The organism is Streptomyces sp. NPDC056527 (genome assembly GCF_042794475.1).
GTDB lineage: Bacteria > Actinomycetota > Actinomycetes > Streptomycetales > Streptomycetaceae > Streptomyces.
In genome coordinates, this window is record NZ_JBHTTQ010000005.1 from 1 (window position 1) to 54378 (window position 54378).

At 70.3% G+C, this 54378-nt stretch carries 57 protein-coding genes and 2 rRNA genes (1 of these 59 only partly in view); 29 read left to right on the forward strand and 30 right to left on the reverse strand.

Annotated elements, in window-relative coordinates; genetic code table 11:
- The 3 genes from ACFQ7Q_RS04085 to ACFQ7Q_RS04095 all read left to right on the forward strand — a co-directional run.
- Positions 1 to 94: ribosomal RNA gene (locus ACFQ7Q_RS04085) — 23S ribosomal RNA — on the forward strand; the annotation flags it as partial.
- Between the two features lie 89 nt (positions 95 to 183).
- Positions 184 to 300: ribosomal RNA gene (gene rrf / locus ACFQ7Q_RS04090) — 5S ribosomal RNA — on the forward strand.
- A 72-nt stretch (positions 301 to 372) separates the two neighbouring features.
- Complete coding sequence (locus ACFQ7Q_RS04095; protein WP_383549565.1) at positions 373 to 1047, forward strand: hypothetical protein; 675 nt, start codon at positions 373 to 375, stop codon at positions 1045 to 1047.
- Between the two features lie 38 nt (positions 1048 to 1085).
- On the opposite strand, the gene ACFQ7Q_RS04100 is transcribed toward ACFQ7Q_RS04095, so the two are convergent.
- From ACFQ7Q_RS04100 to ACFQ7Q_RS04115, 4 genes are read right to left on the reverse strand one after another with little or no spacing between them, the layout of a single operon-like run.
- On the reverse strand, positions 1086 to 1748 hold the full coding sequence (locus ACFQ7Q_RS04100) for a response regulator (RefSeq protein WP_383549567.1): 663 nt from the start codon (positions 1746 to 1748) through the stop codon (positions 1086 to 1088).
- A complete protein-coding gene (locus ACFQ7Q_RS04105) occupies positions 1745 to 2959 on the reverse strand; it encodes a sensor histidine kinase (protein WP_383549570.1) in 1215 nt (404 codons plus the stop codon). Before ACFQ7Q_RS04105 ends, ACFQ7Q_RS04100 begins: the two co-directional genes overlap by 4 nt.
- Positions 2960 to 2969: 10 nt before the next feature.
- Entirely contained in the window at positions 2970 to 3761 is a 792-nt protein-coding gene (locus ACFQ7Q_RS04110) for an ABC transporter permease (protein WP_383549572.1), read from the reverse strand.
- A complete protein-coding gene (locus ACFQ7Q_RS04115) occupies positions 3758 to 4663 on the reverse strand; it encodes an ATP-binding cassette domain-containing protein (RefSeq protein ID WP_383549574.1) in 906 nt (301 codons plus the stop codon). Before ACFQ7Q_RS04115 ends, ACFQ7Q_RS04110 begins: the two co-directional genes overlap by 4 nt.
- A gap of 134 nt (positions 4664 to 4797) precedes the next feature.
- Between ACFQ7Q_RS04115 and ACFQ7Q_RS04120 the strand changes: the two genes are divergently transcribed.
- Positions 4798 to 5358: a GNAT family N-acetyltransferase gene (locus ACFQ7Q_RS04120; protein ID WP_383549576.1), complete on the forward strand. Its 561-nt coding sequence runs from the start codon at positions 4798 to 4800 to the stop codon at positions 5356 to 5358.
- Between the two features lie 71 nt (positions 5359 to 5429).
- Here the strand turns inward: ACFQ7Q_RS04120 and ACFQ7Q_RS04125 are convergent, their stop codons facing one another.
- From ACFQ7Q_RS04125 to ACFQ7Q_RS04155, 7 genes are all read right to left on the reverse strand, one after another.
- Positions 5430 to 6929 carry a type VI secretion protein gene (locus tag ACFQ7Q_RS04125; protein ID WP_383549578.1) on the reverse strand — a complete coding sequence of 500 codons (1500 nt, stop codon included), beginning with the start codon at positions 6927 to 6929 and terminating at the stop codon, positions 5430 to 5432.
- A 1-nt stretch (position 6930) separates the two neighbouring features.
- Positions 6931 to 8334 carry an ATP-binding protein gene (locus ACFQ7Q_RS04130; RefSeq protein WP_383549581.1) on the reverse strand — a complete coding sequence of 468 codons (1404 nt, stop codon included), beginning with the start codon at positions 8332 to 8334 and terminating at the stop codon, positions 6931 to 6933.
- A gap of 13 nt (positions 8335 to 8347) precedes the next feature.
- The gene (locus tag ACFQ7Q_RS04135; protein WP_383549584.1) at positions 8348 to 9901 is read right to left on the reverse strand and encodes an SCO6880 family protein; all 1554 of its coding nucleotides are present in this window, start codon (positions 9899 to 9901) and stop codon (positions 8348 to 8350) included.
- Positions 9898 to 11262 (reverse strand): hypothetical protein, encoded by a 1365-nt coding sequence (locus tag ACFQ7Q_RS04140; protein WP_383549586.1) that lies wholly within the window; start codon positions 11260 to 11262, stop codon positions 9898 to 9900. The genes ACFQ7Q_RS04135 and ACFQ7Q_RS04140 overlap by 4 nt, the downstream gene beginning before the upstream one ends.
- A complete protein-coding gene (locus ACFQ7Q_RS04145; protein WP_383549589.1) occupies positions 11252 to 12085 on the reverse strand; it encodes a hypothetical protein in 834 nt (277 codons plus the stop codon). The genes ACFQ7Q_RS04140 and ACFQ7Q_RS04145 overlap by 11 nt, the downstream gene beginning before the upstream one ends.
- Before the next feature lie 62 nt (positions 12086 to 12147).
- Entirely contained in the window at positions 12148 to 12456 is a 309-nt protein-coding gene (locus ACFQ7Q_RS04150) for a hypothetical protein (RefSeq protein WP_024757447.1), read from the reverse strand.
- 269 nt (positions 12457 to 12725) lie between these two features.
- Positions 12726 to 13367, reverse strand: coding sequence for a hypothetical protein (locus tag ACFQ7Q_RS04155; RefSeq protein WP_383549592.1), 642 nt, complete (start codon positions 13365 to 13367; stop codon positions 12726 to 12728).
- A 343-nt stretch (positions 13368 to 13710) separates the two neighbouring features.
- On the opposite strand from ACFQ7Q_RS04155, the gene ACFQ7Q_RS04160 reads away from it, so the two are divergent.
- The 4 genes from ACFQ7Q_RS04160 to ACFQ7Q_RS04175 all read left to right on the forward strand — a co-directional run bounded on the left by ACFQ7Q_RS04160 (position 13711) and on the right by ACFQ7Q_RS04175 (position 17131).
- Complete coding sequence (locus ACFQ7Q_RS04160; RefSeq protein ID WP_383550012.1) at positions 13711 to 14748, forward strand: NlpC/P60 family protein; 1038 nt, start codon at positions 13711 to 13713, stop codon at positions 14746 to 14748.
- 181 nt (positions 14749 to 14929) lie between these two features.
- Positions 14930 to 15640, forward strand: coding sequence for a phosphatase PAP2 family protein (locus tag ACFQ7Q_RS04165; RefSeq protein WP_383549595.1), 711 nt, complete (start codon positions 14930 to 14932; stop codon positions 15638 to 15640).
- 387 nt (positions 15641 to 16027) lie between these two features.
- Entirely contained in the window at positions 16028 to 16846 is an 819-nt protein-coding gene (locus ACFQ7Q_RS04170) for a hypothetical protein (RefSeq protein WP_383549598.1), read from the forward strand.
- Positions 16847 to 16948: 102 nt separating this feature from the next.
- Positions 16949 to 17131 carry a hypothetical protein gene (locus ACFQ7Q_RS04175; protein WP_383549601.1) on the forward strand — a complete coding sequence of 61 codons (183 nt, stop codon included), beginning with the start codon at positions 16949 to 16951 and terminating at the stop codon, positions 17129 to 17131.
- Positions 17132 to 17239: 108 nt separating this feature from the next.
- On the opposite strand, the gene ACFQ7Q_RS04180 is transcribed toward ACFQ7Q_RS04175, so the two are convergent.
- A complete protein-coding gene (locus tag ACFQ7Q_RS04180) occupies positions 17240 to 17596 on the reverse strand; it encodes a metal-sensitive transcriptional regulator (protein ID WP_383549604.1) in 357 nt (118 codons plus the stop codon).
- A 192-nt stretch (positions 17597 to 17788) separates the two neighbouring features.
- Between ACFQ7Q_RS04180 and ACFQ7Q_RS04185 the strand changes: the two genes are divergently transcribed.
- A complete protein-coding gene (locus ACFQ7Q_RS04185) occupies positions 17789 to 18409 on the forward strand; it encodes a DUF47 domain-containing protein (protein WP_383549607.1) in 621 nt (206 codons plus the stop codon).
- Positions 18410 to 18415: 6 nt separating this feature from the next.
- Positions 18416 to 19414: an anion permease gene (locus tag ACFQ7Q_RS04190; RefSeq protein WP_383549610.1), complete on the forward strand. Its 999-nt coding sequence runs from the start codon at positions 18416 to 18418 to the stop codon at positions 19412 to 19414.
- A 288-nt stretch (positions 19415 to 19702) separates the two neighbouring features.
- On the opposite strand, the gene pstB is transcribed toward ACFQ7Q_RS04190, so the two are convergent.
- The 11 genes from pstB to mshD form a co-directional block, all read right to left on the reverse strand.
- Positions 19703 to 20479, reverse strand: a complete 777-nt coding sequence (gene pstB / locus ACFQ7Q_RS04195; protein WP_383549613.1) for a phosphate ABC transporter ATP-binding protein PstB — start codon at positions 20477 to 20479, stop codon at positions 19703 to 19705.
- A 27-nt stretch (positions 20480 to 20506) separates the two neighbouring features.
- The gene (gene pstA / locus ACFQ7Q_RS04200) at positions 20507 to 21583 is read right to left on the reverse strand and encodes a phosphate ABC transporter permease PstA (protein WP_383549615.1); all 1077 of its coding nucleotides are present in this window, start codon (positions 21581 to 21583) and stop codon (positions 20507 to 20509) included.
- On the reverse strand, positions 21580 to 22557 hold the full coding sequence (pstC, locus tag ACFQ7Q_RS04205) for a phosphate ABC transporter permease subunit PstC (RefSeq protein ID WP_383549618.1): 978 nt from the start codon (positions 22555 to 22557) through the stop codon (positions 21580 to 21582). The genes pstA and pstC overlap by 4 nt, the downstream gene beginning before the upstream one ends.
- A 112-nt stretch (positions 22558 to 22669) precedes the next feature.
- On the reverse strand, positions 22670 to 23806 hold the full coding sequence (gene pstS, locus ACFQ7Q_RS04210; RefSeq protein WP_383549621.1) for a phosphate ABC transporter substrate-binding protein PstS: 1137 nt from the start codon (positions 23804 to 23806) through the stop codon (positions 22670 to 22672).
- Between the two features lie 265 nt (positions 23807 to 24071).
- Complete coding sequence (locus ACFQ7Q_RS04215; RefSeq protein ID WP_383549624.1) at positions 24072 to 24467, reverse strand: NUDIX hydrolase; 396 nt, start codon at positions 24465 to 24467, stop codon at positions 24072 to 24074.
- Positions 24464 to 25456 carry a CHAD domain-containing protein gene (locus tag ACFQ7Q_RS04220; RefSeq protein ID WP_383549627.1) on the reverse strand — a complete coding sequence of 331 codons (993 nt, stop codon included), beginning with the start codon at positions 25454 to 25456 and terminating at the stop codon, positions 24464 to 24466. The genes ACFQ7Q_RS04215 and ACFQ7Q_RS04220 overlap by 4 nt, the downstream gene beginning before the upstream one ends.
- A complete protein-coding gene (locus ACFQ7Q_RS04225; protein ID WP_383549631.1) occupies positions 25443 to 27740 on the reverse strand; it encodes an RNA degradosome polyphosphate kinase in 2298 nt (765 codons plus the stop codon). Before ACFQ7Q_RS04225 ends, ACFQ7Q_RS04220 begins: the two co-directional genes overlap by 14 nt.
- A gap of 369 nt (positions 27741 to 28109) precedes the next feature.
- Positions 28110 to 29027 carry an ABC transporter permease gene (locus tag ACFQ7Q_RS04230; protein WP_383549634.1) on the reverse strand — a complete coding sequence of 306 codons (918 nt, stop codon included), beginning with the start codon at positions 29025 to 29027 and terminating at the stop codon, positions 28110 to 28112.
- The gene (locus ACFQ7Q_RS04235; protein WP_383549637.1) at positions 29024 to 29857 is read right to left on the reverse strand and encodes an ABC transporter ATP-binding protein; all 834 of its coding nucleotides are present in this window, start codon (positions 29855 to 29857) and stop codon (positions 29024 to 29026) included. The genes ACFQ7Q_RS04230 and ACFQ7Q_RS04235 overlap by 4 nt, the downstream gene beginning before the upstream one ends.
- Positions 29854 to 30237 (reverse strand): GntR family transcriptional regulator, encoded by a 384-nt coding sequence (locus ACFQ7Q_RS04240; RefSeq protein ID WP_383549640.1) that lies wholly within the window; start codon positions 30235 to 30237, stop codon positions 29854 to 29856. The genes ACFQ7Q_RS04235 and ACFQ7Q_RS04240 overlap by 4 nt, the downstream gene beginning before the upstream one ends.
- 90 nt (positions 30238 to 30327) lie before the next feature.
- Positions 30328 to 31254, reverse strand: coding sequence for a mycothiol synthase (gene mshD / locus ACFQ7Q_RS04245; protein WP_383549643.1), 927 nt, complete (start codon positions 31252 to 31254; stop codon positions 30328 to 30330).
- A 132-nt stretch (positions 31255 to 31386) separates the two neighbouring features.
- Here mshD and ACFQ7Q_RS04250 point away from each other — a divergent pair, with 132 nt between their 5' ends.
- Together ACFQ7Q_RS04250 and ACFQ7Q_RS04255 are read left to right on the forward strand one after the other, a co-directional pair.
- Entirely contained in the window at positions 31387 to 33186 is a 1800-nt protein-coding gene (locus tag ACFQ7Q_RS04250) for a bifunctional metallophosphatase/5'-nucleotidase (RefSeq protein ID WP_383549646.1), read from the forward strand.
- A 109-nt stretch (positions 33187 to 33295) separates the two neighbouring features.
- A complete protein-coding gene (locus ACFQ7Q_RS04255; protein WP_383549649.1) occupies positions 33296 to 34147 on the forward strand; it encodes a phosphatidylinositol-specific phospholipase C in 852 nt (283 codons plus the stop codon).
- Here the strand turns inward: ACFQ7Q_RS04255 and ACFQ7Q_RS04260 are convergent.
- The 5 genes from ACFQ7Q_RS04260 to ACFQ7Q_RS04280 form a co-directional block, all read right to left on the reverse strand.
- The gene (locus ACFQ7Q_RS04260) at positions 34112 to 35539 is read right to left on the reverse strand and encodes a sensor histidine kinase (protein WP_383549652.1); all 1428 of its coding nucleotides are present in this window, start codon (positions 35537 to 35539) and stop codon (positions 34112 to 34114) included. The two genes, ACFQ7Q_RS04255 and ACFQ7Q_RS04260, sit on opposite strands and share 36 nt — an antisense overlap.
- Positions 35536 to 36261, reverse strand: a complete 726-nt coding sequence (locus ACFQ7Q_RS04265) for a response regulator transcription factor (RefSeq protein ID WP_383549655.1) — start codon at positions 36259 to 36261, stop codon at positions 35536 to 35538. The genes ACFQ7Q_RS04260 and ACFQ7Q_RS04265 overlap by 4 nt, the downstream gene beginning before the upstream one ends.
- A 20-nt stretch (positions 36262 to 36281) precedes the next feature.
- A complete protein-coding gene (locus ACFQ7Q_RS04270; protein WP_383549659.1) occupies positions 36282 to 37343 on the reverse strand; it encodes a S1C family serine protease in 1062 nt (353 codons plus the stop codon).
- A 128-nt stretch (positions 37344 to 37471) separates the two neighbouring features.
- Positions 37472 to 38494: a LacI family DNA-binding transcriptional regulator gene (locus ACFQ7Q_RS04275; protein ID WP_383549662.1), complete on the reverse strand. Its 1023-nt coding sequence runs from the start codon at positions 38492 to 38494 to the stop codon at positions 37472 to 37474.
- Positions 38495 to 38518: 24 nt separating this feature from the next.
- Positions 38519 to 39316, reverse strand: coding sequence for a response regulator transcription factor (locus ACFQ7Q_RS04280; RefSeq protein WP_383549665.1), 798 nt, complete (start codon positions 39314 to 39316; stop codon positions 38519 to 38521).
- Between the two features lie 226 nt (positions 39317 to 39542).
- On the opposite strand from ACFQ7Q_RS04280, the gene ACFQ7Q_RS04285 reads away from it, so the two are divergent.
- The 7 genes from ACFQ7Q_RS04285 (at position 39543) to ACFQ7Q_RS04315 (ending at position 44141) form a co-directional block, all read left to right on the forward strand.
- Positions 39543 to 40346 carry an alpha/beta hydrolase family protein gene (locus ACFQ7Q_RS04285; RefSeq protein ID WP_383549667.1) on the forward strand — a complete coding sequence of 268 codons (804 nt, stop codon included), beginning with the start codon at positions 39543 to 39545 and terminating at the stop codon, positions 40344 to 40346.
- 45 nt (positions 40347 to 40391) lie between these two features.
- A complete protein-coding gene (locus ACFQ7Q_RS04290) occupies positions 40392 to 40646 on the forward strand; it encodes a MoaD/ThiS family protein (protein ID WP_383549670.1) in 255 nt (84 codons plus the stop codon).
- A gap of 10 nt (positions 40647 to 40656) precedes the next feature.
- Positions 40657 to 41754 carry a hypothetical protein gene (locus ACFQ7Q_RS04295; protein ID WP_383549673.1) on the forward strand — a complete coding sequence of 366 codons (1098 nt, stop codon included), beginning with the start codon at positions 40657 to 40659 and terminating at the stop codon, positions 41752 to 41754.
- A 90-nt stretch (positions 41755 to 41844) separates the two neighbouring features.
- The gene (locus tag ACFQ7Q_RS04300; RefSeq protein WP_383549676.1) at positions 41845 to 42534 is read left to right on the forward strand and encodes a DUF2993 domain-containing protein; all 690 of its coding nucleotides are present in this window, start codon (positions 41845 to 41847) and stop codon (positions 42532 to 42534) included.
- A gap of 196 nt (positions 42535 to 42730) precedes the next feature.
- A complete protein-coding gene (locus ACFQ7Q_RS04305) occupies positions 42731 to 42811 on the forward strand; it encodes an Ms5788A family Cys-rich leader peptide (RefSeq protein WP_352021666.1) in 81 nt (26 codons plus the stop codon).
- 149 nt (positions 42812 to 42960) lie between these two features.
- Positions 42961 to 43806: a sulfurtransferase gene (locus ACFQ7Q_RS04310; protein WP_383549679.1), complete on the forward strand. Its 846-nt coding sequence runs from the start codon at positions 42961 to 42963 to the stop codon at positions 43804 to 43806.
- 47 nt (positions 43807 to 43853) lie between these two features.
- Positions 43854 to 44141 (forward strand): DUF1416 domain-containing protein, encoded by a 288-nt coding sequence (locus ACFQ7Q_RS04315; RefSeq protein WP_073819964.1) that lies wholly within the window; start codon positions 43854 to 43856, stop codon positions 44139 to 44141.
- A gap of 140 nt (positions 44142 to 44281) precedes the next feature.
- On the opposite strand, the gene ACFQ7Q_RS04320 is transcribed toward ACFQ7Q_RS04315, so the two are convergent.
- Positions 44282 to 45268: a glycosyltransferase gene (locus tag ACFQ7Q_RS04320; RefSeq protein WP_383549682.1), complete on the reverse strand. Its 987-nt coding sequence runs from the start codon at positions 45266 to 45268 to the stop codon at positions 44282 to 44284.
- Positions 45269 to 45381: 113 nt separating this feature from the next.
- Here ACFQ7Q_RS04320 and ACFQ7Q_RS04325 point away from each other — a divergent pair, with 113 nt between their 5' ends.
- From ACFQ7Q_RS04325 to ACFQ7Q_RS04335, 3 genes are all read left to right on the forward strand, one after another.
- Positions 45382 to 45846, forward strand: coding sequence for a GtrA family protein (locus ACFQ7Q_RS04325; protein WP_383549685.1), 465 nt, complete (start codon positions 45382 to 45384; stop codon positions 45844 to 45846).
- A 108-nt stretch (positions 45847 to 45954) separates the two neighbouring features.
- Positions 45955 to 47454 carry a hypothetical protein gene (locus ACFQ7Q_RS04330; RefSeq protein ID WP_383549688.1) on the forward strand — a complete coding sequence of 500 codons (1500 nt, stop codon included), beginning with the start codon at positions 45955 to 45957 and terminating at the stop codon, positions 47452 to 47454.
- A gap of 9 nt (positions 47455 to 47463) precedes the next feature.
- Positions 47464 to 47730, forward strand: coding sequence for a DUF3099 domain-containing protein (locus tag ACFQ7Q_RS04335; protein WP_383549691.1), 267 nt, complete (start codon positions 47464 to 47466; stop codon positions 47728 to 47730).
- Between the two features lie 97 nt (positions 47731 to 47827).
- On the opposite strand, the gene ACFQ7Q_RS04340 is transcribed toward ACFQ7Q_RS04335, so the two are convergent.
- A complete protein-coding gene (locus tag ACFQ7Q_RS04340; protein ID WP_137994334.1) occupies positions 47828 to 48190 on the reverse strand; it encodes a DsrE family protein in 363 nt (120 codons plus the stop codon).
- Positions 48191 to 48296: 106 nt separating this feature from the next.
- Between ACFQ7Q_RS04340 and ACFQ7Q_RS04345 the strand changes: the two genes are divergently transcribed.
- The 7 genes from ACFQ7Q_RS04345 to ACFQ7Q_RS04375 form a co-directional block, all read left to right on the forward strand.
- Complete coding sequence (locus tag ACFQ7Q_RS04345; protein ID WP_383549695.1) at positions 48297 to 49136, forward strand: hypothetical protein; 840 nt, start codon at positions 48297 to 48299, stop codon at positions 49134 to 49136.
- Positions 49133 to 49984: a hypothetical protein gene (locus ACFQ7Q_RS04350; protein ID WP_383549697.1), complete on the forward strand. Its 852-nt coding sequence runs from the start codon at positions 49133 to 49135 to the stop codon at positions 49982 to 49984. The genes ACFQ7Q_RS04345 and ACFQ7Q_RS04350 overlap by 4 nt, the downstream gene beginning before the upstream one ends.
- The gene (locus ACFQ7Q_RS04355; protein WP_383549699.1) at positions 49981 to 51030 is read left to right on the forward strand and encodes a hypothetical protein; all 1050 of its coding nucleotides are present in this window, start codon (positions 49981 to 49983) and stop codon (positions 51028 to 51030) included. Before ACFQ7Q_RS04350 ends, ACFQ7Q_RS04355 begins: the two co-directional genes overlap by 4 nt.
- 222 nt (positions 51031 to 51252) lie before the next feature.
- Positions 51253 to 51825: an FABP family protein gene (locus ACFQ7Q_RS04360; RefSeq protein WP_383549702.1), complete on the forward strand. Its 573-nt coding sequence runs from the start codon at positions 51253 to 51255 to the stop codon at positions 51823 to 51825.
- 366 nt (positions 51826 to 52191) lie between these two features.
- Positions 52192 to 53454 carry an RNA-guided endonuclease InsQ/TnpB family protein gene (locus tag ACFQ7Q_RS04365; protein ID WP_383549705.1) on the forward strand — a complete coding sequence of 421 codons (1263 nt, stop codon included), beginning with the start codon at positions 52192 to 52194 and terminating at the stop codon, positions 53452 to 53454.
- A 48-nt stretch (positions 53455 to 53502) separates the two neighbouring features.
- A complete protein-coding gene (locus tag ACFQ7Q_RS04370) occupies positions 53503 to 53940 on the forward strand; it encodes a Fur family transcriptional regulator (RefSeq protein ID WP_383549708.1) in 438 nt (145 codons plus the stop codon).
- A gap of 10 nt (positions 53941 to 53950) precedes the next feature.
- Positions 53951 to 54378: the beginning of a YgfZ/GcvT domain-containing protein gene (locus ACFQ7Q_RS04375; protein ID WP_383549711.1), read on the forward strand. The gene runs 538 nt beyond the window's last position; the window shows 428 of its 966 coding nt (coding positions 1-428); the start codon lies at positions 53951 to 53953; its stop codon lies beyond the right edge, outside the window.

Consider the following 54378-nt stretch of genomic DNA (forward strand, 5'->3'; position numbering starts at 1 on the left):
AGGCTCCCAGTAGACGACTGGGTTGATAGGCCGGATGTGGAAGCCCAGTAATGGGTGGAGCTGACCGGTACTAATAGGCCGAGGGCTTGTCCTCAGTTGCTCGCGTCCACTGTGTTAGTTCTGAAGTAACGACCGTGCTGTGTTTAATTAGACGCAGTGCCCGGTTGGTTAACTTCATAGTGTTTCGGTGGTCATAGCGTTAGGGAAACGCCCGGTTACATTCCGAACCCGGAAGCTAAGCCTTTCAGCGCCGATGGTACTGCAGGGGGGACCCTGTGGGAGAGTAGGACGCCGCCGAACAATCATTGTGGGAAAGCCCCGCACCTTATGGTGCGGGGCTTTTCTGCGTTTACGAGCGTTTACGATCCTGTCATGCCCAAGACGACGACGTCGAGAAGTGCCCTGCTCCTGCATCCCTCGCAGGGCACTCCGGGACCCCAGGACAGCTCTATCGGAGGGCCTCTGTTGTGGCCGGCCGACGAGGCATGGCCGTGCTGTTCCGTGCCGGATGACCAGGAGCCGTCCGGGGAGACGGCGGTGGCGATGGTGCCCGTGGCGCAGTTCCATCGCCGGGACGTGCCCGGGGAGTGGTGGCCCGAAGACGTGGATCTGCTCCAGGTGCTCTGGTGTCCCAACGAGCACTGGGACGAGGCGCCGGAATGGCAGGCCGAGGGCGGACCCATGGTGGAAGTGCGGTGGCGGAGGGCCGCCGACATGGCCGGCCTTCAGGGCCAGGTCGGGCCGGGTCCCGAACGGGCTGAGGAAGAACTTGTGCCTCGGGCCTGCACGTTCACGGTGGAGCTCGCGGATGACAAGGCGGACGACGCTGTCAGCCGCTATGACGTCTGGAAGCTCGGTGGGTTTCCGCGATGGTGCATCACGGATCCCGCCGTGTTCCGGTGCGGTGTCTGTGACCGGGAGACGGAGTTGCTCTTCGCCGTCTCGAGTGGTGACGTCACGGGCGTGGACGTCGGGCGGGCCGGTGAGTTGTGGTTGTTCCGGTGTCCCGTCGACCACCGGCACGGGCTGAAGGCGCATCTGCACTGATCTGCACTGACCGGGTCCCGCCGCCGCGGGGGCGTGGGCTAGGTCGGCGTCACCAGTTGGGTGTCGTACGCCAGGATGACCGCCTGGACGCGGTCTCTCGCGCCCGTCTTCGACAGGATGCGGCTCACGTGGGTCTTCACCGTCGATTCCGCGAGGTGGAGGCGTTCGGCGATCTCCGTGTTCGACCAGCCCTGGGCGATGACGGTGAGGATCTCGCGTTCCCGGTCCGTGAGAGCCGCGACGCGCGGGTCCTCGCGTGGCCGGCCCGGGGTGGACGGGAGGTGGTGGATGTAGGCGTCCAGGAGACGGCGGGTGAGGCTGGGGGCCACCACCGCGTCGCCGGCGGCCACCGCGCGGATGCCCGACAGGAGCTCCTCCGGCTGGGCGTCCTTCACCAGGAAGCCGCTGGCGCCGGCGCGGAGCCCGTCGTAGGCGTACTCGTCGAGGTCGAAGGTCGTGACGATCAGGACGCGGGTGCGGGCGCCGGTGGCGACGATGCGCCGCGTGGCCTCGATGCCGTCGAGGCCCGGCATCCGGATGTCCATCAGGACGACGTCGGGGTGGTACCGCTCCACCATGCGGATCGCCTCGCTGCCGTTCGGGGCCTCGCCGACGACCGTCATGTCGTCCTGGCTCTCCAGCAACATGCGGAAGCCGAAGCGTTGCATCGCCTGGTCGTCCGCGATCAGCACCGTCGTCACGAGCGGGAATCCTCCAGTGGGAGTCGGAGTCGTACGCGCCAGCCGCCGGTCGGCAGCGGGCCCGCTTCGAGTGTGCCGTCATAGAGGGCGGCGCGCTCGCGCATGCCCGTAACTCCCTGGCCGGTGCCGATGATGTCGCTTCCGGGGCCGCCCGTGTCCGTCACCTCGACCGTCAACTCCTCCTGCCCGTAGGAGAGGAGGACCGTTGCCTCTGCGCCCGTTCCCGCGTGCTTGAGGGTGTTCGTCAGGGCCTCCTGGATTACCCGGTAGACCGTCAGCTGCGCGCCTGTCGCCAGGGGTTGGGCGTCGCCGTGGTCGTCCAGTCGTACCGGCAGGCCCGCTTTCCGAACTCCGGCGATCAGGGCGTCCAGGTCGGCCAGCGTGGGTTGCGGATCGCGTACGGCCTCTCCGCGCAGCAGGCGACGGAGTTCGGCGAGGGCCTGCCGGCTGGTCGTGCCGATGGCGTCGAGGGCCTCGGCGGCGCGCTCGGGGCTCTTCGCGGCGGCGTACTTGCCGCCGTCCGCGAGGCCGGTGATGACCGAGAGGTTGTGGCCGATGATGTCGTGCATCTCGCGGGCGATCCGGGTGCGTTCGGCGGCCGCCGCTAGCTGGGCCTGCTGGTCGCGCTCGACCTCCAGGCGGCGGGCCCGGTCGACGAGGGCGGCGGTGTGGTCCTGCCGGGAGCGGACCGCGATGCCGAGCAGGGCGACCATCGCGTACGCCCACAGGGTGGGGACGACCTGCTGGTCCCCACCGCCCACCGGGAAGCGGATCGCGCCCACCACCAGCGGTGGCGTGATCAGCGCGAGCGACCACAGCAGCATCCGCAGGGGCAGCCGGAGGGCGATGTGGAAGACGACGATTGCCTGGAGGAAGCCGGCCTGGAGGAAGGCGCCGGTCCAGTTGCTGAGGAAGGAGGCGCCTGCCATCACGGCCAGCACGGCCATGGGCCGGCGGCGGCGCCACAGCAGCGGCACGGAGAGGGCCAGGCTCAGGGCGAGGACCAGCCAGACCGATACGGACGGGTCGCGGGCGATGTTGCGCCAGCCGCCCATCGCGTCGATCAGGGCGGCCCCCGTCCAGAAGGCGGTGAGCAGTCCGTCCCAGACCCAGGGGCGGCGGGCGTCGAAGGCCCGTGCCCGCCGGGTCTGTCGCTGGAGGTACCGGCTGAGGGGTTCCTCCTCGGTGCCGGGCCCCTTCTCCGTGATCATCCGCTCATCGTCATACATCTCGGCGCTTGAGCAACAGCGCCGGGACGATCAGGGTCGCCGCGGCCCACAGGCACAGGGCGAGCAGCGCGCCGCCGGGGGAGGCGGCGTTCGGCAGGGGGTCGGCGGAGCCGAGGACCCCGGCAGCCTGGGTGGGGAAGTACCTGACGGCGGTCTCGACCGCGTCGTACGGGAGCATTCCGAGGACCTCGGGGAGGATCAGGACTCCGCCGATGAAGGCCCCGATGCCGCCCGGTACCGAGCGCAGCGTGGCGCCGAGGCCGAGGGCGATCAGGCTGAGCAGGGTGACGCCGGCGGCGTTGCCCGCGATGGCGGCCAGGACCCCGTCGTCGGCGAGGGAGGCCGCCTGGTCGGAGTCGGAGAGGAAGATCTGCGCGGCGAGGAAGGTGATCAGGGCGGTGACGAAGGAGACCGTGAAGACGACGGCCGTGAAGACGGTGGCCTTCGCCCACAGGACCGGTGTGCGGCGCGGAACGGCGGTCATGGAGGCTCTGATCAGACCGGTGGAGTACTCGCCCGCCGTGACGAGGATGCCAAGGACGGCGAGGCAGATCCCGCCGAGCTGGGAGCCGTAGAGACTGAGGACGACCGTGTCGACGTCGGAGTCGCCGCCGTCGGAGGTGTAGGTGGCGCCCATGAGGATGCCGACGCCGAGGAGGAACGCGGCCGAGGCGAGGACGGTGATCCAGGTCGAGCGGACCGTCCACAGCTTGTGCCATTCGGAGCGCAGGACGCGGGTCGGGGTGACGCGGTACGTGTTCGTGGTCGTGGTCGTGGTGCTCATGCTGCGGCTCCCTGGTACTCGACCGAGTCGTGGGTGAGGTCCATGAACGCCTGCTCCAGCGAGGCGGTCTGCGGGGTGAGTTCGAAGAGCGGTACGCCGTGGGCGGCGGCCGCGCGGCCGATGTCCGCCGCTTCGACGCCGGTGACGCGGAGGGTGTCGGCGGCCTCCGTGACGACCTGTGCCTTGGGGAGGAGAAGGGCGCCGAGGCGGTCCGCGTCGGGGGTGACGACCTTGACCGAGGCGCCGCCGGACTCCCGTACGAGCGCGTCGACGGTGGTGTCGGCGAGCAGCCGGCCCTTGCCGATGACGATCAGATGGTCTGCGGTCAGCGCCATCTCGCTCATCAGGTGGGAGGAGACCAGGACCGTACGGCCTTCTGCGGCGAGCGACTTGAGGAGTGTCCGAATCCACAGCACGCCCTCGGGGTCGAGGCCGTTGACCGGCTCGTCGAGGACGACCGTCTCCGGGTCGCCGAGCAGCGCGGCGGCGATGCCGAGGCGCTGGCCCATGCCGAGCGAGAAGCCCTTGACGCGGCGGCGGGCGACCTCGGTGAGGCCGGTGAGGCCGAGGACGTGCTCGACGCGGGAGCGCGGGATGCCGTGGGTGTGGGCGAGCGCCATGAGGTGGTGGAAGGCGGAGCGGCCGGGGTGGATCGAGCGGGCCTCGAGGAGCGCGCCGACCTGGGTGAGGGGTGCGAGGTGGCCGGCGTAGGCGCGGCCGCCGATGGTGGAACGGCCGCGGGTGGGTGCGTCGAGGCCGAGGAGCATCCGCATGGTGGTGGACTTCCCGGCGCCGTTGGGGCCGAGGAAGCCGGTGACGGTGCCGGGGCGGACGGTGAAGCTGAGGTCCTGGACCACGGTCCTGGCGCCGTACCGCTTGGTGAGTTCTTCTGCTCGGATCATGTCCACGACGCTACGGAGCGGGCGGCGGCGGATCGTCCGACCGTGGGCGGGAGCGGGGCCTGTGACGTAGTACCGGGGTACGACGGGGAGAAAGAGGTTGTCGGTGGTGGTGTACGGCAGCGAGGATCACGGTCATGGACTACTTGATACGTGTCATCCGCGCCGACGAATGGGAGAAGACCCGGGAGATCCGTCTCGCCGCGCTCCAGGACCCGGTGGCGGGCATCGCCTTCCTGGACACCCACGAGGCCGCGGCCGCCCGGCCCGACTCGTTCTGGCAGGAGCGGGCGGAGAGCGCGTCCGAGAGCGGGACGAGCGCCCGTCAGTTCGTGGCCGAGGCCCCGGACGGGAGCTGGGCGGGCACGATCTCGGTGCTGGTGGAGCGGCCTTCGGACGAGGTGCGGTTCGGCGAGGCGGCGAAGGTCGACCAGACGCACATCGTGGGCGTCTACGTGCGGCCGGAGGCCCGCGGTACGGGTGTGACGGAGGCGCTGTTCCGGGCGGGTGTGGAGTGGTCCTGGTCGCTGCCGGAGCCGGCGGTGCGGCGGGTGCGGCTGTATGTGCACGAGGAGAACGCGCGGGCCGCCGCCTTCTACCGCCGCTTCGGGTTCGAGGCGACGGGCGACCGGGTGGCTGTGCCGGGCGACGACTCCGCGCACGAGCTGGAGTACGAGATCCGGCGGCCGACGGCGTAACGCCGGGGCTACCGCAGGGCCGCCTCGCTGAACTCGCCGCTGGGCGCAGGACTCCGGTCCGCTCGGCAGCCCTAGGGCTGGGGCAGGGGCTCCGGCCAGCGGGCTCGGGCCTGTTCCTGGGAGCGGAGCAGGACCAGGGTCGGCATGCCCTGGTCCTGGCCGCTTGCCAGCAGCTCCGGGAGCCGGGGAAGGGGAGCCACTGCGGCGACGTCGTCGAGGACGAGCGTCAGTGGTGGGTCGAGCCGACCGTCGGATGACCGTGCGGCCATGCGGCGGCCGTGCTCGACCACGCTTGCGGTGAGGGCGGTGAGCAGAGGCATCGCGCCGGGGCGGGTGCGTGGGTCCTCGATGGTTTCACCGACCACATAGAGGGTGCCCCCTTCGGCGACGAAAGATTCCAGCGTCAGCGAATCCGTTCGATTCGGGGTGCAGGCGTCCCTGATGTGGATCGACGAGAGCGCGGAGAGCGCCCGTGCGGTCAACTCCTGGGCGATCTCGCGCCGTTCCGGATGCGCGGTGAGCGCGGACTCCAGGAGTCCGGCATGACCCGAGGCTGCCTTGGGGTGCGTACGGAGGATCCGTACGGGCTCGTGGGCTCCTGCGCCCTGGGCCCAGCGGTGGACCTGCTTGAACGGGCGCTCGTCCAGAGCGGCGGCGTGCAGCCAGCAGCGCAGGAGCGTTTCCGCGGTGTCGGCGACCGCGGCGTCCAGACGGGACGGCGGGCGTACGGGGGCGAGCAGGGCGACCGCCCGCTCCTGGGCCGTGGCCGGGTCCTCGCAGCCGGCGGACGGCGACCAGTGGAGGCGGGCGGGCGTGTCGCAGAGGTGGCCGGGGTCGTAGACGAGGACGGGGCCGAGCTTGCCGCGGGCGTCCTTGGTGTCGGCCCAGACGGTGGGGTCCGAGGTGACGACGAGGGCGGGGCCCTCGGCGTCCTGGACGGCCTGGAGCGCGGCGGGGCGGCGGGTGGCGGGGGTGCCGTAGAGGAGGCGCGGCGTGCGGGGGGAGGGGACGACGGTCTGGGGGGTGGGGGCGGCCGGAGCGACGGGCCCCGGGGTGGGGGCCGCCAGGGCGGTCGGGGTCGTCGGTGGGACCGTGGGCTGTACGAGGGTCTCCGCCGCGGTGGTGACCGGCTGCGGCACCGGTGGTGCGACCGGCTGGGTGAGCGGGGCCTGGACCCGGGGCGTGACCGGCGCCTTGCCGTAGGCCGCCCGTCTGCCCGTCCGTACCGCTCTCCACCGGGCCAGCGTCCCCACCGCGAACACCGTGAGGACCACCAGCACCATCAGTTCGCCGATGAGCAGTCCCCAGAACAGCCCGTACCCCGACAGCTCGCCCGCCGGGGTGCCGGGCCATGCGCCCGACAGGTCCTGCGGGTTGCCGATCAGGGCGCGTACGGCCATCGGCGTGCTGGTGAAGGTGACCCCGGCCGGCCAGGCGCCCTTGGAGAGCAGGGCGGCCAGGCCGGTCGCGGTCCAGACGAGCACGGTCAGGCCGAGGACGAAGCCGACGAGTCCGAGGACGAGCCCGTCCGGGATCCCTCCTTGCTGTCTCTCCTGACGGTCCCTCGACATCTCACGCCACCGTCGACTGCGAGGGGTCGTTCAGCTGCTGCTCGATGAGGGCGGCGCGCTGTTCCGTCTCCCATTCCAGTTCCGGGTCGAGGGACGGGTCGACGGACGACTCGGTCATGGCGCGGTCGGTGTAGACCAGCGGCCGTTCCTTCTCGGTGATGAGGTGCTTGACCACCTGCACATTGCCGTTGACGTCCCAGACGGCGATGCCTGGGGTGAGCGTCGGGATGATCTCGACCGCCCACCTCGGCAGGCCGAGCACCCGTCCCGTCGCCCTCGCCTCGTCGGCTTTCTGGGCATAAATGGTCCTGGTCGAGGCCATCTTGAGGATGGCCGCGGCCTCCCTGGCCGCCGCCCCGTCGACGACGTCCGAGAGGTGGTGGACGACGGCGACGAAGGACAGGCCGAGCCGTCGTCCGAACTTCAGCAGGCGCTGGAACAGCTGGGCCACGAACGGGCTGTTGATGATGTGCCAGGCCTCCTCGACCAGGAAGATGCGCTTCTTCCGGTCGGGGCGGATCCAGGTGTGCTCCAGCCATACGCCGACGATCGCCATGAGGATCGGCATGGCGATGGAGTTGCGGTCGATGTGGGACAGGTCGAAGACGATGAGCGGCGCGTCGAGGTCGATGCCGACGGTCGTCGGGCCGTCGAACATGCCGCGCAGGTCGCCGTCGACCAGCCGGTCCAGGACGAGCGCGACGTCCAGACCCCAGGCGCGTACATCGTCTATGTCGACGTTCATCGCCTCGGCCGACTCCGCCTCCGGATGGCGTAGCTGCTCGACGATGTCGGTGAGGATCGGCTGGCGGTCGTTGATGTGCTCGTTGACGTACGCGTGGGCGACCTTGAGCGCGAAGCCGGAGCGCTCGTCCAGGCCGTGCCCCATCGCGACCTCGATGATCGTACGGAGCAGGGCGAGCTGCCCGGTCGTGGTGATCGACGGGTCGAGCGGGTTGAGCCGGATGCCGGCGTCGACGGCGACCATCGGGTCGAGGCGGATGGGGGTTATCCCCAGCTCCTGCGCGATGAGGTTCCATTCGCCGACGCCGTCCTCGCCCTGGGCGTCGAGGACGACGACCTGACGGTCGCGGAACCGCAACTGCCGCAGGACGTACGTCTTCTCCAGCGCGGACTTGCCGTTGCCGGACTCGCCGAGGACCAGCCAGTGGGGGGCCGGGAGCTGCTGGCCGTACAGCTGGAAGGGGTCGTAGATGTAGCCCTTGCCGCTGTAGACCTCGCGGCCGATGATCACGCCCGAGTCGCCGAGGCCGGGGGCGGCGGTGGGCAGATAGACGGCCTGGGCCTGGCCGGTGGAGGTGCGGACGGGCAGACGTGTCGTCTCCACCTTGCCGAAGACGAAGGACGTGAAGGCATCGGTGAGGGCGGAGAGTGGGTCTCGCATCAGTCTGGCCCCTTCAGCGGCGGATGCCGGTGGCGAACGGAAGCGTGTTCACAAAGGCCCGGTGGTGTTCGCGGTCGCACCACTCCAGCTTCAGGTACGACTTGCCGGCGGAGGCCCTGATCGTGCGCTTGTCCCTGGCCAGGGCCTCGGGCGAGCGCGACGACACGGTGATGTACCCGACGAGGTTGACGCCCGCGGCGCCGCTGGCGAGGTCTTCGCCGCGCTGGTCGAGTCGGCCGTGCGCGGCGATGTCGCGCGGGTCGACCGTGCGGTTCATCTTGGCCTGTCGGGAGGCCTCGGCCTCGTCGTTGGTCTTCTCGGTGAGCATCCGCTCGATGGCGACCTCGGTGGGTTCGAGGTCCATGGTCACGGCGACCGTACGGATCACGTCCGGGGTGTGGACGAGCAGCGGGGCGAGGAAGTTGACGCCGACGGGGGTCATCGGCCACTCCTTCACCCAGGCGGTGGCGTGGCACCAGGGGGCGCGGGTGGAGGACTCGCGGGTCTTGGCCTGGAGGTAGGTGGGCTCCATGGCGTCGAGTTCGGCGGGCCAAGCGTTTCGTTTCGTCATGGCCTGGATGTGGTCGATGGGGTGGTCCGGGTCGTACATGGAGTGCACGAGGGAGGCGAGCCGGGACTGGCCGAGGGGCTGGCGTACGCGGATGTCGGCCTCGGCGAGGCGGGCGCAGATGTCGGTGAGCTCGCGGGCCATGACGACGGCGAGGCCGCCGTCGCGGTCGAGCTTGCGGGCGCCGGAGGTGTGGCGGGCGGCGCGGGCCATGGCGTTGGCCTCGGCGGCGAGTTCGCGGGTGTAGTGCATACAGGCCACGAGGTAGGCCCGGTGCTGCTCGCTGGAGGTGGAGACCATCGACTGGAGCTGCTCGTACGACTCCTGGAGCCAGCCGGGGGCCTGGGTGTCGCCGCGCTGGGCGACGTCCTTGGCGTGGGCGTCCGGGTCGGCGGGGAGGGTGCGGGCGAGCATCTGGAGGCGGGTGACGAAGCCGTCCCCGTTGGCGACGTGCTTCAGGAGCGTGCCGAAACGGTCCACCAGGGCTTCCTGGTCCTCGCTGTCGCGCAGGCCGACGCCGGGGCCCTCGATCTCGATGGCGGCGGTGACGGTGCGGCGGTCGGCGTGGAGGAGGACGGCGATCTCGTCGGGGCCGAAGGGGGCGGAGAGCCAGTTGATCCGGCCGATGCCGGGCGGCGGTCCGATCTCGACCTCGCGGCCGTCGAGCCGGGTGCCGGCTTCGGCGGCCGCGGAGCGGTAGGCGGTGCCGCGCTTCAGGCTCCGCTTGTAGCTGCGGTTGATCTCGAACCATTTGTAGAAGGTGCGGTGCTTGTACGGGACGTACACGGCGGCCAGTGCCAGCATCGGGAAGCCGGTGAGCAGCACGATCCGCAGGGTGAGGACGGGGACGAGGAGTCCGCTCATCATGCCGAGGAACGCACCGGCGATGATCAGGGCGATCTCGCCGGTTTCGCGGTTCTTGCCGACGATCGCGTTCGGCCGGGCGCGGCCGATGAGATACGTACGGCGGGGCGTGACCGGCTGGGACTGGGTCGTCAACGCCCTCCACCTCCAGTGCTTCCTGTGTTGTTGCGGTTGCTGTGCGGGGTGCCCGATGTGGGGCTGCTGCTGCTACGCGGCGGGGGTGCGGCGGAGGGGACAGATCCGCCGCCGCCCCCGGCCGAGCCCCCGCGGCTGCTGTGGGCGGCGACGCCGCCCGAGAGGGGGTTGGCGGGGCGCGGGGCGTTGTTGGAGCCGTTGGAGTTGCCTCCGCCGTCGCCACGGGCGCTGTGGGTCTTGATGCCCTGGGAGACGAGGGAGGCGGGGGAGGAGATGACGGCGGCGGCGGCGTTCTCGCCGGCGCGGTGGAGACGGTTGCTGCGGGAGGCGACGATCTCGTCGCCGAAGCCGGGGACGAAGCGGTAGATCATCGCGGAGGCGAAGATGGCGAGCAGGATGATCGCGAGCCCCGAGACGACGGCGGAGAACGAGTCGGGTCCGGTCCCGGAGGAGAGTGCTCCGGCGAGGCCGAGGACGATGACGATGACCGGCTTGACGAGGATCACCGCGATCATGATCCCGGCCCAGCGGCGTACGTGGCCCCACATGTTCTTGTCGACGAGCCCGGAGTAGACGACGACGCCGAGGAGTGCGCCGACGTAGAGCAGGACGGCGCGCAGGAACAGTTCGAGGTAGAGCACGCCGGCGGCGAGGATGCTGACCAGCGAGACGATGATCAGCATGATCGGCCCGCCGCCGATGCTGTCGCCCTTCTGCAGCGCTTCCTTGAAGCTGCCGAAGAAGGCGTCGGTCTGCTGGCCGGTGCCGGAGGCGATGACCTCGGTGACGGCGTCGGTGGCGTTGACGACGGTGTAGAGGATCAGCGGGGTGAAGGCGGAGGCGAGGACGGTCAGCCAGAGGAAGCCGATGGCCTCGGAGATGGCGGTGGTGAGGGGGACGCCGCGGATGGCGCGCTTGGCGACGGCGAGGAGCCAGAGGAGGAGGGTGAGGACGGTGGCGGCGGCGAAGACGATGGCGTAGCGGCCGAGGAACTCGAGGTTGGTGAAGTCGACGTCGGCGGTCTCTTTGACGGCCTGGGAGAGCTTGTCGACGATGGCGACGGCGGCGTCGGCGCAGCCGCGGGCGAGGGAGGAGAGGGGGTCCAGGGCGGTGGTGGGGTCGGGCGGGCCGCTGGTGCCGCCCGAACCGCTGCTCTCTCCCTGCTCGCAGTAGCGCTTGGCGTGCCCGCTGAGGTAGCGGCACTCGCTGGCGCCGGTGGAGGACGGCGTGGGCGTCGGCGTGGGCGCGGCCGTCGCCCGCGCGGCGAAGAGGAAGGCCGTGGTCTGCAGACCCACCACCAGGGTGGTGAAGGAGCGGGCCCGGGTGGGGGAGCCGGTTCGAGTGCCGGGACTACCGGGCATAGGTGAACCCTCCGAATTCCGCGACGGCCTTGCTGATGTCTTCGGCGCTGGACGCCGCGACGTCGCCGGGAACGGGCGCGGGGCCGTCCTTCTCCGTGTCGGCCGTGACCTTCCAGTCGTTGTCCGTCCAGGCGAGGTCGAAGGTCCAGGTCTTCCACGTGGTGCGTACGGGGTCGGTGGAGCCGGTGCCCGACATGCCGATCAGGCCGGTGTACCAGACGGAGACCTTGGCGGTGTTCCCGTCGAAGCTCTCCACCTTGGTGCCCACCGGGATCGTGCGGGAGACGAAGGTGCTGCCGCGCGGCGCGTTGCCGTCGGCGTCGAGGCCCATCTTCCCGAGGAAGTCGGCCGAGTACGCCGCGTCCTGAGGGCCCTTGAGCCGTGCGGCGGCTTGGGGCGTGTAGATGGTGTCGACGAGCTGATGACGGGTGTCTCGCTTGAACATCCCGTCCGACCCCAACGCCACCGCGTAGTTCGACGCCGCGCTCTGCGCCCCCTGCTCGTCCCGGGCGAAGCCCGTCGGGATCTGGCCGTTCTTGCCCGTCACCGGGCGGACGCCCGTCGCCGTCGTCGGGGCGTCCGAGCCGGCCGCCTTGTCGCGGGCGGCGCCCGTCGTCGTCGTGTCGTCGCCGTTGCCTCTGTTGGCGAAGGCGATCGCGGCGATCAGCAGGACCACCACGCCCACGACCGTGATGAGCGAGCGCGAGTTGCGGGCCGGTGGGCGGCGGGCGCCGCCGTAGACGTCGCCGGTGCCGCCCTCGGGAAGGCGCGTGCGGGTCTGGCCCGAGCCGCCGAAGCCGTCGTTGTCGTCGCCGAGGCTCATGGCAAGCACGCCCTCTCAACCGTGTGGTGACTGGACATCAGGAAAGCAACCGACCTCGGTGGTTAGACGGCCATCCCGTACACGATCGTGAACAGCGTCCCCAGTGATCCGATGATGAAGACCCCGGTGAGCCCTGCCACGATCAGGCCCTTGCCCTGCTCGGCGCTGAACGTGTCCCTGAGGGCGGTCGCGCCGATGCGCTGCTTCGCCGCACCCCAGATGGCGATGCCGAGGCAGAGCAGGATGGCCACGGCCATCACGACCTCGATCATCACCTTGGCTTCATTGCCCAGGCTCCCGAAAGGCCCCCAGTTCGGGGCGATTCCACCGATGATGGTGGTGATGTCGCCCTTCTCGGCCGCCAGGTACATGTAACTCACCGCCCCTGTTGGGTAGTTCGTCGCCCCTGCCTGATGGCATGGGTCATCGCCCTATCTTCGCTGATGAAACCGCCCGCGTGTGACGGCTTGACGGCTCTCTTTACCCGATCCCCGCACACATGACCGATCTGGCCGTCTTGACCTGCGACGGTGTGGCCGGTTTCCATACGAAGAAGCGTATGGTCACTCTGTGTATCACGGAGGGTGACTCCGGGCAATGACTGTCGTTGTTGCACTCTTGGGGTGGTGGCGAGCCCTGGTCAGGCGCCGGTGCGCGGGCTCCACTCGGCGCTCTGCCAGGAGCCGGAGAGGTACTCCCCGGGCAACTGGGCGCAGGACGTGGAGGAGTCGAAGAAGAGGGTCTCCGTCGTGTCGTGCCAGGCGAGGTGGAACGTGTCTCCCGTCGCGGGGTCCTCGAAGCGGAAGCCGAGGGACAGCGAGCCCTTGCCCTGGCGGTGTCCGTCGTACGTGAGCTTCCAGCCCGCCCCGGTGAACGCCTCGCGCAGCCGCCGGTCGGCGGCGCGGGCCCGGTCGGCCCGGACGTCGGGCACGGACCAGTCGAACGCGAACGAGGCGACGTCGAGGTCCACCTCGTCGATGGCCCACCGCTCGTAGCAGGTATGGGCGGTGGTGACCCTGCCGCCCTTCACGGGGGTCGCGGCCGGCAGGTCCATCGCGTCGTAGGCCCACTGGGACCGCGCCTGCACCCGTGTGACGACGGTGGTGGGGTCGACGGTCGGGTACTCCCTGCCGGCCAGTACGGAGCACGCGGTGGCTGTGACGGCGGTGACGGCGGCGAGCGCCACGAACACCAGGGCCCGGAAGCGGCTCCGTGGGGCGTGTGCGGGTGTGCGTGTGGGTGCGGGTGTGGGTGCTGGTGCGGGAGTGGTGCTCGGCGTCATGGGCGCGACGCTACGGCGCGCCGGTCCGGGGCGGTTGAGTACACGTACTCAACCGGGGTCCACATGAGCGCGTGGGCGGCGCGAGTACGCGATCGACCACCCGAGCGGCGCGCGTACTCGGCACCGACCACCCGTGCGGCGCGCGCACTCGGCCCCGACCACCCGATCGGCGCGCGACCGGCGCGCATGCGCATCCGCCACCCGATCAGCGCGTATGCGGCGCCCGCCTTCGGTCCGCCACCCGATCGGCGCGTGAGCGGCGCGTCACGGAACGCCCCCGTGCCGCGCCCCGCCGCCTAGACTGGGGCGGGGCGTACTGCCAGGAACCGAGGGGTGGTTGACGGTGCGTAAGGCGGGCAAGGCCGGCAAGGCGTGGCTGGTGGCCGGTGGTGTCTTCGGGGTGTGTCTCAGCTTCGTCGCGCTGCTCGTCGTCGGAACGTACTCCGCCGCCGCCGGACTCCTCGGTGGTGCGGGCGATGCCAAGAACGGCACCGTCGGGCTCGCCAAGGGGGCAGTACCTGCCGCGTACCAGGGGCTGGTGCAGAAGTGGGGCAACCTCTGCCCCGCCATCAACCCCGCCCTGCTCGCCGCGCAGCTCTATCAGGAGAGCGGCTGGAACCCGCGGATCGTCTCGCCCGCCAACGCCATGGGCATCGCCCAGTTCATCCCCGGCACGTGGGCCGGTCACGGCATCGACGGCGACAAGGACGGCGACCGGGACGTCTGGGACCCCGCCGACGCGATCCCGTCCGCCGCCTCGTACGACTGTGAGCTCGCCGGCTATGTGAAGGACGTGCCGGGCGACGCGACGAACAACATGCTCGCCGCGTACAACGCCGGGGCGTACCGCGTCATAAAGTCCGGCGGCGTGCCGCGCATCAGCGAGACGCAGAACTACGTGAAGATCATCCGCTCCCTGGAGAAGAGCTTCGCGCGGCCCCTCGGTCGGGTCGAACCCTCGCGGCAGGCCGCCGGGGCGATCAACTTCGCACAGCAGAAGCTCGGTACGCCCTATCTCTGGGGCGGTACGGGAACGGCCGCGCAGAATGGCCGATTCGACTGCTCCGGGCTGACGCAGGCCGCGTACAGGACCGTCGGTGTCGAGCTGCCGCGTGTCGCGAACGACCAGTACAACGCGGGGCCGCATCCGTCCCGCGCCGAACTGCTCCCCGGGGACCTCGTCTTCTTCTCCGACGATCTGACGAACTCCCGTGCCATCAGGCACGTCGGCATCTACGTCGGCGGCGGCTACATGATCGACGCTCCGCGCACCGGGGCCGTGATCCGCTTCACCAAGATGGACACCCCCGACTACTTCGGGGCGACGCGGGTCACCAAGGAGGGCGCGTCGGCGCTGCCGACGCATCTGCCGCAGAGCTGACGAACTGTCGGACATGGCCGGAACTCTCCGTAAAGCACAGGCCCTGAGCTGCGATGACGTGTCACTCTTCGGTAACGTCGTCGTGATCGTCGAGGAAGAGCGGAACGCACGCCTCAGGCGGTTCGTTCCCTGATACGACCGCCCACGGTCGACTCACGTGACAAGGCAAGGGGCCGCAGCAATGGCTGAACTCGCATCGGATGGTTCGAACCCCGATGTCAGCCTGCTCAGAGACATCAACGGGCTGGCGCGGGAAGCCCCGCCGTGGTTCGACCGTGTCATGGAGTTCGTCGGCGAGTACGGGATCATGCTCGGCCTCGTCCTCGTCGCGCTCTGGTGCTGGTGGAGCGTCCGTCGGCGCGGCACGCTGAACGACTCCGTCTCCGCCGTCACGGGTCTCGTCTGGGCGCCGCTCGCCGCGGGTGTCGCGCTGCTGATCAACATCCCGATCCGGGGGTTCGTCGAGCGACCCCGGCCGTTCAACGACCATCAGGGCCTTGAGGTCCTCGTCGACGGCAAGACCGACTTCTCCTTCGTCAGCGACCACTCCACGATGGCGATGGCGATCGGCGTCGGGATCTTCGTCGCCCACCGGAAGTTCGGCCTCGCCGCCATCGCGCTCGCCTTCGCCGAGGGCTTCTGCCGCGTCTACATGGGCGTGCACTACCCGACCGACGTCATCGGCGGTTTCGCCCTCGGTACGGCGGTGACCCTGCTCCTCGCGCCCGTCGCCCACGCCCTGCTGACCCCGGTCGTCTCCGCCGTCGCCCGCTCCCGGCACGGCGCCCGGCTGGTCCGCTCCCGGAGCGCCGCGAAGCGCTGCCCGCGACCGGAGACGCTGGACATCCCCGAGCCGCGCATCGGGTCGGGGGAGAACGACCTGGCCGCGTAGGCGGCCGGGCCGGATCGATACGGCAGGGGATGGTGGTGTCCGGGGGACGGTGCGACTCGGGACCTTGCCGTCCGGGGGACGGCGGCCGCCTCGGGATCTTGCCGTCCGTGACGGTGTCGCCCCGCTAGGCCGTGTGCCGGCTCTCCTCCACCGTGTGGGTCTCCGCGTCCGACCGGGCCTTCTCCCGCGATCTTCGCGCCGGGCCCGACCAGCCGCAGCTGCAGCGGGCTACCGCGAAGGAGCCGCGTTCCGTCGTGGTCGTGTGATGCGGGGCCTGCTGATGCACGGATCCACCGTACTGCGCGTGACGGGTGGCCCAGGACCGTCGTTAGGCGGGTCGGGCGGGTCCCGGACAAGCAGCGGTACGGCGTTGGGGGTTGGCAGGCGATGGTGGTGCAGCGGAACGGGCGTGCGGGCGGCTCCCTCGCCGTCGCGGCGGCCCTGGTCGGCGCGGTGGCCACGGGCGGGTGCTCCGCCCCCGAGGACTCGAAGCCGAGCGGCGATCCGACGAAGACCGTACGGGACGCGGCCGCGGTCCTCACCAGGGCCGGCACCTCCAAGGCGAGCACCAGCATGGAGATGGCGGCCGGCGGTACCCGGGTCACCATCAGGGGCGAGGGCGGGTACGACTTCCGCCGCCGCACCGGACGCCTCCAGGTCGTGCTGCCCAAGGACGCCGCCGGGGCCTCCGAGCACCGGCCCATCACCGAACTGCTCGCGCCCGGCGCCCTCTACATGAAGAACCGCGGCGCCGGCGTCCCCGCCGACAAGTGGGTACGGGTGGACACCACCACCCTCGACGACGGCAACCTCGTCACCGGCGGGGCCACCGACCCGGCCGCCGCCGCCGAGCTGCTGCGCGGCGCGCAGAAGGTGACCTACGTCGGCGAGGTCGATCTGGCAGGGGTGAAAGTCAGCCACTACCGCGGGATCACGGACATCGCCGTGGCCGCCCGCGCCGCCTCGCCGCAGGTCCGCGGGGCGCTTGCCGCCGCGGCGAAAGGGTTCGCCAAGGACACCGTGCCCTTCGACGCGTACCTCGACCACCAGGGACGGCTGCGCAAGGTGCGCCACCAGTTCAGCTTCGCCAACCACGGGCGTACGGTCGCCGTCGCGTCGACGACGCTGCTGTACGGGTTCGGTGCCGCCGTCGACGTACGCCTGCCGGACCGGAAGGACATCTACGCCGGGAAGATCGAGGTGTAGCGGGGGTCACGCGCAGGCCATTCCCAAATGGTCCGGACGTGTCATGCGCGGTGCGTGGCGCGCTCCCTACGCTGGGAGACCGACGCCGGCAGGAAGAGGTGAATGCGCGTGGCTCCGCCCAGTACCGCGACAGTGCCCACTGACCAGGACTGGGTCGCTCTCGCCGAGATCGAGCTGTGCGGCGAACTGATCATCGCGGCGTCGGCCGCCGACGGGGAGCGGCTCAGCGCGGACCGTATCGACGAGGTGCTGCGGGTGGCGACGGAGCCGGCCGACCGCTGCTGACCCGCGGCGGCTGACCAGCGGCCACCGGCCGTCCGCTGCTGTTCGGGCTCCGTCCGTCCGGTCTTGCCGCTGATCGGCCGGGGCGGGCGACGGCCCGGCCCCGGGCGCTCAGGTACGCATCATCCGCGCGATGGCCTTCGTGGCTTCCTCGACCTTGGCGTCGATCTCGTCGCCGCCCTTCATCGCCGCGTCGGCGACGCAGTGGCGCAGGTGCTCCTCCAGGAGCTGGAGCGCGAAGGACTGCAGGGCCTTCGTGGAGGCCGAGACCTGGGTGAGTATGTCGATGCAGTACGTGTCCTCGTCGACCATCCGCTGCAGACCGCGGATCTGGCCCTCGATCCGGCGCAGCCGCTTGAGGTGCTCGTCCTTCTGCTTGTGGTAGCCGTGCACGCCGTGGTCGTGGTCGGCGGGCTCCACGGCCCCGACGGGCTCGGGGGTGACCTCGGCCGCCTCGGTGGTCGTCATCGCGTCCTCCCGTTGTCCAGAAAGGGTATGTATACCCCTCGTGGGTATATGGTACCGATCCCCGCCGATCCGGGCGGGGGCCCGTGCAGATCACTGTGCCTGATGGGCGACACTGAAGGGACGCCGGTTAGCCGTGGCCGGATGATGCGCCTAGCATCAGCCTGACCCAACCCAGCACCCCGAGGACCCCACGTGCGATTTCGTCTGACCCCCAGGGAGACGAGCTTCTATGACATGTTCGCCGCGTCCGCGGACAACATCGTCACGGGCTCGAAGCTCCTGATGGAACTGCTCGGAGCGGACATGTCCGCCCGGGCCGAGATCGCAGAGCGGATGCGGGCAGCGGAACACGCCGGTGACGACGCCACCCACGCGATCTTCCACCAGCTGAACTCCTCCTTCATCACGCCGTTCGACCGCGAGGACATCTACTCCCTCGCTTCCTCCCTCGACGACATCATGGACTTCATGGAGGAGGCCGTCGACCTGGTCGTCCTCTACAACGTCGAAGAGCTCCCCAAGGGTGTCGAGCAGCAGATCGAGGTGCTGTCCCGCGCGGCCGTGCTGACCGCCGAGGCCATGCCGAACCTGCGGACGATGTCCAACCTCACCGAGTACTGGATCGAGGTCAACCGGCTCGAGAACCAGGCCGACCAGATCCACCGCAAGCTGCTGGCCCATCTCTTCAACGGCAAGTACGACGCCATCGAGGTGCTGAAGCTCAAGCAGATCGTGGATGTGCTGGAAGAGGCGGCCGACGCCTTCGAGCATGTGGCGAACACCGTGGAGACCATCGCGGTCAAGGAGTCCTGAGGCTTCGTGGACACCTTTGCGCTGATCGTGACCATCGGTGTCGCGCTCGGCTTCACGTATACGAACGGCTTCCACGACTCGGCCAATGCCATCGCCACCTCCGTGTCGACCCGGGCGCTGACCCCGCGGGCGGCGCTGGCGATGGCGGCGGTGATGAACCTCGCCGGCGCCTTCCTCGGCAGCGGGGTCGCGAAGACCGTCAGTGAAGGCCTGATCGAGACGCCGCAGGGCGACAAGGGGATGGGCATCCTCTTCGCCGCGTTGGTCGGCGCGATCATCTGGAACCTGGTGACCTGGTACTTCGGTCTGCCGTCGTCCTCCTCGCATGCGCTCTTCGGCGGCATGGTGGGCGCGGCGCTGGCCGGCGGTACGGAGGTCATCTGGGGTGGCGTGCTCGACAAGGTCGTCATCCCGATGTTCATCTCGCCGGTCGTCGGTCTGATCGCCGGTTACCTGGTCATGTGCTTGATCATGTGGATCTTCCGCAAGGCGAACCCGCACAAGGCCAAGCGCGGCTTCCGTATCGCGCAGACGGTGTCGGCGGCGGGCATGGCGCTCGGCCACGGTCTCCAGGACGCGCAGAAGACGATGGGCATCGTGGTGATGGCCCTGGTCATCGCGGATGTGCAGGAGTCCGGCGACGACATCCCGGTGTGGGTGAAGATCGCGTGCGCGGTGATGCTGTCGCTCGGTACGTACGCGGGTGGCTGGCGGATCATGCGGACGCTCGGCCGGAAGATCATCGAGCTCGACCCGCCGCAGGGGTTCGCGGCGGAGACGACGGGCGCGTCGATCATGTTCGGCTCGGCGTTCCTCTTCCACGCGCCGATCTCCACGACGCACGTCATCACGTCCGCGATCATGGGCGTGGGGGCGACGAAGCGGGTGAACGCGGTGCGGTGGGGTGTCGCGAAGAACATCATCCTGGGCTGGTTCATCACGATGCCGGCCGCGGCGATCGTGGCGGCGCTCAGCTTCTACGTGGTCCAGCTGTTCTTCGGCTGACGGCCGCCACGGCGGCGGTCGGGGTGCTGCTGGGGGTCCGGGGGTTATCCCCCGGGGATTGCAGTATCACGATGCCGGCCGCGGCGATCGTGGCGGCGCTCAGCTTCTACGTGGTCCAGCTGTTCTTCGGCTGACGGCCGCCACGGCGGCGGTCGGGGGCGGCAGCCCCCCACACACACAAATGGTCGGGCCCGGCTCCCCTGTGGGGGAGCCGGGCCCTTTCGTCTGCGGTGGCACCGCCATGCAGCACCGCAGGACGCCACGCGGCGGAGCCGCATGGTCTGTGGGCTATCCGAAGCGGCCGGAGATGTAGTCCTCGGTCGCCTGGACGCTCGGGTTGGAGAAGATGCGCTCGGTGTCGTCCAGCTCGATCAGCTTGCCGGGCTGGCCCACGGCCGAGAGGTTGAAGAACGCCGTGCGGTCCGAGACGCGGGCGGCCTGCTGCATGTTGTGCGTCACGATGACGATCGTGAAGCGCTCCTTCAGCTCGCCGATCAGGTCCTCGATCGCCAGCGTCGAGATCGGGTCCAGGGCCGAGCAGGGCTCGTCCATCAGCAGGACGTCCGGCTCGACCGCGATCGCGCGGGCGATGCACAGACGCTGCTGCTGACCGCCGGAGAGGCCGGAGCCCGGCTTGTTCAGGCGGTCCTTGACCTCGTTCCAGAGGTTCGCGCCCTTGAGGGAGCGCTCGACGATGTCGTTGAGCTGGGACTTCCTGTACGAGCCGTTCAGCCGCAGGCCCGCCGCCACGTTGTCGAAGATCGACATCGTCGGGAAGGGGTTCGGGCGCTGGAACACCATGCCGACCGTGCGGCGCACCGCGACCGGGTCGACGTGGGAGCCGTACAGGTTCTCGTCGTCCAGCATCACCTTGCCCTCGACGCGACCGCCGGGGGTGACCTCGTGCATCCGGTTCAGCGTGCGCAGGAACGTGGACTTGCCGCAGCCGGAGGGGCCGATGAAGGCCGTCACCGAGCGGGGCTCGACGGTCATGGAGATGTCGTCGATCGCCTTGTGGGCGCCGTAGTAGGCGGAGAGGCCGCTGACGTCGATTCGCTTGGCCATATCAATTCACTTCCAGAGTGACCGCGGTCAGCGGCCGGTCTTCGGGGCCTTCCAGCGGGCGATGCCGCGGGCCACCAGGTTGAGGATCATGACGAAGGCGATCAGGACGAGCGCTGCGGCCCAGGCACGGGACACGGCTGCGTCGGTGCCGACCGCGTACTGCTCGTACACGTAGAGCGGCAGGGAGGACTGAGCGCCTTCGAAGGGGTTCGGGTTGATGAGCTTCGTACCGAACACGAGGAGCAGGACGGGGGCCGTCTCACCGGTGATGCGGGCGACCGCGAGCATGACGCCCGTGGTGATGCCGCCGATCGCGGTGGGCAGGACCACCTTCAGGATCGTGCGCCACTTCGGGATGCCGAGTGCGAGGGAGGCCTCGCGCAGCTCGTTCGGGACGAGCTTGAGCATCTCCTCGGTGGAGCGGACCACGACCGGCATCATCAGGATCGCGAGGGCCATCGCGCCGGCGAATCCGGAGGGCCCGAAGCCCAGCATCAGATTCCAGGTGGCGAGGATGAAGAGGCCCGCGACGATCGACGGGATGCCCGTCATGACGTCGACGAAGAAGGTGACGGCCTGGGCGAGCTTCCCGCCGCCGTACTCGACGAGGTAGACCGCGGTCAGCAGGCCGATCGGCGCGGCGATCAGGGTCGCGATGAGGACCTGCTCGATGGTGCCGAGCAGCGCGTGGTAGACACCGCCGCCGGCCTCGGCGTCGAGGACGCCGTTCATCGAGTGGCTGAGGAAGTACGGGTCGAGGACTTCCATGCCCTTGCTGACGGTGACCCACGCGAGGGAGAGCAGCGGGACCACGGCCAGGATGAAGCAGACCCAGACGAGGCTGGTCGCGACCCGGTCCTTGGCCTGGCGGGAGCCCTCGACCTTGGTGGTGATCGCGTACGTCGCGAGGACGAAGAACACCGCGGCGATCAGGCCCCACTGGATGCGGCTGTGCCAGCCGGCGGCGAGACCGAGGCCGACGGCGGCGGCGATCGACCCGATGGCGACGGCGAACGGGGTCCAGCGGGGGAGCCGGGCGTGCTTGAGCGGGTCGTGGGTGACGACGCTCTTCACGGGCGGTCGGTCCTGTATGGCGTGGCTCATGCGTTGGCCCCCGAGTACTCCTTGCGGCGGGCGATGATCCACCGGGCCGCGCCGTTGACCAGCAGGGTGATGACGAAGAGGACCAGGCCGGAGGCGATCAGCGCGTCACGGCCGAACTCGTTGGCCTCGTTGAACTTCGCGGCGATGTTCTGGGCGAAGGTGCCGCCGCCCGGGTCGAGCAGGTGGCCCGAGAGGATGAAGCTGGGCGAGAGCACGACGGCCACGGCCATCGTCTCGCCGAGCGCGCGGCCGAGGCCCAGCATCGAGGCGGAGATGATGCCGGAGCGGCCGAAGGGGAGGACCGACATCCGGATGACCTCCCAGCGCGTGGCGCCGAGGGCGAGGGCGGCCTCTTCGTGCATCTTCGGGACCTGGAGGAAGACCTCGCGGGTCACGTTGGTGATGATCGGCAGGATCATGATCGCCAGCAGGATGCCCACGGTGAACATGTTCCGGGCGACGCCGTCGCTTGCCTTGTCGAAGATGTAGGTCCAGCCGAAGTACTCGTCGAGCCACTTGTTGAGGCCGTCCAGGTACGGGACCAGGAAGATCGCGCCCCAGAGGCCGTAGATGATGCTGGGCACGGCGGCGAGCAGGTCGACCACGTACGCGAGCGGCTTGGCCAGCTTGCGCGGGGCGTAGTGCGAGATGAACAGCGCGATACCGATCGCGACCGGCACGGCGATGACCATGGCGATGATCGACGAGACGACCGTGCCGAACGCCAGGACGGCGATGCCGAAGACGGGCGGGCTGCCGGCCGGGTTCCACTCGAAGGTGGTGAAGAAGTTCGTGGAGTCCTGCGAGATCGCGAGGATCGCGCGGTAGGTGAGGAAGCCCGCGATCGCGGCCATGATCACGAGGAGCGTGATGCCGGATCCGCGGGACAGACCGAGGAAGATCCGGTCTCCGGGGCGGGCCGCGCCCTTGGCGCGCCGGCCCTTTTCTATGGGTGGTGTGGTTGTCGTAACCATTCTGACTCTCCGGTCTGCGGAGCCGTACGGCCGTACGGGCTCCTGGCGGCGGTGCACCGGATGCCGGGCCGGTCCGTCGGTGATTGGCCGACGGACCGGACCCGGCCGGGGATCAGGACAGGGTGGGGACGATCTCGCGGACCTTGGTCGCGATCTCGGCCGGCATCGGGGCGTAACCGGCGTCGGAGAGGACCTTCTGGCCGTCCTCGCTGATCGCGTAGTTCAGGAACGCCTTCAGGGTCGGCAGGGTCTCCGCCTTGTTCCCCTTGTCGCAGGCGATCTGGTAGGTGACCAGGACGAGCGGGTAGGCGCCCTCGGCCTTGGTCGCGTAGTCGAGGGAGAGGGCCATGTCGCTGCCGGTGCCCTTGACCTTGGCGGCGGCGATGGCCTTCGAGGCGTTGTCCGTGGTCGCGGCGACCGGAGCGGCGGCACCGGTGTTGACGGCGACCGTGGAGATCTTGTTGGCGGTCGCGTAGGAGAGCTCGAAGTAGCCGATGGAGCCCTCGGCGTCCTTGACCGCGGTGGCGACACCGGAGGAGCCGTTGGCGGCCTGGCCACCCGGGGCGGGCCACGACTTCGACTTCGGGTCGTGCTTCCACTCGGCCGGGGCGGCGGTGGAGAGGTACTTGCCCAGGTTCTGGGTGGTGCCCGACTCGTCGGAGCGGTGGAACGCCTGGATGTTGCTGTCCGGCAGCTTGGCGCCCGGGTTCAGCTTGACGATCGCCGGGTCGTTCCACTTCTTGATGTCGGTGTTGAAGATCTTGGCGATGGTGGAGGCGTCCAGGACCAGGTTGTCCACGCCCTCCAGCTTGTAACCGATGGCGATGGGGCCACCGACCATCGGCAGGTTGACGCCCTTGCCGGTCTTGCAGATCTTCGCCGACTCGGCGACCTCTTCCTCCTTCAGAGCGGAGTCGGAGCCCGCGAAGGCGACCTGGCCCTGGTTGAACTTGGTGATACCGCCGCCGGAGCCGATGGCCTGGTAGTTGACCTCGACGCCCGAGCAGGCGGCCTGGAAGTTCTTGACCCACAGGTCCATGGCGTTCTTCTGAGCGGAGGAGCCCGCGGCGAGGAGCTGGCCCTTGGCGCCGTCGCACTTGATGTTCGACGCAGCGGCGGAGGTCTTGTCGCCGTTCGGGGTGGTGCCGCTGTTGTTGTCCGAACCACACGCCGACAGGACGAGGGCGCCGGAGACGACGAGGGCACCGATCGCGGAGGCGCGAAGCCCGTTCATGCGCGAAAGCTTCACTTTCGGGTGTTCCTTCCAGAAGCCGCCTGCCGCGGACCGGGTGTCCTGAACGTTTACGGCGGCGTGTGTCGGGGTTGTGGGTGCAGCGCTGTGCTTGTGCACCTTGTACGGCCGAAATTAGGCAGATCAGGTGAAGCGGCCGACGGGGGAGAGTGAACGGGAAGTGAACCGTGCCGGAAGGCGCGGTGCGGGGCCCTTCGGTGGGTGGAGCGGTGACCTCGTCGCGAGGGCGGTGTCGGTATCGAGGGGGGGCGGCATCGAGGGGTCAGCTCGTCGACGTCAGCATCGCGTCCAGGAGCTCACGGTCCCGCGGTTGCGTCAGGCGGGATCGCGCCTCTTCCGGGGGGAGCCAGGCCATGCGGTCGACCTCCGTGCTCGGCGTGAAAGAACCTCCGAGCGCGCGCGCCGACCAGTAGGTGACCACCTTCGGGCGGCCGTTCGCCAGGTAGCGGGCCGTGGGGAGGCGGGGGCCCAGGGCGCAGGAGTGGCCGGTTTCCTCCTGTACCTCTCGGACCGCGCACTCCTCGATGCTCTCGCCGCTCTTCAGCTTGCCCTTCGGGTGCGACCAGTCTCCGTACTTGGGCCGATGGACCAGGGCGATCTCGACGCCCTGGCCCGACGGAGCGGGGCGCCACAGGACGCACCCCGCCGCGAGGATCACGGGACCGGCGCCGTCGTGCGTTGCCAGGCGCGCTGGAAGGCGAACCTGGCGGCCTCGACCTCGTGGCGCTGGTCCGCGTGGAGGACGCCGAGGGCGTACGCGGTGGCCGGGGCGATCCGGGGGGTGCGGGCCGCGGTGGCAGCGGCGGTGGCGGCCTCGGAGGCGTCGCGGTGCCGGTCGAGGGCGCGGCCGGACTCGTAGAGGACCGGGTCCGGGTCGGTGCCGTGCAGGACCTCGCAGGCGTACCGGTGGAGGCGCAGCAGGAGCCGGGTCTGGTGCCAGGGCGCGTCCTGGGCCTCGCCGGCCGCGAGCGCGAGGGCGTCCGCGTTGTACGGGTGGGCCGCGCGGGCCAGCGGCAGGCCGGCGACGGCCTCGGTGAGGCGGTGCTCGACGACCGCGGCGGGCGCGTCGAGGACCTCGATCGCCGGGGCCGCCCCCGCGGGCCCCAGCGGTACCTCGGAGGCGAGGAGCGCGACGGCGTCCGCGACCGCGTGGAAGCGGGAGGAGCCCAGCGCCTGGAGGGCCGCCGAGTGGGCCCGCGTACGGGCCAGGGTGAGCTGGCGTTCGAGCAGGGCGCCCGCGCGGGCGGCGCCGACCGTGAGCCCCGGCCCGTCGGTGACGCCCCGCGCGGCGGGTACCGGCCCGCCGCCGCTCGACAGGCGGGACAGCGCGTCCACCAGCCGGACGAGCCGGGAGGTGCAGGCGTGCTCCAGGGCGAGCGTTCCCGACAGCCAGGCGAGCTCCGTGCGCAGCTGGTCGGCCCAGGCGGCGTCGAGGAGCGGCCGGAAGGTGTGCAGGGTCCCGCTGATGCGGCGGGCGGCCGCCCGGAGGGACCGGGCGGCCTCCTCCGAGCCGGCCGTGTCCGCGCCGCTCTCGGTGTGCAGGCGCAGTCCGCGCAGGAAGTCTCCGGCGCGCGCCTGGAGGTAGGGGGAGAGGACCTCCCCCGCCGTGACGCCCGTGGAGACGGGTACGTGGTCAGGGTTGTGCACGCCGGCGCCTCCGCGCGTCGATGAGCATCTCCTGGACGTGCCGCAGCGGCTGGCCCTCCGGGTCGGTCGCGTGCCGCGTCCAGTTCCCGTCCGGGCCGAGGTGCCAGGAGGAGGTGGTGTCGGACATTCCGGTCTCCAGGAGCCGGGTCAGGGCCGCCCGGTGGGCCGGGTCGGAGACCCTGACCAGGGCCTCGATCCGCCGGTCCAGGTTGCGGTGCATCATGTCGGCGCTGCCCAGCCAGACCTCGGGCTCGCCGCCGTTGCCGAAGGCGAAGATCCGGGAGTGCTCCAGGAAGCGGCCGAGGATCGAGCGGACCCGGATGTTCTCGGAGAGGCCGGAGACACCGGGGCGGATCGCGCAGATGCCGCGGACCCAGATGTCGACCGGGACGCCCGCCTGCGAGGCCCGGTAGCAGGCGTCGATGATCGCCTCGTCGACCATCGAGTTGACCTTGATCCGGACGTACGCCGGCCGGCCCGCGCGGTGGTGGGCGATCTCCTTGTGGATCCGGGAGACGAGCCCGTCGCGCAGGGACTTCGGGGCGGTGAGCAGCCGGCGGTAGGTCTCGCGGCGGGAGTAGCCGGAGAGCCGGTTGAACAGGTCGGAGAGGTCCGCGCCGACCTGCGGGTCGGCGGTGAGCAGGCCGAGGTCCTCGTAGAGCCGGGCCGTCTTGGGGTGGTAGTTGCCGGTGCCGACGTGGGAGTAGCGGCGCAGCACCTCGCCCTCCTGCCGGACGACGAGCGACAGCTTGCAGTGGGTCTTCAGGCCGACGAGGCCGTAGACGACGTGGCAGCCGGCCTCCTCCAGCTTGCGCGCCCATTTGATGTTGGCCTGCTCGTCGAAGCGGGCCTTGATCTCGACGAGGACGAGGACCTGCTTGCCGCTCTCGGCGGCGTCGATCAGGGCGTCGACGATCGGGGACTTGCCGGAGGTCCGGTACAGCGTCTGCTTGATCGCGAGGACGTCCGGGTCGGCGGCCGCCTGCTCCAGGAATGCCTGGACGGAGGTGGAGAAGGAGTCGTACGGGTGGTGCAGCAGGACGTCCCGCTCGCGCAGCGCCATGAAGATGTCGGGCGCGGAGGCCGACTCGACCTCGGCGAGGTCCCGGTGGGTGCCGGCGACGAACTTGGGGTACTTCAACTCGGGCCGGTCGAGGGAGGCGATGCCGAAGAGGCCGGTGAGGTCGAGCGGGCCGGGCAGCGGGTAGACCTCGGCGTCGGAGACCTTGAGCTCGCGGACGAGCAGATCGAGGACGTACGGGTCGATGGACTCCTCGACCTCCAGGCGGACCGGCGGGCCGAAGCGGCGGCGCAGCAGCTCCTTCTCCAGGGCCTGGAGCAGGTTCTCGGCGTCGTCCTCCTCGACCTCCAGGTCCTCGTTCCGGGTCACCCGGAACATGTGGTGGGCCAGCACCTCCATGCCGGGGAAGAGCTCCTCCAGGTGCGCGGCGATGACGTCCTCCAGCGGGACGTAGCGCTCGGGGGAGGCCTCCAGGAAGCGGGAGAGCAGCGGGGGCACCTTGACGCGGGCGAAGTGGCGGTGGCCGCTGACCGGATTGCGTACGACCACGGCCAGGTTCAGGGAGAGGCCGGAGATGTACGGGAAGGGGTGCGCGGGGTCCACGGCCAGCGGGGTGAGGACCGGGAAGATCTGCTGCCGGAACAGGGTGAAGAGGCGCGCCTGCTCCTTCTCGGTGAGCTCGGGCCAGCGGATCAGGTGGATGCCCTCGTCGGCGAGGGCCGGGGCGACGTCCTGCTGGTAGCAGGCGGCGTGCCGGGCCATGAGCTCGCGCGAGCGGGTCCAGATCAGGTCGAGCACCTCGCGGGGCTGCAGCCCGGAGGCGGAGCGCGTGGCGACGCCGGTGGCGATGCGGCGCTTGAGGCCGGCGACGCGCACCATGAAGAACTCGTCGAGGTTCGACGCGAAGATGGCGAGGAAATTAGCCCGTTCGAGGAGGGGTGTGGTGGGGTCCTCGGCCAGTTCGAGGACCCTTTCGTTGAACGCGAGCCAACTGCGCTCGCGGTCGAGGAAGCGTCCCTGGGGGAGTTCGCCCTCGGCGCCGTCGTCCTCGTACGCGTCGGGATCGGCGTCCAGATCGGGCTCGAGGTCCGTCGCGGGGCCGGTGCTGACCGTGTGGGGGCGGTGCGCGGCTATGGATCCGACGGACGGCTGTGTGGTCGGCTCGCCGTCGTGCTGGGGCGTCTGCTTGGACGCCTGCTTGGACGTCCGCTTGGACGGCTTGGCGTTGGACTGGACCGGGACCTCGGCGGGCTGCTGGCTCATGGCCCCATTCTTCCGCGCGAAGGGGTGGTCGGGCGCGTCGGAGCGGGCCGTGGGCGAGGGAAGTCTCCCTTTGGGGAGCCCCTTGGCGAGAGGAGGCACGGCGGGCTTCATTGCGTGAGCGTCGCAAGCGCGTCTGAATGGGCGGTAACAACGACATGACGTGCGGGCGACCGTGGGCAACCTGTGCCGGGGGCGTCGTCGGCCGTTCGGAGTGGTGGGTTCACTCGTGGGCGACGTGGGCGGGCGACCGTGGGCAACCTGTGCCGGGGGCGTTGTCGGCCGTTCGGAGTGGTGGGTTCGCTGCGTGGGAGACGTGGGCGGGGCCCTGGAGGGCCCCGCCGACCCGTTTTCGGTACCTCGATTCTTACGTTACGGGTGCCGGGCGCGCAGCACGCGGAAGGCGGCGTAGAGGGCGAGGGCGGCGAGGGCGAGCACAATGCCGGTCTCGATGAGCTGGGTGGGCCAGAAGTGGGAGGCCGGGTGGTAGTCGACGTACTGGCCGGTGAGGCCCTCGCCGTCGACGCAGGCGGCGGTGCTCTCGTAGCGCCAGCAGGGCCAGTCGGTCATGCGCCCTCCGTCCTTGGCGAGCAGGCCGTGGGCCGTCGTGAAGGCGTCGTCGGGGGCGACGAGGATTCCGCTCCGGTCGTCGATCGGTCCGGTGATCGTTCGGGGGGACAGGAAGTCCCAGCGGAAGGCGCCGAGGAGCAGGGCGGGCAGGCCCACGACGATCCCGGTCACGGCCATGGCGGGGACCGTGCGTCGGACGAGCTGCCCGACGAGGGCGCCCACGGCGATCGCCAGCATGCACTGGGCGAGCAGGACTGTGCCGGAGGCCTCGTACGGGCCGCGGTCGGACCAGTGGAGCTGGAAGGCGCCGTCCACGCGGGCGAGACCGACCTGGTAGACGGCCGTCAGCGCGGCGGTGATCACCACCGTCGCCGTCGCCGCCGTGAGCAGTTTCGCGCCGAGCCACCGGGAGGGCGCCACCGACTGGCCGAGGGCGAGCTTGTACGTCCCCGACTCGAGCTCGCGCGCGACCATCGGGCCCGCCACGAACGCGCCGACCAGCAGCGGAAGAAGGATCATGCCGGCGGAGAAGTACTCCATGCCCCAGCGCAGGAGCGCGTAGCCGTTGTCCTGGTTGGTGCCGGGTGTGAGCGAGTCCCAGAAGCGCAGGCCCCCCACGCAGACCAGGCTCAGGGCGACGGCCGCTCCGGCGACCCACAGCGCGCGCCGGTGCTGGCGGACCGTCACCCAGTGGGGACCCTTCAGGGTGAGGGCGCTCATGCGGGGGCTCCTTCGGTGCGGAGGTGGGCGAGGACGAGGTCCTCCAGGGACGGGGTGCTCGTCTGCCAGGGGCCTTCGACATGGCCGTCCCGGCGCACCAGTGCCGTGAGCTGGCGTCCCGTCGTGCGGGATTCGATCACCCGGTGCGGGGCGAGGTCGGCGATCGGGCCGCGGAGCAGCGTGTGTGCGGCGAGGAGGTCGTCGATGGCGCCGTCCAGGCGGAGCCGGCCTCCGCCGACGAGGAGCAGGTGGTCGCAGGCGCCCTCCAGCTCGCCGAGGATGTGCGAGGACATGACGACCGTCGTGCCGCGTTCCGCGGCGTCGGCCATCAGGACGCCCATGAGTTCGTGCCGGGCGAGCGGATCGAGGTCGGCCATCGGCTCGTCCAGGAGCAGGAGTTCCGGCCGCTTGCCGAGGGCGAGGGCGAGGGCGACGCGGGTGCGCTGGCCCCCGGAGAGGCTGCGGACGCGCGTGGCGGGGTCGAGGCCGGCGGTGATCCGCTCGGCGACGGCTCCGTCCCAGCGGCCGGGGTTGAGCTCGCGGCCCAGCCGCAGCGTCTCGTCGACCGTGAGCTGCGGGTAGAGCGGCTTGTCCTGGGCGACGTACGCGAGGTGCTCGCGGGCGGGCGCCTGGACGGAGCCCTCGGTGGGCCGCAGGAGTCCGGCGGCGAGGGCGAGGAGGGTGGACTTGCCGGCGCCGTTGGGGCCGACGACGGCACAGACGCGGCCGGCGGGGAGGCTGAAGGAGCAGTCCCTCAGGGCCCACCCGGCCTCCCTTCCGTCGTACCGCTTGCCGAGGCCCTCGGTGCTCAGGGCCGTTCCGCTGGTCATGCGTCCCCCTCGAAAGATTCCTTCAGTACGGATGTGAAGAGCGCGGCCACGTCCTCGCGCTCCAGGCCCGACTCCCTGGCCCGGCGTGTCCAGTCGGCGAGTTCGCCCCTCAGGGGCGAGTCGGCGGGGCCGGTGCCGAGCGTGGTGCGGACGAAGGTGCCGAGCCCGCGGCGGGCCTCGACGAGTCCTTCGCGCTCCAGCTCGCGGTAGGCCTTGAGGACCGTGTTCGGGTTGATGGCCGTGGCTTCGACGACCTCGCGTGCGGTGGGCAGTCGGTCGCCGGGCTCCAGAACGCCCATGCGCAGGGCCTGTTTGGTCTGCTGGACGATCTGGAGGTAGGTGGCGACTCCGCTGCGCCGGTCGATCCGGTACTCGAGCATGTTCCCCTTCACCACCCTTTCACTAATCAAGTAGTGAAAGGGTGGTGCAAAGAAGGGGGCGGTGTCAACCGCCCCCTTCTCACGGCGTGTTCAGGACTCCGTGCGGTACATCAGGTCCACCTCGTGGGTGGCGAAGCCGAGCCGCTCGTACACCGTCACCGCCGCCGTGTTGTCCGCGTCCACGTAGAGCATCGCCGTCGGCAGTGCCTGGGCCGCCAGATGCCGCAGCCCGATCGCCGTGAGCGCCTTGCCGAGACCGCTGCCCTGGGCCTCGGGCAGGATCCCGACCACGTACACCTCGCCGAGCTGCTCCTCGGCATGCGTCTTGGTCCAGTGGAAGCCGATCAGGCGCCCGTCCTTCTCCGCGAGGAAGAAGCCCTTCGGGTCGAACCACGGCTCGGCCATGCGGTCGTCCAGGTCCCGCTGGGTGAGCGAGCCCTGCTCCGGGTGGTGGGCGAAGGCGGCCGCGTTCACGGCGAGCCACGCCGTGTCGTCCTGGCCGGGCATGAACGTACGGACGGTGACGCCCTCGGGCAGCACCGGCTCGGGGATGTCGAGCGGAACCAACGGGCGGCGCAGCTGGCGCAGTTCGCGGAAGAGGGTCAGTCCGAGCACCTGGGCCAGATGCCGGGCCGCCGACTTCCCGCCGTGCGCCCAGACCCGCAGCCGCTTGCCCGAGGCGGCGAGCAGCGCCGCCCCCAGCGCCCGCCCGTGTCCACGGCCGCGGTGCGAGGGGTGGACGACCAGCTCGGCGGCCGGGGCCTCCACGGGATCGGTGTCCTCCAGCTGGGCGTAGCCGTACAGGTGCGATCCGACGGTGAGCAGGAAGTGCCGTACGCCCTCGCGACTGCCGTGCCGCAGGTAGAGCCGCCCCTGCTCGGACACGGCGTGCACTCCGTCGGTGCGGTCGGCCGCCTCCAGCAGGTCGAGGACGTCCTGGACCTGTTCGGGGGAGAGCTCGTCGAGGGTGAGGATCTGCCGGCCGGGTTCAAGGGCCGGCGCCGGGTCAGGAGTCATGTCCTGAGCCTACGGAATCAACTGAGTTGTAACCCGGTACCCCCTGTTGCGCTACGCGCGTTGACTCTAGGCTGCGCTGGCACAGCAGCAGTCGAAACAGCGCCGCAAAAGGGGCGAGGGGACAGGGGAGCGATGTCAGCGACACCGAAGAAGAAGAGGACGGCGCGGCGGATTCTCGCCGTGGGCGCGGGGCTCGCCACCGTCGGCGCGCTCGTCGCCGCGCTGCCCGCGGGCGCCTCGGGGACCAAGGGCGAGGGCAACCACGGGCGCTACGTCGACGTCCAACTGCTCTCCTTCAACGACCTGCACGGCAACCTGGAGCCGCCGACCGGCTCGGCCGGGCGGCTCACCCACACCAACCCGGACGGCACCACCAAGACCATCGACGCCGGTGGCGTCGAGTACCTGGCCACGCACCTGCGCCAGGCCCGTGAGGGCAACCGGTACTCCGTCACCGCCGCCGCCGGCGACATGATCGGCGCCTCCCCGCTGGTCTCCGGGCTCTTCCACGACGAGCCGACCATCGAGGCCCTCAACCGGCTGAAGCTCGACGTCAGCTCGGTGGGCAACCACGAGTTCGACGAGGGCGCCAAGGAGCTGGCCCGGATCCAGAACGGCGGCTGTCACCCGACCGCCGGTTGCTTCGAGGAGGGCAAGCGGTTCCGGGGCGCGAACTTCCCGTACCTCGCGGCCAACGTGACGAACGAGAAGAGCGGCAAGCCGCTGCTCGACCCGTACTTCATCTGGGAGCGCAACGGCGTCAAGATCGGCTTCATCGGCGTGACCCTGGAGGGCACGGCCAACATCGTCTCCGCCGAGGGCATCAAGGGCCTGAAGTTCGGCGACGAGATCGAGACGATCAACAAGTACACCAAGGTGCTGGAGCGCAAGGGCGTCAAGTCGATCGTCGCCCTGCTGCACGAGGGCGGCGCGCCGGCCTCGGGCTCGTACAACTACAACTGCGACAGCCCCGGCCCGGGCGACGGCATCTCCGGCCCGATCGTCGACATCGCGAAGAACGTCAGCCCGCAGGTCGACGCGCTGGTCACGGGCCACACCCACCAGGCGTACGCGTGCACGATCCCGGACCCGGCGGGCAAGCCGCGCACGGTCACCTCGGCGGCCTCGTTCGGCAAGCTCTACACCGACACGACGCTCACCTACGACCGTCGTTCCAAGGACATCGTCCGTACGGCCGTCGCCTCCGCGAACCACGTCGTCACCCGTGACGTGGCCAAGGCCGAGGACATGACCCGGCTGATCGACCGCTGGAAGGCGCTGGCCGCGCCGATCGCGAGCCGTCCCGTCGGCTACATCTCCGGCGACATCGACAACCCCGCCGACGCGCCCGAGAAGCCGCTGGGCAACCTGATCGCCGACGCGCAGCTCGAGGGCATGGCCCCGGCCGACAAGGGCGGCGCGCAGCTGGCGCTGATGAACCCGGGCGGCGTCCGCGCGCCCCTGGTCCACAAGGCGTCCGGCGCCGAGGGCGACGGGGTGGTGACCTACGGCGAGGCGTACACCGTCCAGCCGTTCACCAACATGATGACGGCGGTCGACCTGACCGGCGCCCAGCTCATCACCACGCTGCAGCAGCAGGTCAGCGGTGCCAACCAGGCGGCCCCGAAGATCCTCCAGGTCTCGAAGGGCTTCACCTACACCCTGGACATGACGAAGACCGGCGCCGACCGGATCGTGACGTCCTCGGTGAAGCTGAACGGCGAGGCGATCGACCCGTCGAAGACCTACCGGGTCGCGATGAACGAGTTCCTGGCCGGTGGCGGTGACGGCTTCGCCGTCCTGAAGGAGCACAAGAACAAGCTGGTCGGCGCCTCCGACCTGGACCTGTTCACCGGCTACCTGGCGGCCCACTCCACCGCGAGCGCCCCGCTGGCCCCGCCGGCGACGGGCCGGATCACGGTCGTGAAGTAACTCCGTACGTCCGAGGGGGCGGTGGGCCGTTCGACGGTCCGCCGCCCTCCGCTTTTCCCGGACGCGCCCCTCTGGCGCGTGCTGACGCGTACACGTCATACTCCGGCACATGGACCGAAGAAGCTTTCTCGCGGGAGCCGCGGCAGCGGGTGCCGTCCTCCTGGTCGGCGCCCCGTCCGCGCGGGCGGCCACGACCCAGGACTGGATGGCCGGCCACGGCGACCCCACCCCGCTCCAGAAGCTCACCATCCCCGGCACCCACGACTCCGGCGCCCGCTTCGGCGGCCCCTGGTCCCAGTGCCAGAACACCACCATCGCCCAGCAGCTCGCCGCCGGAATCAGATTCCTCGACATACGCTGCCGGGTCACCGGCGGCTCCTTCGCCATCCACCACGGCGCGTCCTACCAGAACATGATGTTCGGCGACGTCCTCATCGCCTGCCGCGACTTCCTGGCAGCCCACCCCTCCGAGACCGTCCTGATGCGGGTCAAGCAGGAGTACTCCTCGGACTCCGACGCCACCTTCCGCGCGGTCTTCGACGACTACCTGGACAACCGCGGCTGGCGCTCGCTGTTCCGCATCGGCGACACGGTTCCCTCCCTGGGCGGGGCCCGCGGCAAGGTCGTCCTCATCGCCGACAACGGCGGCCTGCCCGGCCTCAAATGGTGGGACGGCGGAGCCATCGCGATCCAGGACGACTGGAACGCCCTGCCGAACGCCAAGTACCCCAAGATCGAGGCCCACTTCCGCGCGGCCGTCGAGCAGCCGGGCAAGCTGTACATCAACTTCGTCAGCACGTCCGCGTCCCTGCCGCCACGCTGGAACTCCGACAACCTCAACCCCCGCGTCCACGGCTTCCTGGACGGCACGGCCAACACCTGGAAGAGCCTCGGCATCACCGTCCTGGACTTCCCGAACACCCGCTCAGGACTGGTCGAGTCCCTCATCCGCCACAACTGACGGCGGCGGGGTCGGCGCGCCCGGCAGGCGGAGCGTCGCCGCCGTGCCGCCGTCCTCCGGCGCCGTCAGGGTCACCGTCCCGCCCGCCTGCTGGACCGTGCGGGCCACGATCGAGAGGCCCAGGCCCGAGCCCGGGAGGCTACGGGCCGAGGGGGAGCGCCAGAAGCGGTCGAAGACGTGGGGGAGTTCCTCGGGCGCGATCCCGGGGCCGTGGTCGCGGACCGTCAGCTCGCCGCGCATCAGGGACACCTCGACCGTGCCCCCGGCCGGCGAGAACTTCACCGCGTTGTCCAGCACGTTCACCAGCGCCCGCTCCAGACCCGCCGGTTCCGCCCGGACGTACCAGGGCGCCAGGTCCGTGACGAAGATCAGCTCGGGGCCGCGCAGCCGCGCACGGGCGAGGGCCGAGCGCAGGATCGTATGGAGCGGTACGACCTCCAGCGGGCCCGGCTGCACCGCGTCCGGCCGGGCCAGCTCCTGGAGGTCGCCGATCAGCGCCGCCAGCTCCGTCATCTGCGCCTTCACCGAGGCCATCAGCGCCCGCCGGTCCTCGGGCGGCAGGGCCCGGCCGGTCTGCTCGCTGTGGGCGAGCAGCTCGATGTTCGTGCGCAGCGAGGTCAGCGGCGTCCGCAGCTCGTGGCCCGCGTCGGCGATCAGCTGCGCCTGACGGTCCCGGGAGACGGCCAGCGCGGCCGTCATCGCGTTGAAGGAGCGCGAGAGCCGGGCGATCTCGTCCTCGCCCTCGACCGGGATGCGCACCGTCAGGTCCTCGGTCGCGGCCACGTGCTCGACCGCGCCCGTCAGCCGGTCCACCGGCTCCAGGCCGGTCCGAGCCACCCACAGCCCGGCCGCCCCGGCGCCGACGACACCGATCCCGGAGACGAGCAGCAGCACCCAGGCGAGCGTGGACATCGAGCGGTCGATCTCGTACAGCGGACGGGCGACCGAGACCGCGACCGGCTGGTCGGCGATCGACACCCGATACGAGAAGACCCGCATCTCCGTGCCGTTCTCGGCGTTCGTGGTGTGCAGCGCGAACGGCTCCTCGCCCCGCGCGACCGCGAGGTCCCCGGCCTGGGCGGGGATCGGGGAGGTGCCGAGCGTGCAGAGGTCGCCGGTGACGGTGACGATCTGCAGGGTCTGCGCCGGCCCGGCCGGCACCGGGCGGTTCTCGGCCCCCGGGGCGCAGGAGCCCAGCAGCATCCGCGCCTGCTCGTCCGTGAGCCGGGTGTCGCGCAGCGAGGAGTCCAGCTCGGCCTCCAGCTGCGCCCGCGTCACGAACCAGCAGGCCAGCGACACCGCCGCCACCGCCACGGCGACCGCCGTCGCCGTCAGGAGCGCCAGCCGCGACCGCAGCGGCCGCGACCGGAACCACGCCAGGGGACCGCTCACTCCGGGCCTCCGCCGCGCAGGACGTATCCCACGCCCCGCACCGTGTGCACCAGGCGCGGCTCGCCGCCCGCCTCCGTCTTGCGGCGCAGATACATCACGTACACGTCCAGGGAGTTCGAGCTCGGTTCGAAGTCGAAGCCCCACACCGCCTTCAGGATCTGCTCGCGCGTCAGCACCTGGCGAGGGTGCGCCAGGAACATCTCCAGGAGCGTGAACTCCGTCCGCGTCAGCTCCACCGGCCGCCCGGCCCGCGTCACCTCGCGGGTCGCCAGGTCCATCCGCAGATCGCCGAAGCTCAGCACATCGCCCTCGGGCTGCGCCTCGACGGTGCTCGCGTACGAGCTGCGGCGCAGCAGGGCCCGGATCCGCGCGAACAGCTCGTCCAGCTCGAAGGGCTTCACCAGATAGTCGTCGGCGCCCGCGTCGAGCCCCGTCACCCGGTCGCCGACCGTGTCCCGGGCCGTGAGCATCAGGATCGGCACGGTCGAACCGGAGGCCCGGATGCGCCGGGCCGCCGTCAGGCCGTCCATGCGCGGCATCTGGATGTCGAGGACCACGAGATCGGGGGCGTACGACTCCATCCGGGAGAGGGCGTCGACGCCGTCGACGGCCTCCTCGGTCCCGTACCCCTCGAAGGCGAGAGAGCGCCGCAGCGCCTCCCGTACGGCGGGCTCGTCGTCGACGATGAGGATGCGGTCGCCTTCATTCACCGGGCCAGTCATGGGGCCAGCCTCGCACGTGTTCAGTTGGCGTCGCCGGACCGGAGGTTGTCCAGGTCGGCCTTGAGAGTGTCGACCGGGATCGCGAATCCGAGGCCGACGCTGCCGGCCGAAGAACCGCTCGACGCGCTGGGCGAATACATGGCCGAATTGATCCCGATGATCTCGCCGTTCATATTGATCAGCGCGCCGCCGGAATTCCCCGGGTTGAGCGAGGCGTCGGTCTGGATCGCCTTGTACGTCGTCTTCGACGAGCCGGTGTCGCCGTTGAACTGCTGCCCGCCGAACTCGAAGGGCCAGCCCTGCCGCGGGTCGTACTGCTGCTGCCGCTGCTGGTCCTGGCCTTCGTCCTTGGCCACGGTCACATCGCGGTCGAGGGCGGAGACGATGCCGCTGGTGACGGTGCCGGTCAGGCCCTCGGGGGAGCCGATCGCCACGACCTGATCGCCGACCTTGACGTCGTCGGAGTCGCCGAGCGTGGCCGCCTTCAGACCGGACGCGCCCTCCAGCTTGATCAGCGCCAGGTCCTTGTCGGGGTCCGTGCCGACGACCTTCGCCGCGTACGACTTGCCGTTGGACAGCTGCACGCCGATCTCGGATGCGCCGGAGATCACGTGGTTGTTGGTGACGATCTCGCCGTCGCCGGTGATGATCACGCCGGAGCCGGTGGACTTGCCGGACGTCGAGGTCGCGGAGATCTCCACGATCGAAGGGGAGACGGCCTCGGCGACGCCGGCGACCGTGCCCTTGCTGCTCGCGGAGACGTTCGTCCCGCTCACGCCGGAGGCACGCGCGGTGTCGTCCGCGGTGAGCTGCTGGACCAGCGTCGCGGTGCCGCCGCCGACGGCGGCCGCGGCGATCGCCACGGCCGCGAGGAGCCCGACGCCCCGCTTGGCGCGGCGGCGCGGCTCGGGGGCGGCATGGGCGGGACCGGCGGCGGGAGGGCCGACCGGGGGCGGCACATGCCCGCCGGACGGCCAGATCGTGGTGCCCGGCTCCGTCGTGACCGGCTGCGTCGGGTCGTACGGGGGCCGCGGTGGCTGCGGCGGGTAGTACGGCTGCTGCGGCTGCTGGTAGTCCGTCATGGAGAAGACTCTCGGACCAGTTCATGAGAGCTTCCTGAGGCCGGCCTGAGAAGCCCGACAGAACCCTGTATGCCGGATATAAAGCCTGGGGTGCCGTGGTCCTGGGTCTGGGGTCCGGCCCCGGAGGGTCAGCCGCAGCCGCAGGAGCGGCGGACGATCAGGGCGGAGGGGAACTGCTTCACCCGCTCGCGCTTCGAACCGGCCACCCGCAGCGAGTCGTCCAGGACCAGATCCACCGCGGCCCGAGCCATCGCCGGGCGGTCGGATGAGACCGTGGTGAGCGGCGGATCCGTGAGGGCCGCCTCCTTGACGTCGTCGAAGCCCGCCACCGCCAGCTCCGTCGGCACGTCGATGCGCAGCTCGCGGGCGGCGCGCAGCACACCGAAGGCCTGGTCGTCGGTGGAGCAGAAGATGGCCGGCGGCCTGTCCGGGCCGGAGAGGATCTTCAGGGCGATCTGATAGGCGTCGTAGCGGTTGTACGGGGCCTCGAAGAGCCGGCCCTCGATCGACCGGCCGGCCTCCAGCATCGCGCGGCGCCAGCCCTCCTCGTGGTCCGCGACCGGGTCGCCGACCGCCGGAGTGTTCGGGATGCCGCCGAGGCAGGCCACGTACGGGTGGCCGTGCTCCAGGAGGTGCCGGGTGGCGAGCTGGGCGCCGCCGATGTCGTCGGTGACGACGGCGACGTCGTCCAGCGCCTCGGGCCGCTCGTGCAGCAGCACCACGCGCGCGTCCCAGGCCTCGATCTCGCTCGCGGCCCGCTCGCTCATGCCCTGGCTGACCAGGATCAGCCCGGAGACCCGCATCCCGAGGAAGGCGCGCAGGTAGTGCACCTCGCGCTCGTCGCGGTAGTCCGAATTGCCGACCAGGACCATCTTCCCGCGCTCGGCGGCGGCCTGTTCGACGGCATGCGCCATCTCCGCGAAGAACGGCTGGCGCGCGTCCGGGACGATCATGCCTATGAGATCCGTGCGGCGGGACGCCATCGCCTGGGCCACCCGGTCGGGCCGGTAGCCCAGCTCCTTGATGGCGGCGAGGACACGCTCGCGCGTGGCCGGGGCAACCGGCCGGGGTCCGTTGTTGATGACGTAACTCACGACCGCGGTCGAAGTTCCCGCCAGTCGCGCTACGTCATCCCGCGTCACCTTGGCCACGCGCGGCAGTCTACGCGGGGTGACCTACCTACCGGCAGGTCGCACTGTGGCTTCCACCACGTTCCGGTCCTCCGCCGGGGTGACATCGCGCGCCGCTTCCTTGACCCGGGCCTCTTCCTTCGCCCGTGCCTCCTCGGCCGCCCGCTCCACCTTCTCCGGGGTGACGAAGCGGTAGCCGACGTTGCGCACGGTGCCGATCAGCGACTCGTGCTCGGGGCCGAGCTTCGCCCGCAGACGTCGTACGTGGACGTCCACCGTTCGGGTGCCGCCGAAGTAGTCGTACCCCCATACCTCCTGCAGGAGCTGGGCGCGGGTGAAGACCCGGCCCGGGTGCTGCGCGAGGTACTTCAGGAGCTCGAACTCCTTGAAGGTCAGGTCCAGGACCCGGCCCTTGAGCTTGGCGCTGTACGTCGCCTCGTCCACCGAGAGATCGCCGTTGCGGATCTCCATCGGGGAGTCGTCGGAGACGATCTGCTGGCGGCCCATCGCGAGCCGCAGGCGGGCCTCGACCTCGGCCGGTCCCGCGGTGTCCAGGAGGACGTCGTCGATGCCCCAGTCGGCGGTGACGGCCGCGAGACCGCCCTCCGTGACGACGAGGATCAGCGGGCAGCCCGGCCCGGTGGAGCGGAGCAGCTGACAGAGGCTGCGAACCTGCGGGAGGTCGCGCCTGCCGTCGATCAGGATGACGTCCGCGCCGGGGGTGTCCACGAGGGCGGGGCCCTCGGCGGGGGCCACGCGCACGTTGTGCAGCAGCAGGCCGAGTGCGGGAAGCACCTCGGTCGACGGCTGGAGTGCGTTGGTGAGGAGCAGCAGTGAGCTCATCGGGCCCTCCCTGCTTCGGTGCCCTGTCGGTCGTGCTTCGTTCGCTCGTCCATGACGTCGGTTCCTCCTCGGTCCCTGCGAGGACTACGGCACTGCTTCGTACGCATCACTGCCGGCTCTCGCGCCCTGAGAGCTTTTGTTCATCCGGTCGTAACAACGGTCGGTAAACACAAAAGGACCCGGGGGCTGCGTTGCCCGGATCCTCATGCCAAGCAGAATAGCCCACATGACTTCCGAGGCTGAGGGCCGATTTCACATCGTGGATGTTTCCTCGATCACTTCCGGCTCCCAGCGTGCCACTTTGCGTACCGACGACGGCGTCCGTATCGAGGCTGTTTACGAACCGTATACGCGAGGTGTCACCGACACGGCGGTCGTCCTCGCCCACGGCTTCACCGGCTCGGCCGACCGGCCCTCCGTCCGCCGTGCGGCGAAGGCGCTCGCCGAGCACGCGGCCGTCGTCACCTTCTCTTTCCGGGGGCACGGCCGTTCGGGTGGTCGCTCCACCGTCGGCGACCGGGAGGTCCTCGATCTCGCGGCCGCGGTGCGCTGGGCCCGGGAGCGGGGCCACGCGCGCGTGGTGACCGTCGGCTTCTCCATGGGCGGCTCGATCGTCCTGCGCCACGCGGCCCTGGAGCGGGACACGGGCGGGCACACCGACGCGGTCGCCGCCATCAGCGCGCCCGCCCGCTGGTACTACCGGGGTACGCCCTCGATGCGACGGGTCCACTGGGTGATCACCCACCCGATGGGCCGGCTGGTCGGCCGCTACGGGCTCGGCACCCGGATCGACAACCGCGACTGGGATCCCGTCCCGCTGTCGCCGGTGGAGGCGGTGCCGATGATCGCGCCGACCCCGCTGCTGATCGTGCACGGCGACCGCGACCCGTACTTCCCGGTCGACCACCCGCGGATGCTGGCGGCGGCCGGCGAGTGCGAACTGTGGCTGGAGCGCGGCATGGGACACGCCGAGAACGCGGTGGGCGAGGAGCTGCTCGGCCGACTGGGGGACTGGCTCACCCGCCGATAGCCCATCATGGACAGCGGCGCGCACACGAACGAAGGGAGCGCCGCTATGGCAGCGGGAACCATCCGCTACTGGGCCGCGGCCAAGGCCGCCGCCGGTGTCGCCGAGGAGCCGTACACCGCCGGGACCCTGGCCGAGGCGCTGGAGGCCGCCCGCGAGAAGCACCCGGGCGAGCTCGTCCGGGTACTCCAGCGGTGTTCGTTCCTCGTCGACGGTGACCCCGTCGGGACCCGTGCCCATGAGACGGTACGGCTTGCCGAGGGCGGCACGGTCGAGGTGCTCCCGCCGTTCGCAGGAGGGTGAACCGCACAGCATGAGCAGCGATCAGCAGCAGCCGTACGATCCGGGCCACGACCCGTACGAGGGTCAGCAGCAGTACGGGCAGCAGCAGGGCCGGCAGGAGTACGGCGGGCAGCCGTACGTCCAGCAGCAGTATCAGGACCCCCACGTCACGCAGACGTGGGAGGGCCAGACCTGGGACACCCAGTACCAGCCGGTGGTCCAGCCCTTCGCCGCGGACACCGCCTACCTGCCTCCGCAGCCCGCCGCTCAGGCGCTGCCGCCCGAGACCCCGGCCGCCCACCCGGAGCCGGCCGCCGGGCCGGCGACCGCGGCGCCCGAGTACTCCACCCCCACCACCGGCGGCAACGCCCGGATCACCGACGCCCAGCGCGCCAGGGCCGAGGGCCGCTCGCCGATCATCGAGCCGGGGATGCAGCCGGCCGCCCTCACCGCGGTCCTCGCCGTCCTGCTCGCCGCCGGCGCGGCGGTCGGCCCGTACGCGCTGCTCGTGCCGCTCGTCCTGCTCCAGGCCGTCACCGCCGCCGGCTGGTTCCGGCTCAACGGCATGTGGCCGGCCCGGCAGGGCATCGCCCTCGCCTTCGCCGGCGGCCTGACCGCCGATGTCGCGCTGCTCGCCGCCGGCCGGGAGAACGCCCCCGCCGCGATCATGGGCACCCTCGGCGTCTGGGTGCTGCTCACCCTCGTCCTCCAGCTGCGCAGCCACGCCGATCCCGACGAGCGCATGTACGGCCTGATGGCGACCGTCGCGTCGGCCGCGCTGACCGTCGTGGCCACCGGACACCTCGGTGCCGCCCCGGACGCCGTGGTCGTCGGCGGGGCCGCGGTCGCGGCCGCCGTCCTCGCCCGGGCGCTCCCGCTGTCCGGCGCCGCCTCCGTCGTCGTGGCGCTCCTCGCCGCCGCGGGCGCCGGGATCGCGGCCGGCGGGTTCACCGACCTGGGCGCCTCCGGCGCGCTGCTCGGTCTCGGCGCCGGGGTGTGCGCGCTCGTCGGGCTGCGGGCCGCGAGCTACGACTACCCGTCCCGCTTCGTCCACATGACCGCAGGCGTGGCGCTTCCGCTGACGGCCGCCGCACCCGCGGTCTACCTGCTGGGTCGTGCGCTCGCGTAGCGCTCGTCACACGCCCGCGGGAACCATCCGGCCCTCCGACACGTCGATCTTCGTGTCGGGGGGCCGGAGACTTTCTTGGGGGGACAGCTCGTGCGAGCACTGCGCGTACTGCTGATCGTGGCCGTCGTGCTCGGCGGGATCTTCGTCGGCATCGACCGGCTGGCGGTCAATTACGCGGAGTCGGAGGCCGCCGACCGGGTGCGGCTCGGCCCGGCCCGCTCCGGGTCGACCGATGTCGACATCAAGGGCTTCCCGTTCCTGACCCAGATCATGGACCGGCGTCTCGACGAGGTCGACGTGAAGCTGACCGGCGTCGAGGCCACGGCCGGCGGCCGGAAGATCCGGATCGGCGAGTTGTCCGCCGCGTTCCACGACGTGACGCTGAACGGCGACTACACGAGCGCCCGCGCAGGCAGTGTCAGCGGGACCGCGCTGATCTCGTACGAGGACCTCGCCGCGGCCTCCGAGCGCGAGGTGAAGGTCGCCTACGGCGGCAACGGCAAGCTGAAGGTCACGGGCGGGGTCGAGGTCCTGGGCCGCACGGTCACCAGGAGCGTCGTCTCCACGGTGACGCTGGTCGACGGGGACACGATCCGGGTGCGGGCCGACAAGGTGCCCGGCGACGGCATCCCCGGCCTCGAGGACCTCGTCCGCAAGCGCACCGACTTCGACCGGGAGATCGGCGGACTGCCGGCGGGCATGAAGCTGGAGAAGGTCGAGGCCCGCGAGGACGGCCTGGCCGTCGCCGTGACCGGCAAGGACGTCGTGCTGGCGGGCTGATCCGCCCCCTCGAACGCCCTTTCTCCACATGGTGAGACGGTCCCGTCCGATCCGTAGAAGCAGGACCGGGACAGCCTGGTCCGGACCGGGGCGGCGACCCGTTTCCACGTGATCGCGTCTCGCATCTCGGACGATCGCGTCTCAAAATACGACACACCGGTGACACGGCCGCCTGTCCGTCCCTACGATCGTGGGCATGAAGCGACAGGCGGAACTCACGAAGCGGCGGGCAGTAGACCTGTGCCGCGTCGCCGCCATGCTCTGTCGCTCCGTCTGAGCGGGACGCCCGATTCCCGCATTCCTCAGGCCCTTCGACGAACCGTCGGGGCCACCCCGTGCAGCCGTACCTGACCTCGTACAAGCGATGACGCGTACCTGCACCACCTTGCGCCACACCGCCGAACACTGCCCCGGAGGAGAAACAGCATGAGCCGCAGCGACGTCCTGGTAGACGCCGACTGGGTCGAGGCGAACCTCGACAACCCGCAGGTGGCCGTCGTCGAGGTCGACGAGGACACCTCGGCGTACGAGAAGAACCACATCCGCAACGCGATCCGGATCGACTGGACCAAGGACCTTCAGGACCCGGTCCGCCGCGACTTCATCGACCAGGAGGGCTTCGAGAAGCTCCTCTCGGCCAAGGGCATCGGTAACGACACCACGGTCGTCCTCTACGGCGGCAACAACAACTGGTTCGCCTCCTACGCCTACTGGTACTTCAAGCTCTACGGTCACCAGGACGTCAAGCTCCTCGACGGCGGCCGCAAGAAGTGGGAGCTCGACTCCCGCGACCTCGTCGACGGTTCCGACGTACCTGCCCGCCCGGCCACCGAGTACAAGGCCAAGGCCCAGGACACCTCGATCCGCGCCTTCCGCGACGACGTCGTGTCCGCGATCGGCGCCCAGAACCTGGTCGACGTGCGTTCGCCCGACGAGTTCTCCGGCAAGCTGCTCGCCCCGGCCCACCTCCCGCAGGAGCAGTCGCAGCGCCCCGGCCACGTGCCGAGCGCCCGCAACATCCCGTGGTCGAAGAACGCCAACGACGACGGCACCTTCAAGTCGGACGACGAGCTCAAGGCCCTCTACGAGGACGAGCAGGTCGATCTGGCGAAGGACACCATCGCCTACTGCCGCATCGGTGAGCGCTCCGCGCTGACCTGGTTCGTGCTGCACGAGCTGCTCGGTGTCGAGAACGTCAAGAACTACGACGGCTCGTGGACCGAGTACGGCTCCCTCGTCGGCGTGCCGATCGAGCTCGGCGCCAACAAGTAAGTCTCCGGACCCCTCCCCGGACCTCCCCGACCGTAAGGACAGAAGACATGTGTGGTGCGCAGCCCGGCGGCCCCGACGCCTCGACGATCAAGCCCGGTGAGACCACCATCCAGGGCTTCGTGACCAAGGACGGCCAGCCCGTCACCGGTTACGTCCGCCTCCTGGACTCGACCGGCGAGTTCACCGCGGAGGTCCCGACCTCCGCCACCGGCCAGTTCCGCTTCTACGCGGCCGAGGGCACCTGGACCGTTCGCGCCCTGGTTCCCGGCGGCACCGCCGACCGCCAGGTCGTGGCCCAGCAGGGTGGTCTCGCGGAGGTCGCCATCGCGGTGTGACGCCGCGACGCGAACAGGCCGAAGGGCCGCACCTTCCGGGGGTTGGACGCCACCGAACCATCAGGTGCGGCCCTTCGTGCCGAACGGAACAGCCCCCGCCGGGTACGCCCGGCGGGGGCTGTTCCGCATGTCACGGTGAACTACGAGCGGGCCAGCGTGTCTTCCTGCTCGCGCGGCGTCTTGTCCAGGTCGAAGCCCTTGGGGGAGCGGCTCGGCGCCGGGTACGCGAGGTGGGCGAGACGGGACTGCTCCTGGCGCAGGTGCATGAACGACTCGAGGATGTACCCCACCAGCAGCACGAGCACCGCGATGGTCATGATCGCCGCAGCGAGGATGGCCGTGGGGAAGCGCGGCACCTCGCCCGTGTTGATGTAGTCGACGATGACCGGCGTACCGAGGCCCAGGGAGACGAGGGCGAGCAGACCGGCGAGCACGCTGTGGAAGAGCGACGGGCGCTGACGACGGGCCAGGCCGAGGATCATCTTGAGGATGCGCCAGCCGTCACGGTAGGTGCGCAGCTTGCTCTCGCTGCCGGCCGGGCGGTCCTTGAAGTCGACGGGCAGTTCCGCCGTGGGGAGCCGCAGGTTGAGCGCGTGGACCGTCATCTCGGTCTCGGTCTCGAACTCGTGCGACAGGGCCGGGAAGGACTTGATGTAGCGGCGCGAGAAGACGCGGTAGCCGCTCAGCATGTCGGTGACGTCGTTGCCGAAGAGCGTACGGACGGCACCCGTCAGCATCTTGTTGCCGACCGCGTGACCCGGACGGTACGCACCCTCGACCGTCTCGCGACGGGCGCCGACGACGTGGTCGTAGGGGCCCTCGAAGAGCAGGTCGACCAGATCACGGGCGCGCGACGCGTCGTACGTGTCGTCGCCGTCGATGATGAGCAGCGCGTCCGCGTCGACGTCCGCGAAGGCGCGACGGATGACGTTGCCCTTGCCCTTGCGCTTCTCGTGCCGGACGATCGCGCCGGCCTCGAGGGCGACTTCCACCGTGCGGTCGGTCGAGGCGTTGTCATAGACGTATATCTCGGCCTCGGGCAGCGCTGCCCGGAGATCACGGACCACCTTGCCGATGGCCGCCTCCTCGTTGTAGCAGGGGACGACGCAGGCGATCGTGGGTCTCATCTGTTGATCCTTTAGACTTGTGGAATCCCCGCGAGGCGGTGGGGGGCATCCAGAGACCACGAGTGGTCATGGGTGGAGTCACGTGAGAATACCCTGCGGCTAGGCTCCTTTTCATGTCCGATCAACTGTCCCTTCGCCTCCGCCTGCGTGACGTCATCCGCGGTCTGTGGCGGGAAGTCGCCAAGTTCGGGGTCGTCGGGGCCGTCGCCTTCGTCGTGGACGCCGGCGGCTTCAACCTGCTCGTCTTCGGCCTTCCCGGGGTGGGTGCCGGGCCCATGGCGTCCATGCCGGTCCTGGCATCGGTGGTCGCCACGGCGGCGGCCATGGTGGTCGGCTGGATAGGCAACCGCCACTGGACCTACCGCGACCAGCGCTCGGAGACGTCGCCGCGCGAGGTCGTCGTCTTCGTCCTCGTGAACCTCGCCGGAATCGTGATCACGGCCGCCCCGGTCTACCTGTCGCGCGCGCTGGGATTCGACTCCGCGCTGACCGACAACGTCACCCGGCTCTTCGGCTGGGCCGTGGCCACACTGGTCCGGTTCGTCGTCTACCGGCGCTATGTCTTCCAGGCGGCGTAGCGCCTCGGAGGACCTGATGGAGCCCGGTCAAGGCGACTCCTCAGCGTTCACCCGATGGGCGTTCGGTGCGTGCGGCGTGTTGACCTTGTGCTGTTAGGCTCCCGCCTCATGACACCTGAGCGACCCGTGCGACCGATCTCACGGATGTGGTCAAATCTGTCGGATCGTCCGCTCTGGCCCTGGGGTCTCGCCGCCATCGCCGCGTTCTGCGGCTGGGGCACGGCCATGCTGTTCTCCCCCGGTTACCTGAGCCTCGACAGCGTCGACCAGCTCCAGCAGGCGCTGGGCAAGACGCCCGTGACGGACTGGCACCCGCCCGTGATGGCCCTGCTGTGGCGGGCGCTCATCGACGTGACCGGCAGCCCCGGCGCCATGGCCGCCCTGCAGTCCGCCGTCCTGTGGGCGGCGCTGTGGGTCATCGCCTGGCGGGTCTGGGCGCGCACCGGCAAGCGTGGCGGCTCCCTCGCGATCCTCGCCATCGGACTGGCTCCGCACATCATCACCTTCACCGGTGTGGTGTGGAAGGACGTCCAGATGGCGTTCGCCCTCCTCGCCGCCTGCGCGATCGCCTTCGTCGCCCGTGATCTGCCGGCCGACCGCACCGTCACGCGGTGGCTGCTGCTGGCGCTCGGGGCGATCCTCATCACCTACGCGATCCTGGCCCGCAAGAACGCGCTGCTGGCCGGCATCCCGGTCTTCTACCTGCTCGTACGCTCCCTGTGGCCCACGCCCGGACGGCGGAAGTGGCTGATCTCGGTCGGAGCCCTGATCGCCACCGCCGCCGTGGCGAGCGGAGTCGTCTCCGCCGTCGCGAAGCCGCTGGAGACCCGCCAGTTCTCGCAGATCCTGCTCGACGACCTGGTGCACGTCCTGACCGTGAAGGAGGTGCGGGCGGCGGCCGGAAAGGCGGCGACGTCGCCGGACTTCCAGGAGGCCATGGTCACCACGACCAAGCGGTGCCAGCCCGAGAAGAACCTGTCCGACGCCTACTGGCGCTGCTACCCGCGTGACACGTCCCTGGGCCTGACCGAGCTGGGCCGGCACGCGGACGAGCTGACCGACATGTGGATCAGCGAGATCCCGAGTCACCTGCCCGAGTACGCCCAGTACCGCCTCCAGGTCTTCTCCAAGGTGATGTTCCAGGGCCGGTACACGTACCAGGACGGGACCATCGCGAACGCGCCCGGAATCGGTGAGCCGGTGGAGCGGCGCACGCAGATCCTCAAGTACTACGTCGTCGGCATGGGCGACGACCTGCCGTGGCTCTTCGCGGGCTGGTTCTGGCTGGCCGTCGCCCTCACGCTGACCTTCAAGCCGGGCCGCGGGCAGTACGCGATGCCGGTCCGTGTCCTGGGGATCAGCTCGGCGCTGTACATCGCCGGCTACGTGCCGACGGTGCCCGCGGGCGACTTCCGGTACTTCTACTGGCCCGCGCTCGCCGGCACCCTCGCCCTGCTGCTGGTCTGGCTGGGACGGAAGGCGGCGACGGGCTCCGGCCGGGCGGACGCCACCCCGGCGGAGGCGGCTCCCGCCCCCCTGCGCAAGCGGGACGGCGACGACACGGCCTCGGCTCCCGCCGAGCTGTCAGGAGCCGACGCACGGTCGTAATCTGAAGGTATGTACGCGCGACGGCGCCACGTCTACTTCTGGATGATGGGCATCTGCCTGGTGCTCTTCGTCGGGGCGTGGGCCGTCGTGCGGCTCTTCTCGATGCCGGTCGCCATCGGGATGTGCGTGGTCGCCATGGTCATCCCGCCGGTCGCCGCGATGGTCGCGAATCGGCGCGGCCCGGAGGACCGCTGGTGGGACGCCCCGTCCGGGGACCCGCAGTCCGACCAGTGGTGGGACGAGCTCGACGGCAGGAAGCGCCACGACGAGCGCTGAGCCCGTGGCGCGTCGGGGCTAGATCCAGGAACGCCTCGTGGCCCCGATTCCGGGAACTCCGGGAACCCCGAGGGTGCCCGACTCCGAGAAATCCGGCTCAGTAGACGAGCGCCTGGGTGCCGTCCGTCATGGCCTCCTGGACGAAGACCTGCGCGCCGGCGATCCGTACGCCCTCCAGGACGTCCTTCTCCGTGATCTCGCGGCGCGCCGCGCACTGGGTGCAGAGCGTGATCCGCCCGGCCGCCAGGATCGAGTCGATCAGGTCCGGCAGCGGCGCGGCATGCGGCAGCTCGAACTCGGCCGCGCGTCCCGGGAGCGCGAACCACGAGGACTCGCCGGTCAGCCAGAGCGAGACCTCGACACCGCTCGCCACGGCGACCGCGGCCACGGTGAAGGCCTGGGAGCAGCGTTCGGGGGCGTCGGCCCCGGCGGTCACCTTGATCACGAGCTTCTTCGCCATATACCGAACTGTAATGCGGACCACTGCAACCCCATGCATCACTCACGGGTCAGTTGGGTGCGCGGGTTACGGAATCTGCGCTTCAGGTCTCGTGGGGGGACCCCCTTTGGAAGCCACAGAATCAACGGAAAACGCCGGAACGGCGCCGGAGCCGGCACCGACGCCGGCCCCGGTCGCGCCCCCGGCCCTGGCCGCGACGTCGGACTCGGACCCCGAGTCGCCGCGTCCTCGCCGGGTCGGCCGGACCATCGCGCTGATCGCCGTCGCCGCCGTACTCGGCATCGTCGGCGGTACGGCGGTGGGGTACGGAATCCAGGCCGAGCGGGAGCCGACGCCGCTGCCCGCGCTCAACCAGCCGGACCTCGCCTACCCGAAGCCGCTCCCGGGGGACCAGAAGCCGGTTCCGCTCACGGCCGCGGAGGACCGCAAGGTCAGGACGGACGGTGATCTGCGCAAGCTGCTGCTGCCGAAACCGGCCGGCGCGAAGAAGACGGACTTCCACGACGAGGACGGCTGGAAGACGCCGGCCGACTACGCGATGGAGTTCAACGAGCCCGGCCGCGCGTTGAGCTACCAGCTGGACATCAGGATCCGGCGCGTCGCGACCACGTCGTGGCGGACGGGCGAGTTCAAGACCACCGAGATCCGCCTCGTCCAGTACCGCTCCACCGATGTCCTCGGCGCGCAGGACCACGCCGAGGAGCAGATGGCCTACATGCCCGACGAGGAGTACGCCCAGAACTCGGGCGATCCGGTCAAGGGCTCGGCCAACGGCCACTACTACGTGTTCCCGGTGCAGAAGAAGGCCGGCTACCTGGACCTCTACGAGGCCCGGGCCTATCTGTTCCGCGGTGACATCGCGGTCGAGATCTTCATCTACGACACCAAGAAGATCTCGAAGAAGGAGATCGCCTCGGTGGCCGAGCGACAGTTGGGGCGCCTGTGAGCGAGCACCAGAACACCGTGACCGACCCGGAGGACGTGCTCGCCGCGACCGTTCCCGTCGACCCGCCGGAGGCGCCGGGAAGGTCCGGCCGGGGGCGCAGACTCCTGACGATCGTGCTGCCCGCCGTGCTCGTCCTCGGAGCGGTCGGCGGTGGCGTCGCGTACACGAACGTCACCGTCCGCGACGCGGACCGCTCCGCGCCGACGGTGGTGTGGGAGCAGCCGGACGTGTCGAAGACGCAGAAGGACCCGGCGCTCGACGCCGTCCGCGGGAAGGCGTCGACGCCGCTCAGCAAGATGCTGCTGCCGGTACCGGAGGCGTACGAACTCGGCCCCGACATGGAGGGGTACGGCAACGACGGCGAGCTGGGCGGGAAGGAGGCCGCGGCGCTCCTGAAGGAGGACGGCAAGGGCCTCTCCGGCAAGAAGCGCCGTGACTACGAGAAGGAGGTCGACCGCCTGGGCATCCAGGGGATCGCCTTCCGCTCCTACGCCTGGCCGGAGCAGGGCACCGTGTTCACGGTGCGCATCACGCGGATGAAGGACAAGAAGGCGATCCGTGGGGCTTACGAGCTCCGGAGAAAGCTTTCGGCCGACCTTCTGAAGTTCCCCAAGGGCCCGAAGGTCGACGGGCACAAGAACTCCGCCTGCTTCATGTACCCGCAGGAGAAGGGGCTGGACAAGGAGGAGCAGGCCGAGCAGCTGGACGGGATGGTCTGCACGGCGTACGACGCCGAGGTCCTCGTCACGGTCGCCGCCGCGGGGCCCAAGCCGTTCGACAGGTCCGCGGTGGCGGAGCTGGTGAAGAAGCAGCTCGATCACATCAAGTCCCCGGGGGAGTACGTATGACCGAGCAGACGGAGACGAAGCCGGAGACGGACGTGCTGTCCGCGCCGGAGGCGTCCGCCGCCCCGGAGACGGTCGAGCCCACCGCCGGACCCGAGGTGGTTGCCACCGCGGAGTCCCCGGTCGAGCCCGAGGTGGTTTCCTCCCCGGAGACCCCGGAGGTCCCGGAGGCCCCGGCGGCCCCGGCGGTCCCAGCCGTTCCGGCCGTTCCGGCGGCTGGGCCTGAGGTCCAGTCGGTCGCGGCGGACCCGCAGGCCCCGCTCACCCTCGCGGGGCCGCCGCCGGCGCCCGCCCGGAAGCCCTCGCGACGCGTCCTGTGGGCCGTCGCCCGCTGGACCGCCGCCGTGCTCGTGTGCGGCGGGCTCGGGACCGGGACCGCGTTCGCGATCGCCTCCATGGAGCGCCATGAGGTGCCCGGTCTCGCGACCGAGAGCGACGGCCGCTGGGAGTACCCGAAGCTCAGCCTCCCGGCCCTCCCGGCCGACACCCAGCGCCCCTTCACCGTGGGCAACGCGGGCGAGATCCACCACGCCGACCTGCGCAAACTCCTGCTGCCGGCCCCGGCGGGCGCCACCCAGGACCCGAAGCTGAACGGCGGCTGGGCCACCGTGGACCAGTACCTGTCCACGTACCGGGAGGAAGACCGCGCCGCGCTGAAGGAAGCGCTGACCGAGTCCGCGCTGCGGCACATCGCGGCCCGTGGCTGGACGATGCCCGACGGCACGACGACCCGGATCCACCTGCTCCAGTTCAACTCGGTGGCCTTCGCGGAGGCGTTCAAGGACGACGCCGTACGGGCCGGCTCGGTCGAGGGCCCGCTTCTCGGGGTCGAGGGCATCAAGATGGAGAGTGAGTTCGCGAGCATGGTCCACGTGCCGTACACCGCTCTCTACACCTTCGTCGAGGCGCCGCAGAACGCCGACCAGACCCGTTGGGCCTACATCCAGGCGGGCGACACACTCGCGCTGGTCACGCAGACCCGTAAGGGGCAGGCCCTGCAGGTCCCGTTCCAGCAGACGGTCACCCTCCAGAACCAGCTCCTGGGCTGATCGCGCTAGACCCACCTCACAGAGAGGGCCGGGCCCCCGCAGACTAAGCTGGGGTCCGGCCCGTTCTGCCTTCACCGCTCATTCGAGGAGCACCTGTGATCATCTTCTTCGAAGTCCTCCTGGCCCTGGTCTGTGTCGCCGTGCTCGCGTTCACCGGTCTGGCCGTGAAGAAGCTGTACCAGGGCCAGCGGTAATCACCTCTACAGATCGACAGAGCTGCTCATGATCGAGATCCCGTCCGACCTCAACCCGGACCTCGTCCCCCTCGCGTTCCTCCTCGGAACGTGGGAAGGCGCGGGCGTGGCCGACTTCCCCGGTGCCGAGAAGTGCAACTTCGGCCAGTCCGTGACGTTCAGCCACGACGGCCGTGACTTCCTCGAGTACCACTCGCACTCCTGGGTCCTGGACAACGACGGAAACCAGGTCCGCCCGCTGGAGAGCGAGAGCGGCTACTGGCGGATCGACAAGGACCGCAAGGTCGAGACCGTCATGGTCCGCGACCAGGGCATCGTGGAGATCTGGTACGGCGAGCTCGCCGACAAGAAGCCGCAGATCGACCTGGTGACGGACGCCGTGGCCCGTACGGCGGCCTCCGGCGCGTACAGCGGCGGCAAGCGGCTCTACGGCTACGTCAAGGGCGACCTGATGTGGGTGGGCGAGAAGGCCACCCCCGAGGTCCCGCTCCGCCCGTACATGTCGGCGCACCTGAAGAAGGTCGTCACGCCGGAAGAGGTCGCGGAGATGGCGCGCAACCTCCCCGACATGCCGGACGACGGCATCGCCTTCTTCAAGTGAGGCACTTTCCTGGCCCCGGCCAGGAGGTGCCAGAGGTCCACACTGTCGGGCCGTGCTACCGATGATTCTGGCAGTGCCCCCAGCCTGAAGGCGGGGGCACTGGCCGTTTCAAGACCTGCACCATCGTCTCAGGCTCGATCTCCTCATCGAGGACTTACGACGGGCCGGGGAGTAGCGGTGATCACTCCACGTCGGAGTCGACGACGGAAATCCGCATGGATGTGCGAATTATGGCCAGTATGCGAGGGATCCTGTCATTTGGGCTCGGCGCCCGACGTGACCGTATGGCTTCGAAGTTGTCGGTGATCGGGGTGTCGGCTGTCGCCTCATCGACATGGGTCAGCGGGCGGGACTTCGGGAGGGGTGTTGAAGCGTCAGCGTGGTCACAAGGCCAGACTCTCTCTCACTCCCGCCCAGGCAGTGGCGGCTGAGGAGCAGGGCCATGCGGCCCGCGCTCTGTGGAATCTTGTTCATGACTGGTGGACGATGCTTCCCCGGGAACGCCGGACCCTGGCCGCCGCTGACGAAGCGATCCGACAGGGTCGCAAGGATCTTCCCTGGCTCGGCGTCCTGCCCGCGCAGGCGGCGCAGGCCGTGCTGAAGACGTACTTCCAGGCATGGAGGAACTGCTGGAGTGGCCGCGCCCAGGCCCCGAATTTCAAGGGCCGCTTCCGCTCCCGCATGGCCATCGACATCCCGCAGGGCCGTGACCTCCAGATCGTCAGGACGAACCGGCGGTGGGGGTGTATGCGGGTGCCCAAGATCGGGCGCGTCCGCTTCCGATGGACCAAGGATCTCCCGGTGGGCAAGCATGCCGATGGCGACAACCGGGTCACCGGGGCCCGGCTGGTGAAGGAGGCCGACGGCTGGCACGTCGTCTTTCGCGTCCAGAGCGAAGCACCCGAACCTGAGCCGCATGCCGGGCCGACGGTGGGCATCGACCGGGGCGTCATCCGCCCCCTCGCCCTGTCCGACGGCACGTTTCGTGACCACGGTCCCTGGCTCACCAAGGGTGAAGCCGAACGACTGCGCCGGCTGGAGAAGACCAAGCACCGCAGCCGCCGCGCCGGTAACCCCGGTGAGAAGAGGTCGCGTCGCCTCACCCGTACGCACGACCAGATCGCCAGGCTCCGCGCGACAGCCAAGCGCCGAGTGGTCGACTGGCAGCACAAGACCACCACCGACATCGCCGAGACGTTCTCGCGCGTCGGTGTGGAGGACCTGGCCATCACCAGCATGGTCAAGTCCGCCAGAGGAACTGCGGAAGCCCCCGGGCGGAATGTCCGACAGAAGGCCGGGCTGAACCGGACGATCACCGAGGAAGCTTGGGGCAGGACCGTGACCATGCTGGAGTACAAGACCGTCGACCGTGGCGGCCTCGTGGTCAGGGTCCCGGCCGCGAACACCTCCCGACGCTGCTCCGCCTGCGGCTACATCACCCCGGGAAACCGGGAGAACCAGGCCCGCTTCGTCTGTAAGAACCCTGATTGCGGGTTCGAGGCCAACGCGGACACCAACGCGGGGTGCAACATCGATCACGCCGCCGGGCAGGCGGTGTCAGGACGTGGAGACCTCGGGGACACCCGGTCTGCGAAGCGTCAACCACCGACCAGGCCGCACGCGGTCTGAGAAGGATCCCGTCCCCCGTTCAGGGGCGGAGGATGCCAAACTGGGGGCGTGGTGAGCACCGACTGGAAGAGCGACCTGCGGCAGCGCGGCTATCGGCTGACGCCTCAGCGCCAGCTTGTCCTGGAGGCCGTGGACACGCTGGAGCATGCGACCCCCGACGACATCCTCGGCGAGGTCCGCAAGACCGCGTCCGGTGTGAACATCTCCACCGTGTACCGGACCCTCGAGCTCCTGGAGGAGCTCGGGCTCGTGTCCCACGCCCACCTGGGGCACGGGGCGCCGACGTACCACCTCGCCGATCGGCACCACCATCTGCACCTGGTCTGCCGGGACTGTACGAACGTCATCGAGGCGGACGTGGAGGTGGCCGCGGAGTTCACGGGGAAGCTGCGGGAGACCTTCGGCTTCGAGACGGACATGAAGCATTTCGCGATCTTCGGCCGGTGCCGGGAGTGCGCCGAGAAGGACGCCGCCGCCGAGTCGTAGGCTTTTCCTCATGAAGAGCCCTCTGCTGTCCCTGCCCGGCGCCGTCCCCGCCGAAGGCCGTGACGAAGGCGTCGCCGCGCACTACGGCGATCTGTTCCGTGAGCAGCGCGCCCTCGCCGCGGGCGACGGTTTCGTCGATCTCTCGCACCGTGGCGTCGTCACCGTCACCGGCGACGACCGCCTGAGCTGGCTGCACCTGCTGCTCACCCAGCACGTCAGCGAGCTGCCGGCCGGCCGGGCCACCGAGGCGCTGATCCTCTCCGCCAACGGCCACATCGAGCATGCCCTCTACCTCGTCGACGACGGCGAGACGGTCTGGGCGCACGTCGAGCCCGGCACCCAGGGCGAGCTCATCGCCTATCTGGAGTCGATGAAGTTCTTCTACCGGGTCGAGGTCGCCGACCGTACGGACGACTTCGCCGTCGTCCACCTGCCGGC

Coding starts and splice junctions, on each gene's coding strand:
- ACFQ7Q_RS04145 (WP_383549589.1), bottom strand. CDS start 12,085: ATGAGCCTCGGCGACGACAACGACGGCTTCGGCGGCTCGGGCCAGACC.
- ACFQ7Q_RS04320 (WP_383549682.1), bottom strand. CDS start 45,268: ATGAGACCCACGATCGCCTGCGTCGTCCCCTGCTACAACGAGGAGGCG.
- ACFQ7Q_RS04140 (WP_383549586.1), bottom strand. CDS start 11,262: ATGCCCGGTAGTCCCGGCACTCGAACCGGCTCCCCCACCCGGGCCCGC.
- ACFQ7Q_RS04250 (WP_383549646.1), top strand. CDS start 31,387: ATGTCAGCGACACCGAAGAAGAAGAGGACGGCGCGGCGGATTCTCGCC.
- ACFQ7Q_RS04130 (WP_383549581.1), bottom strand. CDS start 8,334: ATGCGAGACCCACTCTCCGCCCTCACCGATGCCTTCACGTCCTTCGTC.
- ACFQ7Q_RS04305 (WP_352021666.1), top strand. CDS start 42,731: ATGAAGCGACAGGCGGAACTCACGAAGCGGCGGGCAGTAGACCTGTGC.
- ACFQ7Q_RS04310 (WP_383549679.1), top strand. CDS start 42,961: ATGAGCCGCAGCGACGTCCTGGTAGACGCCGACTGGGTCGAGGCGAAC.
- pstB (WP_383549613.1), bottom strand. CDS start 20,479: ATGGCCAAGCGAATCGACGTCAGCGGCCTCTCCGCCTACTACGGCGCC.
- pstA (WP_383549615.1), bottom strand. CDS start 21,583: ATGAGCCACGCCATACAGGACCGACCGCCCGTGAAGAGCGTCGTCACC.
- ACFQ7Q_RS04315 (WP_073819964.1), top strand. CDS start 43,854: ATGTGTGGTGCGCAGCCCGGCGGCCCCGACGCCTCGACGATCAAGCCC.
- ACFQ7Q_RS04270 (WP_383549659.1), bottom strand. CDS start 37,343: ATGACGGACTACCAGCAGCCGCAGCAGCCGTACTACCCGCCGCAGCCA.
- ACFQ7Q_RS04225 (WP_383549631.1), bottom strand. CDS start 27,740: ATGAGCCAGCAGCCCGCCGAGGTCCCGGTCCAGTCCAACGCCAAGCCG.
- mshD (WP_383549643.1), bottom strand. CDS start 31,254: ATGACTCCTGACCCGGCGCCGGCCCTTGAACCCGGCCGGCAGATCCTC.
- pstC (WP_383549618.1), bottom strand. CDS start 22,557: ATGGTTACGACAACCACACCACCCATAGAAAAGGGCCGGCGCGCCAAG.
- ACFQ7Q_RS04120 (WP_383549576.1), top strand. CDS start 4,798: ATGGACTACTTGATACGTGTCATCCGCGCCGACGAATGGGAGAAGACC.
- ACFQ7Q_RS04230 (WP_383549634.1), bottom strand. CDS start 29,027: ATGAGCGCCCTCACCCTGAAGGGTCCCCACTGGGTGACGGTCCGCCAG.
- ACFQ7Q_RS04240 (WP_383549640.1), bottom strand. CDS start 30,237: ATGCTCGAGTACCGGATCGACCGGCGCAGCGGAGTCGCCACCTACCTC.
- ACFQ7Q_RS04255 (WP_383549649.1), top strand. CDS start 33,296: ATGGACCGAAGAAGCTTTCTCGCGGGAGCCGCGGCAGCGGGTGCCGTC.
- ACFQ7Q_RS04295 (WP_383549673.1), top strand. CDS start 40,657: ATGAGCAGCGATCAGCAGCAGCCGTACGATCCGGGCCACGACCCGTAC.
- ACFQ7Q_RS04235 (WP_383549637.1), bottom strand. CDS start 29,857: ATGACCAGCGGAACGGCCCTGAGCACCGAGGGCCTCGGCAAGCGGTAC.
- ACFQ7Q_RS04155 (WP_383549592.1), bottom strand. CDS start 13,367: ATGACGCCGAGCACCACTCCCGCACCAGCACCCACACCCGCACCCACA.
- ACFQ7Q_RS04325 (WP_383549685.1), top strand. CDS start 45,382: ATGTCCGATCAACTGTCCCTTCGCCTCCGCCTGCGTGACGTCATCCGC.
- ACFQ7Q_RS04340 (WP_137994334.1), bottom strand. CDS start 48,190: ATGGCGAAGAAGCTCGTGATCAAGGTGACCGCCGGGGCCGACGCCCCC.
- ACFQ7Q_RS04110 (WP_383549572.1), bottom strand. CDS start 3,761: ATGAGCACCACGACCACGACCACGAACACGTACCGCGTCACCCCGACC.
- ACFQ7Q_RS04165 (WP_383549595.1), top strand. CDS start 14,930: ATGGCTGAACTCGCATCGGATGGTTCGAACCCCGATGTCAGCCTGCTC.
- ACFQ7Q_RS04180 (WP_383549604.1), bottom strand. CDS start 17,596: ATGACGACCACCGAGGCGGCCGAGGTCACCCCCGAGCCCGTCGGGGCC.
- ACFQ7Q_RS04175 (WP_383549601.1), top strand. CDS start 16,949: ATGCGCGTGGCTCCGCCCAGTACCGCGACAGTGCCCACTGACCAGGAC.
- ACFQ7Q_RS04265 (WP_383549655.1), bottom strand. CDS start 36,261: ATGACTGGCCCGGTGAATGAAGGCGACCGCATCCTCATCGTCGACGAC.
- ACFQ7Q_RS04335 (WP_383549691.1), top strand. CDS start 47,464: ATGTACGCGCGACGGCGCCACGTCTACTTCTGGATGATGGGCATCTGC.
- ACFQ7Q_RS04330 (WP_383549688.1), top strand. CDS start 45,955: ATGACACCTGAGCGACCCGTGCGACCGATCTCACGGATGTGGTCAAAT.
- ACFQ7Q_RS04095 (WP_383549565.1), top strand. CDS start 373: ATGCCCAAGACGACGACGTCGAGAAGTGCCCTGCTCCTGCATCCCTCG.
- ACFQ7Q_RS04290 (WP_383549670.1), top strand. CDS start 40,392: ATGGCAGCGGGAACCATCCGCTACTGGGCCGCGGCCAAGGCCGCCGCC.
- ACFQ7Q_RS04355 (WP_383549699.1), top strand. CDS start 49,981: ATGACCGAGCAGACGGAGACGAAGCCGGAGACGGACGTGCTGTCCGCG.
- ACFQ7Q_RS04105 (WP_383549570.1), bottom strand. CDS start 2,959: ATGATCACGGAGAAGGGGCCCGGCACCGAGGAGGAACCCCTCAGCCGG.
- ACFQ7Q_RS04125 (WP_383549578.1), bottom strand. CDS start 6,929: ATGTCGAGGGACCGTCAGGAGAGACAGCAAGGAGGGATCCCGGACGGG.
- ACFQ7Q_RS04360 (WP_383549702.1), top strand. CDS start 51,253: ATGATCGAGATCCCGTCCGACCTCAACCCGGACCTCGTCCCCCTCGCG.
- ACFQ7Q_RS04280 (WP_383549665.1), bottom strand. CDS start 39,316: ATGAGCTCACTGCTGCTCCTCACCAACGCACTCCAGCCGTCGACCGAG.
- ACFQ7Q_RS04150 (WP_024757447.1), bottom strand. CDS start 12,456: ATGTACCTGGCGGCCGAGAAGGGCGACATCACCACCATCATCGGTGGA.
- ACFQ7Q_RS04285 (WP_383549667.1), top strand. CDS start 39,543: ATGACTTCCGAGGCTGAGGGCCGATTTCACATCGTGGATGTTTCCTCG.
- ACFQ7Q_RS04170 (WP_383549598.1), top strand. CDS start 16,028: ATGGTGGTGCAGCGGAACGGGCGTGCGGGCGGCTCCCTCGCCGTCGCG.
- ACFQ7Q_RS04115 (WP_383549574.1), bottom strand. CDS start 4,663: ATGATCCGAGCAGAAGAACTCACCAAGCGGTACGGCGCCAGGACCGTG.